The sequence below is a fragment of the Psychrobacter sp. TWP2-1-2 genome, assembly GCF_049896785.1.
GTDB lineage: Bacteria > Pseudomonadota > Gammaproteobacteria > Pseudomonadales > Moraxellaceae > Psychrobacter.
On sequence record NZ_JAFCVA010000001.1, the window covers coordinates 57,672 to 115,342 of the forward strand.

50 protein-coding genes and 1 pseudogene (2 of these 51 cut by a window edge) are annotated in these 57,671 nt (G+C 43.1%); 16 read left to right on the forward strand and 35 right to left on the reverse strand.

The window, feature by feature from the left end; all coding sequences use genetic code 11:
• The 3 genes from ACP7AE_RS00260 to ACP7AE_RS00270 all read right to left on the reverse strand — a co-directional run.
• Positions 1 to 252 carry the beginning of a M16 family metallopeptidase gene (locus ACP7AE_RS00260; RefSeq protein WP_426240951.1) on the reverse strand. The gene continues 1,296 nt to the left of window position 1, outside the view, so 252 of the gene's 1,548 nt are visible here — the first part of the coding sequence; it begins with the start codon at positions 250 to 252; the stop codon falls past the left edge of the window.
• A 69-nt stretch (positions 253 to 321) separates the two neighbouring features.
• Positions 322 to 1,833, reverse strand: a complete 1,512-nt coding sequence (locus ACP7AE_RS00265) for a M16 family metallopeptidase (RefSeq protein WP_426240952.1) — start codon at positions 1,831 to 1,833, stop codon at positions 322 to 324.
• 84 nt (positions 1,834 to 1,917) lie between these two features.
• Positions 1,918 to 2,082 (reverse strand): hypothetical protein, encoded by a 165-nt coding sequence (locus tag ACP7AE_RS00270; protein ID WP_157908393.1) that lies wholly within the window; start codon positions 2,080 to 2,082, stop codon positions 1,918 to 1,920.
• A gap of 731 nt (positions 2,083 to 2,813) precedes the next feature.
• Here ACP7AE_RS00270 and ftsY point away from each other — a divergent pair.
• The 3 genes from ftsY to bilR all read left to right on the forward strand — a co-directional run bounded on the left by ftsY (position 2,814) and on the right by bilR (position 6,564).
• Positions 2,814 to 3,860, forward strand: a complete 1,047-nt coding sequence (ftsY, locus tag ACP7AE_RS00275) for a signal recognition particle-docking protein FtsY (protein ID WP_426241158.1) — start codon at positions 2,814 to 2,816, stop codon at positions 3,858 to 3,860.
• 78 nt (positions 3,861 to 3,938) lie between these two features.
• Positions 3,939 to 4,511: a methylated-DNA--[protein]-cysteine S-methyltransferase gene (locus ACP7AE_RS00280; RefSeq protein ID WP_426240953.1), complete on the forward strand. Its 573-nt coding sequence runs from the start codon at positions 3,939 to 3,941 to the stop codon at positions 4,509 to 4,511.
• A gap of 103 nt (positions 4,512 to 4,614) precedes the next feature.
• Positions 4,615 to 6,564: a bilirubin reductase, long form gene (gene bilR / locus ACP7AE_RS00285; RefSeq protein ID WP_426240954.1), complete on the forward strand. Its 1,950-nt coding sequence runs from the start codon at positions 4,615 to 4,617 to the stop codon at positions 6,562 to 6,564.
• Between the two features lie 124 nt (positions 6,565 to 6,688).
• On the opposite strand, the gene ACP7AE_RS00290 is transcribed toward bilR, so the two are convergent.
• Complete coding sequence (locus ACP7AE_RS00290; RefSeq protein WP_060491175.1) at positions 6,689 to 7,438, reverse strand: YebC/PmpR family DNA-binding transcriptional regulator; 750 nt, start codon at positions 7,436 to 7,438, stop codon at positions 6,689 to 6,691.
• Positions 7,439 to 7,838: 400 nt separating this feature from the next.
• Here ACP7AE_RS00290 and ACP7AE_RS00295 point away from each other — a divergent pair, with 400 nt between their 5' ends.
• The gene (locus ACP7AE_RS00295) at positions 7,839 to 8,669 is read left to right on the forward strand and encodes an ion transporter (protein WP_045446426.1); all 831 of its coding nucleotides are present in this window, start codon (positions 7,839 to 7,841) and stop codon (positions 8,667 to 8,669) included.
• A 48-nt stretch (positions 8,670 to 8,717) separates the two neighbouring features.
• On the opposite strand, the gene ACP7AE_RS00300 is transcribed toward ACP7AE_RS00295, so the two are convergent.
• A complete protein-coding gene (locus tag ACP7AE_RS00300) occupies positions 8,718 to 10,019 on the reverse strand; it encodes an ABC1 kinase family protein (protein ID WP_426240955.1) in 1,302 nt (433 codons plus the stop codon).
• 134 nt (positions 10,020 to 10,153) lie between these two features.
• Positions 10,154 to 10,690 carry a type II 3-dehydroquinate dehydratase gene (gene aroQ, locus ACP7AE_RS00305; RefSeq protein WP_426240956.1) on the reverse strand — a complete coding sequence of 179 codons (537 nt, stop codon included), beginning with the start codon at positions 10,688 to 10,690 and terminating at the stop codon, positions 10,154 to 10,156.
• 477 nt (positions 10,691 to 11,167) lie between these two features.
• Here aroQ and ACP7AE_RS00310 point away from each other — a divergent pair, with 477 nt between their 5' ends.
• A complete protein-coding gene (locus tag ACP7AE_RS00310; protein ID WP_011513806.1) occupies positions 11,168 to 11,383 on the forward strand; it encodes a cold-shock protein in 216 nt (71 codons plus the stop codon).
• A gap of 292 nt (positions 11,384 to 11,675) precedes the next feature.
• Entirely contained in the window at positions 11,676 to 12,830 is a 1,155-nt protein-coding gene (locus ACP7AE_RS00315; protein WP_045452864.1) for a DEAD/DEAH box helicase, read from the forward strand.
• Between the two features lie 149 nt (positions 12,831 to 12,979).
• Here ACP7AE_RS00315 and ACP7AE_RS00320 read toward each other — a convergent pair whose 3' ends face one another.
• From ACP7AE_RS00320 to ilvA, 10 genes and pseudogenes are all read right to left on the reverse strand, one after another.
• Positions 12,980 to 13,882 carry a sulfite exporter TauE/SafE family protein gene (locus ACP7AE_RS00320; RefSeq protein WP_426240957.1) on the reverse strand — a complete coding sequence of 301 codons (903 nt, stop codon included), beginning with the start codon at positions 13,880 to 13,882 and terminating at the stop codon, positions 12,980 to 12,982.
• A 208-nt stretch (positions 13,883 to 14,090) separates the two neighbouring features.
• Complete coding sequence (gene ccoS / locus ACP7AE_RS00325) at positions 14,091 to 14,387, reverse strand: cbb3-type cytochrome oxidase assembly protein CcoS (RefSeq protein ID WP_201553777.1); 297 nt, start codon at positions 14,385 to 14,387, stop codon at positions 14,091 to 14,093.
• 125 nt (positions 14,388 to 14,512) lie between these two features.
• The gene (locus ACP7AE_RS00330) at positions 14,513 to 15,316 is read right to left on the reverse strand and encodes a YdcF family protein (protein ID WP_426240958.1); all 804 of its coding nucleotides are present in this window, start codon (positions 15,314 to 15,316) and stop codon (positions 14,513 to 14,515) included.
• Positions 15,276 to 16,382 (reverse strand): UDP-N-acetylmuramate dehydrogenase, encoded by a 1,107-nt coding sequence (gene murB, locus ACP7AE_RS00335; protein WP_426241159.1) that lies wholly within the window; start codon positions 16,380 to 16,382, stop codon positions 15,276 to 15,278. Before murB ends, ACP7AE_RS00330 begins: the two co-directional genes overlap by 41 nt.
• A gap of 134 nt (positions 16,383 to 16,516) precedes the next feature.
• On the reverse strand, positions 16,517 to 17,014 hold the full coding sequence (locus ACP7AE_RS00340; RefSeq protein WP_193008127.1) for a low molecular weight protein-tyrosine-phosphatase: 498 nt from the start codon (positions 17,012 to 17,014) through the stop codon (positions 16,517 to 16,519).
• Positions 17,015 to 17,220: 206 nt separating this feature from the next.
• Entirely contained in the window at positions 17,221 to 17,661 is a 441-nt protein-coding gene (locus tag ACP7AE_RS00345; protein ID WP_426240959.1) for an RNA-binding S4 domain-containing protein, read from the reverse strand.
• 125 nt (positions 17,662 to 17,786) lie between these two features.
• Entirely contained in the window at positions 17,787 to 18,467 is a 681-nt protein-coding gene (locus tag ACP7AE_RS00350) for an FMN-binding negative transcriptional regulator (protein WP_426240960.1), read from the reverse strand.
• A gap of 29 nt (positions 18,468 to 18,496) precedes the next feature.
• Positions 18,497 to 18,646, reverse strand: a pseudogene (locus ACP7AE_RS00355) (excalibur calcium-binding domain-containing protein); the annotation flags it as partial.
• 63 nt (positions 18,647 to 18,709) lie between these two features.
• Entirely contained in the window at positions 18,710 to 19,150 is a 441-nt protein-coding gene (locus ACP7AE_RS00360; protein ID WP_426240961.1) for a hypothetical protein, read from the reverse strand.
• A 116-nt stretch (positions 19,151 to 19,266) separates the two neighbouring features.
• Complete coding sequence (gene ilvA, locus ACP7AE_RS00365; RefSeq protein WP_426240962.1) at positions 19,267 to 20,820, reverse strand: threonine ammonia-lyase, biosynthetic; 1,554 nt, start codon at positions 20,818 to 20,820, stop codon at positions 19,267 to 19,269.
• 193 nt (positions 20,821 to 21,013) lie between these two features.
• Between ilvA and ACP7AE_RS00370 the strand changes: the two genes are divergently transcribed.
• The 5 genes from ACP7AE_RS00370 to rpiA all read left to right on the forward strand — a co-directional run bounded on the left by ACP7AE_RS00370 (position 21,014) and on the right by rpiA (position 24,845).
• Positions 21,014 to 21,388: an ArsR/SmtB family transcription factor gene (locus tag ACP7AE_RS00370; protein ID WP_201553783.1), complete on the forward strand. Its 375-nt coding sequence runs from the start codon at positions 21,014 to 21,016 to the stop codon at positions 21,386 to 21,388.
• Between the two features lie 125 nt (positions 21,389 to 21,513).
• Positions 21,514 to 21,918: an arsenate reductase (glutaredoxin) gene (gene arsC / locus ACP7AE_RS00375; RefSeq protein WP_426240963.1), complete on the forward strand. Its 405-nt coding sequence runs from the start codon at positions 21,514 to 21,516 to the stop codon at positions 21,916 to 21,918.
• Entirely contained in the window at positions 21,908 to 22,654 is a 747-nt protein-coding gene (arsH, locus tag ACP7AE_RS00380) for an arsenical resistance protein ArsH (RefSeq protein ID WP_426240964.1), read from the forward strand. Before arsC ends, arsH begins: the two co-directional genes overlap by 11 nt.
• A gap of 81 nt (positions 22,655 to 22,735) precedes the next feature.
• Complete coding sequence (locus tag ACP7AE_RS00385; RefSeq protein WP_314885425.1) at positions 22,736 to 24,046, forward strand: arsenic transporter; 1,311 nt, start codon at positions 22,736 to 22,738, stop codon at positions 24,044 to 24,046.
• 139 nt (positions 24,047 to 24,185) lie between these two features.
• Positions 24,186 to 24,845: a ribose-5-phosphate isomerase RpiA gene (gene rpiA / locus ACP7AE_RS00390; RefSeq protein WP_314885426.1), complete on the forward strand. Its 660-nt coding sequence runs from the start codon at positions 24,186 to 24,188 to the stop codon at positions 24,843 to 24,845.
• Between the two features lie 132 nt (positions 24,846 to 24,977).
• Here the strand turns inward: rpiA and argF are convergent, their stop codons facing one another.
• The 3 genes from argF to dnaB form a co-directional block, all read right to left on the reverse strand.
• Entirely contained in the window at positions 24,978 to 25,895 is a 918-nt protein-coding gene (gene argF, locus ACP7AE_RS00395; RefSeq protein WP_193012283.1) for an ornithine carbamoyltransferase, read from the reverse strand.
• Positions 25,896 to 26,084: 189 nt separating this feature from the next.
• Complete coding sequence (gene alr / locus ACP7AE_RS00400) at positions 26,085 to 27,191, reverse strand: alanine racemase (RefSeq protein WP_426240965.1); 1,107 nt, start codon at positions 27,189 to 27,191, stop codon at positions 26,085 to 26,087.
• 164 nt (positions 27,192 to 27,355) lie between these two features.
• Positions 27,356 to 28,759 carry a replicative DNA helicase gene (gene dnaB, locus ACP7AE_RS00405; protein ID WP_087815967.1) on the reverse strand — a complete coding sequence of 468 codons (1,404 nt, stop codon included), beginning with the start codon at positions 28,757 to 28,759 and terminating at the stop codon, positions 27,356 to 27,358.
• Between the two features lie 347 nt (positions 28,760 to 29,106).
• On the opposite strand from dnaB, the gene pdxA reads away from it, so the two are divergent.
• The gene (pdxA, locus tag ACP7AE_RS00410; protein WP_426241160.1) at positions 29,107 to 30,198 is read left to right on the forward strand and encodes a 4-hydroxythreonine-4-phosphate dehydrogenase PdxA; all 1,092 of its coding nucleotides are present in this window, start codon (positions 29,107 to 29,109) and stop codon (positions 30,196 to 30,198) included.
• 198 nt (positions 30,199 to 30,396) lie between these two features.
• Here the strand turns inward: pdxA and catB are convergent, their stop codons facing one another.
• The 3 genes from catB to ACP7AE_RS00425 form a co-directional block, all read right to left on the reverse strand.
• Positions 30,397 to 31,041, reverse strand: coding sequence for a type B chloramphenicol O-acetyltransferase (catB, locus tag ACP7AE_RS00415; RefSeq protein ID WP_426240966.1), 645 nt, complete (start codon positions 31,039 to 31,041; stop codon positions 30,397 to 30,399).
• 66 nt (positions 31,042 to 31,107) lie between these two features.
• Positions 31,108 to 31,419, reverse strand: a complete 312-nt coding sequence (locus ACP7AE_RS00420) for a hypothetical protein (protein WP_426240967.1) — start codon at positions 31,417 to 31,419, stop codon at positions 31,108 to 31,110.
• Between the two features lie 83 nt (positions 31,420 to 31,502).
• A complete protein-coding gene (locus ACP7AE_RS00425; RefSeq protein WP_426240968.1) occupies positions 31,503 to 31,850 on the reverse strand; it encodes a hypothetical protein in 348 nt (115 codons plus the stop codon).
• 465 nt (positions 31,851 to 32,315) lie between these two features.
• Here ACP7AE_RS00425 and rsmA point away from each other — a divergent pair, with 465 nt between their 5' ends.
• Together rsmA and ACP7AE_RS00435 are read left to right on the forward strand one after the other, a co-directional pair.
• Positions 32,316 to 33,179 carry a 16S rRNA (adenine(1518)-N(6)/adenine(1519)-N(6))-dimethyltransferase RsmA gene (gene rsmA / locus ACP7AE_RS00430; RefSeq protein ID WP_426240969.1) on the forward strand — a complete coding sequence of 288 codons (864 nt, stop codon included), beginning with the start codon at positions 32,316 to 32,318 and terminating at the stop codon, positions 33,177 to 33,179.
• A 96-nt stretch (positions 33,180 to 33,275) separates the two neighbouring features.
• Positions 33,276 to 34,118, forward strand: a complete 843-nt coding sequence (locus tag ACP7AE_RS00435; protein WP_426240970.1) for a symmetrical bis(5'-nucleosyl)-tetraphosphatase — start codon at positions 33,276 to 33,278, stop codon at positions 34,116 to 34,118.
• 101 nt (positions 34,119 to 34,219) lie between these two features.
• Here the strand turns inward: ACP7AE_RS00435 and ACP7AE_RS00440 are convergent, their stop codons facing one another.
• The 8 genes from ACP7AE_RS00440 to ACP7AE_RS00475 all read right to left on the reverse strand — a co-directional run bounded on the left by ACP7AE_RS00440 (position 34,220) and on the right by ACP7AE_RS00475 (position 48,818).
• On the reverse strand, positions 34,220 to 36,700 hold the full coding sequence (locus tag ACP7AE_RS00440) for a site-specific recombinase (protein WP_426240971.1): 2,481 nt from the start codon (positions 36,698 to 36,700) through the stop codon (positions 34,220 to 34,222).
• Between the two features lie 405 nt (positions 36,701 to 37,105).
• Positions 37,106 to 38,890 carry an acyl-CoA dehydrogenase C-terminal domain-containing protein gene (locus tag ACP7AE_RS00445; RefSeq protein ID WP_426240972.1) on the reverse strand — a complete coding sequence of 595 codons (1,785 nt, stop codon included), beginning with the start codon at positions 38,888 to 38,890 and terminating at the stop codon, positions 37,106 to 37,108.
• Positions 38,891 to 39,208: 318 nt separating this feature from the next.
• A complete protein-coding gene (locus ACP7AE_RS00450) occupies positions 39,209 to 41,002 on the reverse strand; it encodes an acyl-CoA dehydrogenase C-terminal domain-containing protein (protein WP_426240973.1) in 1,794 nt (597 codons plus the stop codon).
• Positions 41,003 to 41,395: 393 nt separating this feature from the next.
• Positions 41,396 to 43,108, reverse strand: a complete 1,713-nt coding sequence (locus ACP7AE_RS00455; RefSeq protein ID WP_426240974.1) for a putative bifunctional diguanylate cyclase/phosphodiesterase — start codon at positions 43,106 to 43,108, stop codon at positions 41,396 to 41,398.
• A 54-nt stretch (positions 43,109 to 43,162) separates the two neighbouring features.
• Positions 43,163 to 44,056: a 16S rRNA (uracil(1498)-N(3))-methyltransferase gene (locus tag ACP7AE_RS00460; protein WP_426240975.1), complete on the reverse strand. Its 894-nt coding sequence runs from the start codon at positions 44,054 to 44,056 to the stop codon at positions 43,163 to 43,165.
• 179 nt (positions 44,057 to 44,235) lie between these two features.
• Positions 44,236 to 45,081 carry a methylenetetrahydrofolate reductase gene (locus tag ACP7AE_RS00465; RefSeq protein WP_045447362.1) on the reverse strand — a complete coding sequence of 282 codons (846 nt, stop codon included), beginning with the start codon at positions 45,079 to 45,081 and terminating at the stop codon, positions 44,236 to 44,238.
• Positions 45,082 to 45,094: 13 nt separating this feature from the next.
• Positions 45,095 to 46,519 (reverse strand): adenosylhomocysteinase, encoded by a 1,425-nt coding sequence (ahcY, locus tag ACP7AE_RS00470; protein ID WP_426240976.1) that lies wholly within the window; start codon positions 46,517 to 46,519, stop codon positions 45,095 to 45,097.
• A gap of 352 nt (positions 46,520 to 46,871) precedes the next feature.
• A complete protein-coding gene (locus tag ACP7AE_RS00475; protein ID WP_426240977.1) occupies positions 46,872 to 48,818 on the reverse strand; it encodes a TonB-dependent receptor domain-containing protein in 1,947 nt (648 codons plus the stop codon).
• 448 nt (positions 48,819 to 49,266) lie between these two features.
• Here ACP7AE_RS00475 and ACP7AE_RS00480 point away from each other — a divergent pair, with 448 nt between their 5' ends.
• Complete coding sequence (locus ACP7AE_RS00480; RefSeq protein WP_426241161.1) at positions 49,267 to 51,234, forward strand: mechanosensitive ion channel family protein; 1,968 nt, start codon at positions 49,267 to 49,269, stop codon at positions 51,232 to 51,234.
• 162 nt (positions 51,235 to 51,396) lie between these two features.
• Here ACP7AE_RS00480 and ACP7AE_RS00485 read toward each other — a convergent pair whose 3' ends face one another.
• From ACP7AE_RS00485 to ACP7AE_RS00505, 5 genes are all read right to left on the reverse strand, one after another.
• Positions 51,397 to 52,029, reverse strand: coding sequence for a DNA-3-methyladenine glycosylase family protein (locus tag ACP7AE_RS00485; RefSeq protein ID WP_426240978.1), 633 nt, complete (start codon positions 52,027 to 52,029; stop codon positions 51,397 to 51,399).
• Positions 52,030 to 52,358: 329 nt separating this feature from the next.
• On the reverse strand, positions 52,359 to 53,090 hold the full coding sequence (locus ACP7AE_RS00490) for a Smr/MutS family protein (RefSeq protein WP_426240979.1): 732 nt from the start codon (positions 53,088 to 53,090) through the stop codon (positions 52,359 to 52,361).
• A 68-nt stretch (positions 53,091 to 53,158) separates the two neighbouring features.
• Positions 53,159 to 54,037, reverse strand: coding sequence for an indole-3-glycerol phosphate synthase TrpC (gene trpC / locus ACP7AE_RS00495; protein ID WP_426240980.1), 879 nt, complete (start codon positions 54,035 to 54,037; stop codon positions 53,159 to 53,161).
• Between the two features lie 70 nt (positions 54,038 to 54,107).
• Positions 54,108 to 55,229 carry an anthranilate phosphoribosyltransferase gene (gene trpD / locus ACP7AE_RS00500; protein WP_426240981.1) on the reverse strand — a complete coding sequence of 374 codons (1,122 nt, stop codon included), beginning with the start codon at positions 55,227 to 55,229 and terminating at the stop codon, positions 54,108 to 54,110.
• A 108-nt stretch (positions 55,230 to 55,337) separates the two neighbouring features.
• Positions 55,338 to 55,961 (reverse strand): anthranilate synthase component II, encoded by a 624-nt coding sequence (locus tag ACP7AE_RS00505; protein WP_426240982.1) that lies wholly within the window; start codon positions 55,959 to 55,961, stop codon positions 55,338 to 55,340.
• Between the two features lie 704 nt (positions 55,962 to 56,665).
• Here ACP7AE_RS00505 and glnA point away from each other — a divergent pair.
• On the forward strand, positions 56,666 to 57,671 hold the 5' portion of the coding sequence (gene glnA / locus ACP7AE_RS00510; RefSeq protein WP_055124883.1) for a type I glutamate--ammonia ligase. 404 nt of this gene lie beyond the right edge of the window; 1,006 of the gene's 1,410 nt are visible here — the first part of the coding sequence; it begins with the start codon at positions 56,666 to 56,668; the stop codon falls past the right edge of the window.

Here is a 57,671-nt window from a genome sequence, read left to right on the forward strand (position 1 = left end):
AGTAACGGTTAACGGTTTATCATCGTCAAGGCTGGTTAGCTTTGATAATGCGGCAATCGGTGCGCTGGTATCCACTGCCGCAGAGCCACGATATTCTTCAGCATCTGTTGTGTTTGCTTGTGCTGTCAACGTTGTTAGACCTAGCAAGATGCCAACACTAAGATGCGACAGTTTTTGCATGGTGGCGGTTGCTGATGGTATTGAGCTGCACGCTTTTTTTCTATTTTGCAACAAATCACTATTTTGAGTCATGGTTTTCTTCTTATAAATAAGGTCTTTATGATTGGCGCTTGTATCGAATAAAGAGCTAACACGGCACAATTATTTCTCTGTCGCTGCTTGGTCTTTAGGTGGGATGACATGCATCACTGTTAAATTATCCTTTACCAAATACTTTTTGCTAGCAGCCCGTATGTCAGCAATCGTCACGCTATCGAGTTTGGTGGGCAATTTGGCAAGCAGCGTATCGTCAAGACCGATAGACTGTAATGAGCCAATCATCTGCGCCTGACCTTCCATGCTGTCTTGCGCATAGACGAGCCCTGTGACCGTATTGGTTTTGGCACGCTCGATTTCATCAGCAGCGATGGGATCGGTTTTGAGCTTTTCTATTTCAGCCATAATGGCTTGTTGTGCTTGCTCTAAGCTGACACCTTCACGTGGAGTCGCTTGTATCAAAAACAGTCCATCGCCACGATCTAGCAAGTCATATGAAGTGCCCACCGTGGTCAGCAGACCTTGCTCGCGTATCAATCGCCTCTCAAGGCGGGCAGAGAGACCACCGTCTAATACATCTTGAGCCAGTGAGAGCGCATAAGCTTGTTTTTCATTAGCTGCACCAGCAGTGACGAGACTGGGTACGTTATAACCCATTAATAATACTGGCACTTGTACGGCTTGCTCGGAGTCAACTTTCTGATAGCCACGGAAGCCTTTTTGACTGACGGCAGGACGTTTAGGTAGATCGCTTGGTGTTAGCTCACCAAAGTAACGTTTGACTTGAGCCAACACCTCTTGCGGTTTAACGTCGCCAACGATGACTAACGTTGCATTGTTTGGTGCGTACCATGTTTTATACCAGTCTTTTAAATCTGTAAGGGTAATGGATTCAAGCTCATCCATCGGACCAATAACGGATTCGCCTTTTGGACTATTCGGAAGCGCCAATAAGCGAAATGACTCATAAGCCTTGGCAAGTGGATTATCATCAGTGCGTTGGCGGCGCTCCTCCATGACAACTTGGTGCTCTTTGGTAAATTCCTGCTCATTAAACAGTAGGTTTTTCATACGATCCGCTTCTAGCTCTAGTGCTAAAGGAAAGCGGTTGGCAGGGAATAGCTCGTAATAGCCCGTATAGTCGTAGCTGGTAAACGCATTATTGACGCCGCCAAATTTAGCAATCAAGCGCTCATAGTCGTCGCTCGAAACGTTAGTAGTGCCTTTAAACATCATATGCTCAAGCAAATGCGAGATGCCCCCTTTATCCAGTGGCTCATCTGCTGACCCAACTCGATACCAGATTTGAGTCATTACCACAGGTGCGCGATGGTCTTCTTTTACCACTACCTTTAGACCGTTTTCTAATTGATATTCGTGTCGACCTGACATATCCATGGTCAATGCTGATGAGGGCTGAATGTCTTGACCTGATTTAGCGGTATTTAGCTCATCTTTACCCAAGGTATTTTGAATGACCGGCTTCTGAGCAGTCGACAATGTGTTAGCACTGATAGTACTGGTTTGGCAAGCAGCAAGAGTCGTTGCTATTGCTAAGGCGCAGGCAAGACGTAGAGAGGCGGTAGGTAAGGGCGACGGTGATAAAGGCAGTGGCATGGTATATTCTACTTATATAAAATGGCAACTTGTAAATTGATCAGTGGTTAGATCACTCTCAATACTAGCGATAGATAGCAGGTTTTATAAAGATTTATGTGCCCCAACCATCACACTGGCTGTTGGCTTAAATTCTTGGGTGGTATTACAGCCTGTCGCAGATAGTACCAGTGTCGCTACTAATAAAGCTGCGCTGATGCTGATTGCTTTTTTACCGTACGTTTTGTCAGTATTAGATAGTGATGGCATAGATAATTCCTAAAAATGAGGGTTGAGTGAGCGATAGTGAAGTAATTGGTAAGTTTTGAAATAAGGCTTGTTCTACAATAAACTCTGGTAGAGTAGGCGAAGTTTAGCATGTGCAAGGTCAGATTTTTGTTGCCAAATCTTAAGCGAAACTTTCTAAAGGGATGATGTGACTTGCCAGATTTGCAAAAATTGACGATAGGCTATGATGGTAAGGTCTGAGCACAACTCGAATTATGATAAACTAGGCTAAAAATTGACTGTCGTGGGTCATGATCCATGACAAAAACATGACGACATACCAACCCATTTAAAATAATCAAATAACTGACCGTGATAACTTTTAGGGCAAGCTTATGAATAACTCCAATAATAGCAGTCGTGTAATCATTAATCTCGATGGCAATCTTGATGACTTAGATGACGATGATATTACCTTACCCAGTCTGCCTTCGCAATCTGTGCCCATTATCGATGAGAAAGAAGATGCAGGCTCTATCCAAGCGCCCAATGATCAAAGCATCGAAGATCAGCAAAAAGACAGCACGATAAACAAAGATGTCTCAAGTGCTGATGCGGCACAAAACATTGCTTTGGGTGCGCCAATTGTGAGGACAGAAGAGCAAAGCACGTCTCAAAACGCCTCTGAAAGCTTTATAAGCGCTTCATCAGCTGATAACGATAATAATAAAAATATTGATACTAAGCTTAGCACTATTTCTACTGCCCCAACCATGCCACTACAAGAGCAACTTGGCGATAGCCCAAATGTCAGTCCTGCGAGTAGTGCGGTACAAGTGACCACTCAACCAGAAATCGAATCTACAGAGCTGCAAGAAAACAAGAAAAAAGGCAGCTGGTTTAACCGCATGAAAACGGGGCTAAGTAAGTCGCGTAAAAATCTTGCCGAAGGTATGGTCAGTATTTTGATCGGTGGCAAAGAGATTGATGATGAGCTATTGGAAGAAGTCGAAGATCAACTGCTGGTTGCCGATATCGGTGTCAATGCGACCAATCGTATTATCAAAAGTCTGACCGAGCAGACAGATCGTGGTGATTTGATTTATGCGCATTCATTATATAAAGCGTTGCAAACTGAATTGGTTGATATTTTAACGCCAAAAGTCGCACCACTCATTATTGATACCAGTAAAAAACCTTTTGTGATTTTAGTTGTGGGTGTCAACGGTGTCGGTAAAACCACGACGATTGGTAAACTTGCCAAGCGCTTACAAGGTGAAGGCAAATCCGTCATGTTGGCAGCTGGTGATACCTTCCGTGCCGCTGCTACTGAACAGCTACAAATTTGGGGTGAGCGTAATAACATTCCAGTCGTCGCTCAAGGTCACGGCTCTGATAGTGCCTCTGTTATCTTTGATGCCATGCAGTCTGCCAAAGCAAAAAATATTGATGTATTAATCGCTGATACTGCTGGACGCTTGCAGAATAAAACCCACCTGATGGCAGAGCTTGAAAAAGTGGTACGCGTCATGCGTAAAGCTGATCCAAGCGCACCGCACGAAGGCATGATTGTCCTCGATGCTGGCACGGGTCAAAATGCGATTAATCAAGTAGAACTCTTTAACAAAATCGTACCATTAACCGGTATTACCATTACCAAACTAGATGGCACTGCAAAAGGTGGCGTGGTCTTTAATATTGCTGAAACGACGGATGTGCCGATTCGCTATATTGGTGTTGGTGAGTCGATTGATGATTTACGTGCCTTTAGTCCAAAACAATTTGTCGCTGCATTATTTGAGACCGATGATAAAGAGTAGCGCTCGATAGGTCATTTTAATAGATCATTTTAGTCGATGAACGATTTTTGAAAATATCATCATTTGAAAGGAAGCATCATGATAGTCACCACAGCCGCTTTTGGGGCACACCAGCTAACGTTAATTGCGAGTGTCAATGAGCATAGTCGTCCTAAGCTGGTAGAAGTCAATTGGCTGATAGCAGGTGACTCTTGGCATAGCTCAAAATCTATTCCTAAACTTAAGAAGCATTATGGGCTTGTCGATCAGAGCTTTACGTTTATCAATGAGGACAGCCTAAGCGAAAATGAGCCTGCCCAAGCGCTACTCATAGAGACTATAGCGCAATTAAAATCGTATTTTAAAGGTGATCGTCAGGCATTCGATTTGCCATTAGATATCAGCTTAGGAACCAAGTTTCAGCAACGAGTTTGGCAAGCGTTACAAGATATTGGCTATGGCGAAACTATAAGCTATGCGACACTGGCACAAAATGTCGCTAGTCCCAAAGGGTTTCGCGCGGTTGCTAATGCTAACAGTAAAAACCCTTTTAGCATTATCGTTCCGTGTCATCGTGTCATTGCTAGCGATGGTAAGCTTGGTGGCTATACAGGTGGACTGGATAAAAAAACATACTTGCTAGCGCTCGAAGGTGTCGAGGTTAAGCGTTAGTTCTTTTGATTGTACAAGTCTGATATCGTTTTTCCGATATAAATTTCCGATGCAAATAGTATCAATAGCATGCGTGCAAAGGATAGGCTAAAAGTAGAATATTATGAATAATACGACCACTAAAATATCGGCTATGAAAATATTACAACCTATCACCATTGGTGGTGTCATCTTTAAAAACCGTACGATGTTTCCACCATTGACGACTGGCTATGAAGACAAAGACGGCAGTATCAGCTCACAGAGCCGTGCCTTTTATACTCGTCTTGCCAAGGGTGGCACAGGCTATATCGTGTTAGGTGACGTCGCACCTGTCCGTAGTTTTGCGCCGACGCCTAAATTATTTGATGATAGCCAAATAGACAGTTTCCGGCTACTTGCTGATAATGTGCATGCTTACGGTGCCAAGCTTGGCGTGCAGATTTTTTATCCTGAGTATGACGTTAATGTCCTTAACGCCTTGTTTGCTGCTGGCGAGATGAACAAGGTACGCACCCAGCTCAATCATGACATGCAACATTTCGTTAATGAGGTGTCAGAAGACGCTTTGATGGATATTATCGACAAGATGTGTGCCTGTGCAGTGCGTGCACAAAAAGCGGGGGTAGATGTCATTCAGGTGCATGGCGACAGACTGGTCGGCGCGCTATGCAGCACACAAATGAACACGCGCACGGATAAGTTTGGCGGCTCTCTTGAGAATCGTACACGCTTTGCTTTGATGTTAGTAGAGGCACTAAAAAAAGTCGTACCAGATATGATTATCGATTATAAATTATCGGTTGTCACACCTGAACGCGGTAAAGGTGGTGTTGATGAAATCGACGCGCCAGAGTTTGCACAGTGGCTTGAAGCAGCTGGCGTGGATATGTTGCATGTTGGGCAAGCGAACCATACGGGCAATATGGCAGACACGATCCCGCCGATGGGCGTGCAGCCTTACTGCTTCTTTGCTGATATCACAGGTGTCGTTAAGCAAGCGGTTTCCATCCCGGTTAGCACCTCAGGGCGTATTATCGATCCTGACATGGGTGAGGGTATACTGCAAAATGGCAAGGCTGATATGATTGGGATTGGTCGTGCGCTATTAGCGGATCCTGATTGGGCGAACAAGGTGGGCTCAGATAAAGCCACTGATATCGTTCGCTGTATATGCTGCAACGAAGGCTGCGTTGATAATGTTTTAAATCGCTCGTTTATTTCTTGCGTGGTCAATCCTGAAAATGGCTTTGAAGAAACGCGTTTTATTATGTCTGCTCAAATGAAGAAGAATGTTGTGGTCGTCGGTGGCGGTCCTGCAGGGTTGGAAGCTGCCCGTGTGGCTGCAAAGAAAGGTCATAGTGTAACCCTGTTTGAAACCGCTACTGAGCTGGGTGGGCAGTTGCACATCGCTGCCGTCCCGCCGCGTAAAAATGAAATACGCCGAGCCATAGAAGACTTGGTACATGCCGTACACACTCAGGGTGTAACGTTAAAATTGGGTCAAACAGCGAATATTCAAAGCATACTAGCGCTAGAGCCTGATGCTGTTATCGTCGCAGTCGGTGCGTCAAGTTTTATACCGCCAATTCCAGGTATAGATGGCAAAAACGTCTATGATGCGTGGCAGGTGCTGGCAGGTAAGTATAAAGTATCTGGGCGCGTGGCGGTAATCGGTGGTGGTGTGGTCGGCTGTGAGACCGCTGAATATCTTGCTACACAAGGCTGCAAGGTATCGATAATAGAGATGCGTGATCAGATTGGTAGTGATATCAGCGTGACTGTTTTACCTAGCATGCTCGAAAATTATAAGGCATACGGTGTAGAACAATATACTGGATATATGGTAACAAGCATTAACAGCGGTGAAGTAAGTTGCGAAGATAAAAATGGCAGTATTGCCCAAATTCCATACGACTATGTCGTTATCGCTAGTGGTGCGCGTCCCGTAGTCTTCGATACAGAGGCTTTGAGCGTTAAAGGTATTGAGGTCGTGCAGGTAGGTGATTGTTGTGAGGTTGCTGATATATCATATGCAACCAAGTCAGCATACGATGCAGCGAATGCGCTTTAGTAAATCCGATTTTTCACTATTAAATGGTTGTTATTGCATCATAGAAAATATTGAGTCATAAAACATCAAAAAGCCAAACGTTTGGCTTTTTGATGAGTGAGACATAAAAGGTTGCTAAATAAAATTATTGCTCAAGTTGGGTCATTACGTCAGCAGAAAAGTTCACATTGCTATAAACCTCTTGCACATCATCGATATCTTCTAACATATCAATCATTTTCATGACTTTTAGTGCATCATCGACATTGTCTATTTCAGCACTGGTAGACGGTGCCATGGTCACTTCGGCATTGTCAGAGACCAAACCTGCAGCATTAAGCGCATCTTTGACGTGACCGAAATTTTCCCATTCAGTGATGACGAGCAAGCTGTCACCATCATTCTCGATATCAAGCGCGCCTGCATCTAATGCCACTAGCATGACTTCATCTTCTAGGCTTGTATCATTAAAGATGATTTCACCGCGCTTATTAAATAGATAAGCGACCGAGCCAGTAGTACCCAGATTGCCTTCATTTTTGGTAAAGGCGTGGCGTACTTCACTGACTGTTCGGTTAAGATTGTCAGTCAAGGTTTCGACAAGTACTGCAACGCCGCCGATGCCATAGCCTTCATAGCTTACTTCGTCCATATTGTCATTGTCATCACCGCCTGTACCACGAGCTACTGCACGGTTGATGGTGTCTCGTGTCATGTTGACAGACAGGGCTTTTTCAATGACAGCACGTAGGCGCGGATTCTTGTTAGGGTCAGGATCACCTTGCTTGGCAGCAGAGACAATTTCACGAATAATTTTAGTGAATACTTTACCTTTTACCGCATCCTGACGGGCTTTACGGTGTTTAATATTTGCCCATTTTGAATGGCCTGCCATATCACATCCTTAAGTTTTGCGTATTATTTATTGTGCTTAAAACAAGTGTTTAATAACAATCTTTCACTATGAGTGTGTCATGAATGAGCGTATTTATACATTTTAAGATTTTTCAATCTGCATGATGACACACCTCAGATCACCTGTTTCTATACATAGCTTGGGCTATTTCTTTGAAGTAACAGAGCTACCGACACGTTAACGATTTGTATTTTGTTGAGAGTGCTTTTTTGCTACACTGTGGCAACTTAGTGATTGTATTCACATGTGACCTGTGAGCAATATTATAAACCAATTTTATCTATTTTGACTAACTTGGCCTTATCCAGCGTATTTTAAATCATTGGTTGCCATCAAGCCATTGATTTTATATCGCTACTGACTCGATACTACTGACTATATGAAGCAACCGACGGCTGAAGCCATTACCCACCTGCGCAACCGCATTCATATTATTATTGAAGGCACAGATACCCGCTTGGGTAAACTTTTTGATATTGTATTATTGATTGCGATTTTGACCAGTGTGGCTGTGGTCATGCTTGACAGTGTGCTATACATGCGCCTGCAATATGGCACTATATTCTTCTATGCTGAATGGTTTTTTACCATTTTATTCACGATAGAGTATGCGCTCAGGTTGTTTTCAGCACCCAACCGCGTGCGTTACGTCTTTAGTTTTTTTGGGGTAGTTGATTTATTATCTGTGCTACCAAGTTACCTGAGCCTTATGTTTGTGGGGGTACAGTATCTATTAGTGATACGGGTTTTGCGTATTTTACGTGTGTTTCGCGTACTCAAGCTCAAAGCTTATATGCAACAAGCGGGATTTTTGGCGTCGGCGCTTAAAACCAGTCAGCAAAAAATCACGGTATTCTTTTTGTCGCTGGTATTATTGGTCACGATTTTCGGCTCGATTATTTACGTGGTAGAAGGCCCTGAAAATGGCTTTACCAGTATTCCGCTGTCTATCTACTGGGCAGTCGTCACCATGACCACGGTCGGTTACGGTGATATGTCACCCAAAACACCGCTAGGTCAAGCGATTGCGAGCATGGTCATGATTACGGGTTATTCGATAATTGCAGTGCCAACGGGGATTTTTACTTCTGAGCTGGCACGTAATATGCGTCCGCAACTCAATCCCGTCACCTGTCCTAATTGTGGCAAGTTCGGTCATGCCATTGCAGCAGAATTCTGTGATCGTTGTGGACACGCTTTGCATATTTAGTAGTGTTTGTGCGTTGTCTGCTTTCGTAAATATTTATATTTTATATCGTTATACATCAATATATTCACTAACGAGTGGTGATAAGTCAATTTCAACACCGAGGTTGACCAAGTTCCAGTATTGTCCTGACACTGTGCGATCTAGCATCATGGTGGTTGCAGAAGGTTGGAATTGACCAAAGTACTTCAACGACGTCCGCATTTGAGCAATGACTTCGTGATGAACCTGACTTTGACCAAAATCAAAAGCGCCTTGTTGATAAGGTTGAATAGACAGAGGCTTTAGCCCAATGGATAGCCATTTCTCATAAAACTCTCCGGGGATATTTTTATCGTCATCACGGCGAATATCAAGAGCGATGAGGTCCTGCTCAAGGGCAGTCACATCTCCTTTAATGGCATGCTTAGCAAAACGGCGGAACAATTGAACTTCGCTGTCACTATAGCTACGAATGCCGCCAAAATCATAAGCCACCACACTGCCATCTTTGCGAAAGGCAAAGTTGCCGGGATGTGGGTCACAGTGCATACGGTATAAGCCAAATAGTTGTCCTGCGGTAAAGTGGAACAGGCGCTTGGCTATGTGTTGTTTGATGTCATTGTCCCAAGTCGCCGCGACGGTTAGGGTTTCTCCCATCTCTTCTGTTAAGGTTAAAACCCGTTTAGAAGAGTGGCTGCTAATGACTTTAGGAATGATAAGACCTTTGTCTTCTGCATGAAATGCGCCAAACACTCGTAAGTTATGCGCTTCTTTAATATAGTCCAATTCATCATGTAAGCTTTGGCGAATCTCGTTGAATAGTTGCTCTTGCAACTGTTTGCTCATATTGAGCACACCCGCAATTTTTAGTGCCATGCGTACTTGTTTGAGGTCACTATCACAGTTTTCATCGACATCAGGATATTGGACTTTAACCACCACTTTTTGACCAGATGGCAAAACGGCTTTATGCACTTGACCGATGGAAGCCGCCGCAAACGGTGTTTCATCAAATTCGCTAAACAATTCTGCGACAGGCGCTTTAAGCTCGCGCTCAATTTGTGCACGTATCTGCGCATAGGGCATGGGCGGCGCATCTTTTTGCAGCTTTTCTAACGCTGTCGCTACTTCTGGTGGGAACACGTCTTTATATTGCGAGGCAATTTGCCCGACCTTCATCACCGCGCCTTTCATTTCACCCAACGTTTCGGCTATCTGAATGCCCACATCTTGCATCAGCTCTGAGCGTGCTTGTAAACGTTTTTCTTCGTCACTTGAGAGGTGCTTAAATGAGTTTTTAGCTGCTTTGCCGGCAATGCTTGCTGTCATGCCAGCCAATTTCATAAAGCGCTTTCCAGACGATTTTGCCATTCATATCACCATGTAGTGGGTTGTTTGCTCAGTCATAATTTTAGTATTTTAGTCAAACAATTGCTGTTTAACTCGTGTGCTATTGATAAAGCATAGTTATACAATTCATGGTTTTCGGTTATCAGGATTAAGCATTAATCGCTGATTGTGACAGAGTAGAGGCTATCAAGCCAGTAGGACAATGCCATTTGATAACCCAGATGCCCCAAACCACAAATAACACCGACGGCGACATCGCTTAGATAAGAATGATGCCGAAATGGCTCGCGCGCATGCACATTGGATAAGTGTACCTCGATAAACGGTTTTTGTGTGGCCAAGAGCGCATCACGTAACGCAACCGAGGTATGAGTAAAGGCGGCGGGGTTAATGATAATGGCATCTACTTGCAGCGCGGTATCCGCTAAAAGTCCATGATATTGGATGTCATCTATCAGTTTACCTTCATGATTGGATTGTATACATATCAAGTCAATACCGTGCTGAGCTGCACGTGCGATCAGACGTTCCTCGATATCTGCTAGTGTCGTATGACCATAAATCTCAGGTTCGCGCTTACCCAATAAATTCAAATTGACCCCATTAACGAGCAATAACTTATGAGTGAGTGTTTTATCGGCATTTTGCTTCGAAGGTGTGACGGTTGGTATAGACTGAGAAGGAGAGGTCATAATGGTCTCTATAAAGATGAAACGAGGTTGAGGATTTATTATTTGTTATAAGGTTTATATACTGTATAAGCATGAAATGGCATAAGCGTAAAATTGCACAGTTTAATCAAACCTTTCTCTTTATGATAACAGCTTGATGGCGAGGTTATAAAAAAATTACATGAGAAATAAAGCTAAAGCCAAAAAATCATGTTAAAAGTCTTTATGTTGCTAAAAACCCGTGCTATGATATTTTTTATGCAATAATTATTGCAAGTTTGTTGCTACTGCCGAAGTAGAGCAATCAGTAAGACAGTCGTTATGTTTGTAAATACTCACTGTGTTGGTACATACCGTTATTTGCTATAGATGCGGTATGTAGATGATAGTAGTGAGGATAGTACTCTTAAGTTTTTGATTTCATCATCTTAGATCCCGTTTATATGCAATGTTGCAAAGGAATTTGGGGCTAAGCGGACTTTTTTAGGAAGCAATATTATGTCAGCTCGTGAGCAAGGTATCGTTAAGTGGTTTAATGACTCAAAAGGCTTTGGCTTCATTCAACGTGACAGCGGAGAAGATATTTTTGTCCATTTCCGCGCGATTCAAGGTGATGGCTATCGTTCTCTAAAAGATGGCGAAAAGGTCGAATTCAGTGTGGTAGAAGGTGATAAAGGTCTTCAAGCTGAAGAAGTCAGAAAAGTAGAAGAGTAATCTATCCAGTCATTAGAGCGGTTTAGCTATAATGTCTGTAGACACTACTGATATACTACTGAGTCAAGCCCGTTTTATCTTACCCATGTTGAGTCAAAATTAGCATGTTTGGTGGGATTAGGCGTTAGGCTTGGCTTTTTTTATGCCCGTATCTCAGTCAGCTATATATATATTTCATATTGTTGTTGCTGCTTAATTTAGATAGCAATATAACGGGTTATCATGAGCTTATTTATCATGAGCCTACTTATTATTAGTAATGAACAAGTGATTAATTTAAAAGGATATTTTTTTGAGTAATTTTACCACGTTTACTGATTTGCCACTTTCAGCACCGACCTTACGTGCCGTAAGCGATCTAGGTTTTACGGCATTAACGCCCATCCAAGCACAAATATTACCGCATACGCTGGCAAATCAAGATGCTATTGGACAGGCGCAGACGGGTACTGGCAAGACGGCAACCTTTCTATTGACTATTATGGAAGCCTTGCTTAAACGTCCTTTTACTAATGATGAAGAGCGTTATTTGGGTGAGCCACGCGCAGTGGTTATGGCACCCACTCGCGAGCTTGCTCAGCAAATATTTGATGATTGTATCGCTTTGACCAAATATACTTCGCTACACAGCGTTTGTATTATGGGTGGCACCAATTATGAGACTCAGCAGCATGAGCTTGAGCGTCAATATGTCGATATTTTAGTCGCGACACCTGGTCGTTTGATTGATCTTGCCAATAAGGGCATGGTTTATTTAGATCGAGTGGAAGTACTGGTGTTGGATGAAGCAGATCGCATGCTGGATATGGGTTTTATCCCTGACATCAAGCGTTTGGTCGGTCGGATGCCAGCCAATACAGACCGTCAAAGCTTACTGTTTTCTGCCACCTTTAACCAAGATGTGATGAATCTAGCCTATCGCTGGTTGCATGAGCCGCAGTTTGTTGAAATCGAGCCAGAACATAAAACCAGTGAGTTGGTCGATCAGCACTTTTACTTACTGACAGAAGATCAAAAATTAGAAGCGTTGCAGCGTATCATCAGTGATACGGCAGTGGATAAAGTGATTGTCTTTGCCAATCGTAAAGACCAAGTCAAGCGTCTCTATCATAAGCTGCGTCAAGCACATAAAATTGTGATGTTGTCAGGCGATGTCATTCAACAAAAACGCGAAAAGTATTTACAGCGTTTTAAAGATGGTCATGCTTCTATCTTGGTGGCAACTGATGTCGCAGGACGCGGTATCCATGTCGATGATGTTAGCCACGTGGTTAATTATACCTTGCCTGATCAGCCAGATGATTACGTGCATCGTATTGGTCGTACGGGTCGTGCTGGACAAACAGGCATCAGCATTAGTTTTGTGAGTGAAGATGATGCTTTTAATATACCCGCGCTAGAGAAGCATTTAGATACTAAGTTTACCCTTGAGCAGTGGCAAGAGTAGTGATTTATAAGCCGTTAGTTCTACGATAGTGTACAGCTGTCGGAATCATAAAAGCCCTCAACATCATGATTGATGTTGAAGGCTTTTTTATATGATGGATTTTGATGTTAAATGATTTTATATTTTAACAATATCTATTATCGATGATTCTATTGAGCTTGTTCCATCATTTCAGAATGTTCATCGTGGTTCATGTTGATCGTGCCATCACTCATATCATGCATACTATGATCCATACCTTGGGGAGTTGTGCTGTTATCAGTTGGCATCATATGATGGCTGCTGTGATCCATATTTGTATCCATCGGCATATCCATCATTTGTGAATCGCTCATTTGCATATGATCGCCTTGCATGTTGGACATATCATGGCCCCCATGCATGCTAGACATTGCTATAGGGACAAACACAACGGCTAAGCCAGATAATACTATGACAGCGCCATTGAGCTGTCTCAAGCGAAAACGTCCAATCTTGTCACGTAACCAGCCAACGGTTTCGTGCGTGGCGACTAGCATCGGAACGGTTCCTAAGCCAAACACAAACATGAGTGCGGCACCGCTTAGTAGATTGTGAGCGACCACTGCAATCAATAATGCACCATAAACCAATCCGCAAGGCAAAAATCCCCAAAGCAGTCCAGCCGTTAATGCTCGCGGAAAGGTGTTGAGTGGAAATACTTTTTGACGAAGTGGACTGAGATATTGCCAAAATCGCATACCAAAACGCTCAAGATTTTTTAAAAATGGTGCGCCAAGCATGGTCACGCCGACGAACACTAACACCAAGCCTAGCAAGATACGTGGCGTACTGTTACCTTTCATTAAAGGCTCTAGTACAGTGGTGCCAATCAGACCTGCCATCAAACCTAAAAATGCGTAACTGGTCAAACGACCTAAATGGTAAGTTGCCACAAGAGCACGGCGTTTGGTCGGGCTGACGTCTTTCATCGATAGCCCAAATGCTGTCACCAGACCGCCACACATGCCTAAGCAATGCGGTGAACCAAAAAATCCCATTAGTAGTGCCGCAACAAGTAAAGCGGTGGTCATGGAGCGATTCTCCTAAAAAATGAAAAGCAAACCTACGCATACAATCGGCATTTAAACAATACTTAACAGTAGGTTGCGCAGATAGTACAAGCCTTGATAAGTGGTTACGGCATCCACCTTGTTCAATGTACTAAGTCGTATTATTTGCGCTCGGTTGCCATATATTCACACTTTTAATAGCTTCCACTATAGATAAGGTGGCTCAATGCTAGATTTTTGGCTGTTTATCAAGGTCAGCATGATCGATTGACTCTATATCAGGATGGCTCACCTTATCATCAGCGACTATATCAGTCGCTGTGGTATCGTCATTCTGTGAAATAGGCGCTGAGTAATCATGAGCCTGTATGGTTTGCCGTCGCTCTTGGCGATCATCCAATATGATGCGCTGTGATGCATTGTCCAAATCTTCAAACTGATTTGATTTGACCGCATAGCGTACCGCCCAAATGGCAACCACAAACAGCATGAGACTTAATGGAATTAACAAAAATATACTGAGCATGGTAACTCTCTTAAATAGCATTTTCTTTTATTATTATACACTCATCACAAGTATAGTGGATGACCGGTAGAGATTAGGGTTAGTTCTTAAAAGATATTGAACGGGCTACCTGCTTGTATTTAACTTTATTCGTCAGGTTTTTTTGCTGCGTTACCTCTAGGGGTTAACAGCTGCTGTGAGGTCACGTCGTTAGCATGACGACAATTCATTTGAGGACGTATCACATCGCGTAAATAAGCAGCAACCTCATAAACAGCGCGTCGAGAATGACTTAAGTTTTGCGCAGGTCTCATCCAGTCACGGCTCACTGGTAAAGGGGCGCTAAGTGGTGTGCTATTGATACCGTTTAAGGCAAACTGTCTACGAGCACGTGCCATATGGTAGCTGTCAGTAATGAGATACACATGACGCAGTGGAATACGTTTGGCGGTAAAACGCGCATTTTCGCAGGTATTCATACTGGCATTTTCACTTATCAGCCCATCAATACCATGCTCAATGAGCCATTGACCGAGCCACGGCGCTTCAGCACCGCTTAGTACAATAGGTAAGGGTAAGTCGTGATAAGCGCTGGCAGCGGTACGGGCACGGTTGAGGCTGTAACTATTAAGAATAATTTGATTGTCATGATCGTTGGTTAGTCCGCCGCCTAACACCACATAAGCGGTAGGCGGTGAACTCAACGCAGCAGAGGGTAGGCTGGGCAATGGCAAAAGCGTAAATAGATAAACAATCGCTTGGGAGAACAATGGCGTGAATAGGCTGATGAGTACTAAAATAACAGTCGTTGAACCAAGTAAAAAGGTAATATTGATAATGCGAAATAGCTTTATCATACGCTCAGCTGAACGCAGGTAATAACGCCATAGTCGCTTAGATAATAGCCGCTTAGACCACATGCTCATCATACCCAATAGAGCCGTCAGCATTTACCCACACTGGCTCACGCGCTAACTGAATCGCAAATTTTTCATAAACTGTATCGACGATATGTCGTTGGGCGTCTGCTACATTGTCTTGAGTGGCGTGATAAGGGGTATGATTGGTCAGCACCAAGGCTTGCTGCTGATGGGTGACAATCGGTGCAATACCACCACCTTTTAAGCCTGTCTGTTCAATCAACCAGCCTGCCGCAACCTTTACCATGGCATCAGGCATAGCGTAGCCGACGATAGTAGGGTAGGTCGATTGTAAAGCAATAAAGTGCGATTGAGGAATAATGGGGTTTTGAAAAAAGCTACCACAATTTGGCAGTTGCTTGGGATTAGGGAGTTTTTGTTGGCGAATATTAATAATCGCTTGCATGATATCCGCAGGCACTGGCTGCGTACGATCGTCTTGCTCGGCATATCGTTGCGCAACGGTTTGCACATCACCATAGCTGGCTAGGATTTTGGTTGCATCGGTATGTAATCTGAACCCAACACAGCTGATTAGCCAGGTATTAGGCGCACGTTTAAAAATGCTGTCACGATAGCCAAACTCGCAGTCGGCAGCTGTGAGATGATGCCAAGTTTGAGTGGGTAAGTGATAGGCTCGTACATACTGTAAGCAGTCTTCTAGTTGGACACCATAAGCACCGATATTTTGTACGGGTGCTGCGCCAGTTAGCCCTGGGATTAGTGCCAGATTTTCTAGCCCATACCAACCTTGACTGACCGTATATACCACCAAGTCATGCCAGTTTTCACCTGCCATTACTGCGATATCGACGTGGCTATCTGTCTGAGCGGTGAGGCTGATACCGCGCATTTGGGGCTGCAATACGATAGCATTCAGATGCGCTGGTAATAACACATTACTACCGCCAGACAACACAAATAATGGCTTATTTTGCGCTATGTCTTTTGTATAATTTGCCATAAAATCGTCAAGCTGTGCTTCAGCCGTCAGTGTCACGACAGTATCCGCGACACAGGCTAAGGCCATGGTATTACCATGTGACAAATCGACTAGTTTACGGGTCAATAAGCTCGCTGGCAAATCAGTGGTCATGGCAAATTGAGTACTAGAATCCAAGCGTGAAACTGAGGTCATAACATAGCCCATGTGGCAGATAGATAATGGATTACACAGTGTTTATTATAAAGGATGAAAGACACAAAGGTGGCAGAAAGTTAGCTTTATCGTTAGCAAGCTTTCCAGCTTTCAATCCACGCTTGTGCGCTTGACTCAATACGCTCAATTACCTCTTCAAAGTCATCGCCATCGCCTTTATAAGGATCTGGCACATCGTCGCCGCCATAAGTAGGATCTTCTTCACTAAATAAAGCCAACTTGGCCAAATTATCTTCTGTCTCTATCAAGCTGTCTTTGATGGCTTGTAAATCAGCTAAATTCTGTGTATCCATTGCTAGGATTAAATCAAAATTACGAAAGTCATCGGCACTGACTTGGCGGGCGACCAGTTTATTGATTTTATAACCATGCGCTTTTGCATGGCGTTGCGAGCGAGTGTCGGGCGCATGACCAATATGCGAGTCACTCGTTCCTGCTGAATCTACTTTGATTGACAATCCAGCAATCGCTGCTTGCTGACGAAAGACTTCTTCAGCCGTTGGCGATCGGCAAATATTTCCCAAACAAACCAATAATACAGAAGACGGAGTACAGGTTTTCAGCAGCATAATATGACCTTGTATAACAAAAAAACATGCTATAAGAGACCGGCATGTTAGTGCGGCTTTTATTAGCATGCAATTAATTAAGTAAATCGGCTGTCAGCGTAACGGTTAATGCCTTGAATGGCAAGAGTAGAAGCTAAACAATACGGTCATCTGTTCACGAATTTTCGATGATATTATTTATAATCTAAGGTCGTACTTTGAACAGCTTATTCTTGTTTGTGCTTAAAGCGTTGAAGGTCACGGCGCTCTTTTTTGTTGGGTTTATTATCAGGCCGTGCAAGATTGGCAAGTTTGCGCTGCTCAGCATGATAAGCGCGGCGCTCTTCGCTTTCTTCAGTCTCTGAATACAAAATTTCAGCAGCGAGCGCATTACCACGTTGCGCCGTTAGTGCTTCAACGATGACGGTCTTTTCAGTCATGGCAGTGGCTGAGCCTTGACGAATCTGTAGTTCATCGCCAATCATAATCTCTTTACTGGTCTTTACGCGGCTACCCGCATAATGTACCCGTCCGCTTTCGATGGCTTCTTTAGCAAGGTTGCGAGTGCGATAAAATCGTGCTGCCCACAACCACTTGTCGAGGCGCATACGCACGACATCAGGTTGGCTATGGTTAGGCTGATTGTGGTTTTTGTTGTGTTTACTCATCAAAACCTCATCGATATCCATAAAGTAAGATAATAATAATGGTGCTTTTTTTGCAAATTGAAAGAGCACTGTGCTATCAAAATGTTTAAAAATAGATTTTTATGGTGAAGAGCGAAAGTCTCGTCTTAGCCATTATTCTGATTGGCAACTTTCATCGCCATTTCAGCCGCATCATTTGTCTTTAACTGCGCTAAACCATTAATCACACCTGTGATATTTTCTACGGTTTTATTTTGGCTTAATTTAAATTGTGCTTGTATAGAATCGATGGGTAGCTTAAAGCCAATAATACCTCGGCACATAGCATCGATATAAGTAGCAGGTGCCTCATCTAATGACCAAGGATGGTCGGATAGTACCTCTTGCCGTGCAGTCATGGTTGTTAATATCCATTTCAGCGTATCGGCGTCTTCAAGTAGCTCAATTTTGGATTGAATATGGACGCTTTGATAGTTCCAAGTGGGCACTTCTTTATGGGTTTTCGCTTTGCTAGGATACCAGTTGGGGCTGATATAATGTCCAGAATCTTGAAAAATAATTAACCACGCAGTATCTGGTGAGGCGTTCTGATAAATAGGGTTTTTACGACCGAAATGACCATAAAGATAGCCGTGCTGAGCATTAGAGTTAATATCAGAACCAACACTAGCATCAGGCATAAAGTTATCGTTATGCCAGAAGAGCGGTATATGGCAGGCTTCGATGCCATCTTTGGTTTGAGCAACCAAGGTCGCTAAGGGGTTGGCTGCGATAAACCCAATGATGTTTTCTAGGTTTTCTTCGGCAAAAATAGCAGGAGTATGCATGCTGTTCTCAGTTTATATTTGATATAAAATCAGCGACACCACTGCTGCTCACATGGGATACCATCATTATTACCATCCATTTTGGTATTCGGGCAGTGTTGTACAAAGTAAGTGGCTTCTGCGCATGACGTCATCTGAGAGCAATGTTTTCTGCCATCGCAGGTAAATCTCGATGCTGACGACGTGAGTACTGGTTTTACCGCTGCAACCTCAGTAGTAAAATTTTTAGTTGAGTTTTTATATTATTTCTTGGGTAGAGACTCAAATGTATTTTCAATCCATGAATCGAATTTATTGTTTTTCTCAAAGTTAAGTACGTCAAACATTTCTGGGTTAAGACATTTAAAACCAGTTTTAAACGCAGAAAGATCAAAATCCTCAATTTTATTTTCACGCTTTACTCTAAGAAATAGCTTGGTAATATCTTTCGGTTTGAAACCAATATCTTTTTTACCCAATCGAATCGGTTTGCCATTTTTAGTAATATTCAAAGCTTGAGTAGCACGAAAAGCTTCCTCTTTTATCTTGTATACTTTGTCATGTAAAGCTAATCGGGTTATGACATCACGTGATTGCTGACAATCATATTTTCTTAACTCGTTTAATGCAGATAGGCGTGTTTTCCAACAATATTTACAATTGGCATTATTGACCAATTCATCAATGTTGGGTGGTGTTTCCATAATTAGTGACATTACTTTTCCTCGAACTATGAGTGTTAAATAATTACTATTTATTAGAGCATTTTTTTAGCTAATTAAAAAAATGCCCTGAAAAATGATGGATTGATAGTCTATTTTTATTTCAAAAATAATTGATAACCAATATTGTCATTGAGCATGGTGCAGTCATAGCCGATATCGAGTAACGCGTCTTGTAATTGACGAGAGTTACCTTCAGACGCTTGCAAACCGACCAATACGCGACCTTCGGCGGCACCATGATTGCGATAATGAAACAAAGTGATATTAAAGTCATCACCCAGTTTTTCTAAAAACTTCAGCAATGCCCCTGGACGTTCAGGGAAAACCACACTTAATAATTGCTCGTTTGCAACATGCGCATGACCACCAATCAAGTGACGGATATGCGATTTGGCAATATCATCATCGGTCAGATCATGAGCTGTATAGCCATCAGCTGCCAATTGCGTACGAATGGTTTTGCGCTCTTTGTCGCCTTCTTTTAGTGCGATACCGACAAATATTGATGCAGGTTCCATAGAGTCAGGTGATTTTTTACTATCGGCGCGATAATTAAATTCAGTAATATTGCGTCCATGTAAACTACGGCAGAAATTTAAGAAAGCGCCTGTCTGCTCAGGAATTGTCACACCAAAGATGGCTTCTTTTTTCTCACCAATTTCAGTACGCTCAGCGATATAACGTAGGCGGTCAAAGTTCATATTGGCACCGCAAATGATACCGACGCAGTTTTTACCTTGTAGATTATGGGCTTCGATATATTTTTTCATACCAGCAACGGGTAACGCGCCCGCAGGCTCAACGATACTGCGATTTTCTTCAAAGATGTCTTTAACCGCCGCACATACTTCGTCATTGGTACAAGTCATCACTTCAGGCTCGACTAAAGGACCTGATTTATCACTCTTTTGCATGCGGACAATTTCAAATGGCAATTCGCCGATTTGAGCAACTGCCACGCCGTCGACGAACAGTCCAACTTGCTCAAGCTTAACGCGCTCATTGGCTTCAAGCGCCGCTTTAAGAGAAGCTGATTGCTCTGCTTCCACCGCAATCACTTTGACATGTGGCGCAACTTCGCCCAAAAATGCCGCGACACCTGAGATGAGACCACCACCGCCAACCGCGACGAACACATAATCCATATTGCGCCATTGCTGGGTGAGCTCAAGACCAATGGTACCTTGTCCGGCAATCACCAATTCATCATCGTAAGGTGGAATAAAGGTCAGACCTTCTGTTTCAGCGCGATTGATTGCATAACGGTTGGCTTCATCGAAGCTATCACCATACAAATCGACGTTGCCGCCCAGTGCTTTAACGGCATCTACTTTGATGTCAGGGGTGGTGGTCGGCATCACGATGATATTGTTTAGGGCAAGTTTGCGGGCGGAGTAAGCAACGCCTTGTGCGTGATTACCTGCTGAGGCGCAAATGACGCCGCGTACTTTTTGCTCATCACTTAACTGACTAATTCGATTATAGGCACCACGCAATTTAAAGGATTTGACCGGTTGCAAGTCTTCGCGTTTAAAACGAATGTCATTAGCAAAACGTTGGGTCAGCTTGGGCGCCGCTTCAAGTGGTGTTTGAATTGCCACGTCATAGACGGTGGCTTGCAAGATGGCTCGTACCCAATGTGACAACATAATGTTCCCTAATAAAAAGTGTGGATGAATAGAAAATTAAATAGATTAGCCTATGCTGATTTTAACGGTCTTGCAAGACCCTATTGCAGTTTTTGCAGCGATTTCAATTTTTGATGAAAGATAGGGTGGTTTTATCTCAATATTTTTTAAATAAAATATTGAATTATTTCCATATGTCTGTATTATTGGACATATGGAAATAATAAATGCTATCGCAAGCTTTGCTGCGCTCTCTCAAGATACTCGTCTCAAGGCCTTTAGGTTGCTTGTCAGCCAAGAGCCCGTTGGTCTGCCAGCAGGTGAAATTGCTCGTCAACTGTCTGTGCCGCACAATACGATGTCAGCACATTTATCAGTGCTGGCTCGTGCAGGGTGGGTGGTGTCTCAACGGCACAGTCGGCAGATAATTTATCGCGCCTCACTGTCACATATGGAGGAGGTTATTCAGTTTCTATTGCAAGATTGTTGTGCGGGACATCCAGAACTGTGTGCATCTCTTATGGACAGTCTGAGCGGATGTGAGCGTGCTAAACCTGCTGATGCAGACAGTCTTTCAAACCATCAGTAAGCCCATAACTGATTTAACAAACCTCTTTACTACTAGGGCGTATCCTCATTTTTAGCTCATTTAGTCAATTTTTTTAAGATTGAGGACATACCCTGAGCATATTCATAAATATAGGTAAAATTACTATGACATCACTAATTTTTCACAATCCAAAATGCGGTACGTCTCGCAATACATTGGCCATCATGAAAGCATCAGGCGAAAATCCAGAAGTGATTGAATATCTTAAAACCCCGCCAAGCCGTGATTATTTAGTTGAGCTGTTGGCAAAGATAAACCTTTCACCAAGAGAGCTGTTACGAAGCAAAGAGCCTGTCAATGATGAGCTAGGATTAGACAATTCTGAACTGTCTGACGATCAAATCATTGATGCGATGATTGCCCATCCTATTTTAATCAATCGTCCTATCGTGGTCACCACTAAAGGCGCGGCATTATGCCGCCCATCAGAACGCGTGTTTGCATTACTAGAGAATCCTGTCAGTAGCTTCACTAAAGAAGATGGGGAAGTGGTTTATCATGGCAAATAACACAGCAGATTTAGATGTAGTCGATTTGGGTGATTTGCCCAATATTGATGCAGACAGTATACAGCCTATCGATATTGAGTCTTTAATTGGTACACATGACCCGCGCCATGCGCCAAGAATATTGGTGCTATATGGCTCTCTGCGCCAGCGCTCATTCTCTAAACTGGCCAGTGAAGAAGCGAGCCGTCTATTGCGTTGGTATGGTTGTGAGGTTCGAACTTTTGATCCGACGGGGTTACCATTGCCTGATGCTGCTGATGCCGATCATCCAAAAGTACAAGAGCTGCGAGAGTTGGCGCAGTGGTCAGAAGGTATGCTGTGGGTGAGTCCAGAGCGTCATGGCAGTATGACCAGTATTATGAAAGCACAAATTGACTGGATTCCATTATCATTAGGTGGTGTACGTCCAACCCAAGGCAAAACTTTGGCAGTGATGCAAGTCAGTGGTGGTAGCCAAAGCTTCAATACGGTCAACCAATTGCGCATTCTGGGTCGTTGGATGCGGATGATTACCATACCCAATCAGTCCTCTATTCCTAAAGCTTTTTTAGAATTTAATGACGATGATCGTATGGATAAGTCTCCTTTATATTTGCGTCTCGTGGATGTTTGTGAGGAGTTGGTGAAATTCACTTGGCTGACTCGTGGACGCTCAGCCTATCTGACTGACCGTTACTCTGAACGAGTAGAAAGCGCAGAGGAGCTGTCGCATCGCGTCAACCAAAAATCACTCTAATGTATCCTCTCATCATTCATTTTCTAATACTTGCTCTTACATAATTGTTCTTATAATAATTAAGCCTAAAAAGGTTACTCAATGATCGCATTGATTATATTTATCGTGACTTTGGTTTTAGTGATATGGCAGCCCAAAGGACTGGGTATTGGCTGGAGTGCAATGGGCGGTGCGTTGATTGCCTTGGCTTTTGGCGTGGTAAGGCTCTCCGATATTGGCATTGTGTGGGACATCGTTTGGGATGCGACTTTTACCTTTGTGGCGCTTATCATCATCTCGCTTATCTTAGATAAAGCCGGATTTTTTGGCTGGGCAGCACTGCATGTGGCTAGGCTTGGCAATGGGCAAGGACGTTTGCTATTTCCCATGATTGTGATTTTAGGCGCGTTTATCTCGGCGTTTTTTGCCAATGATGGGGCAGCATTGCTACTGACACCGATTGTCATCGCTATCTTACTACGTCTCAAATTCTCACCACCATCCGCTTTGGCATTTATCATTGCGACTGGCTTCATTGCTGATACCGCAAGTCTGCCGTTAGTCACTTCTAATCTGGTCAATATTGTTAGTGCCAATTATTTTGACATTGGATTTGGTCGTTATGCAGCAGTGATGATACCGGTCAATATTGTTTCTGTATTGGCGACGCTCGCCGTATTATGGGTGGTCTATGCGCGGCACATTCCAAAACACTACTCCATTGCTGATTTGAGTGCACCCGAGTCTGCGATTGAAGATCCGCTGGTCTTTAAGGCGGCCTTTCCACTGCTCGCGTTGCTACTTATTGCCTACTTTACGACTGAGTCATTGGGCGTTGCTATCTCCTTGGTGACAGGAGTGGCGGCGTTACTGTTAATGGCTATCGCAGGTCGCTGGTGGCAAGGGGGTCGTGATGCCGTTGTTTCTGTATCTGATATCCTGCGTCAAGCGCCTTGGCAAATTGTACTGTTTTCAATTGGTATGTACTTGGTGGTTTATGGTTTGGGCAATGCAGGATTGACTGCCTATGGTGCTCAAGTATTGAATTGGTTGGGGCAGCAGGGTACGGTCATCGCAACAGTAGGAACTGGATTCCTCTCTGCTATTGTAGCCTCTGTCATGAATAATATGCCGTCTACTTTGGTAGGTGCACTGGCTATCGATAGTGCGCAAGTACCTGCTGCTACTCGTGAGCTTATGATTTATGCCAACGTGATTGGTAATGATTTGGGGCCAAAATTCACACCTATCGGTAGTTTGGCGACTTTATTGTGGCTCCATGTATTGGCAGAAAAAGACTATAAAATCAGTTGGGGGCAGTATATGAAGATTGGACTGCTCATTACCCCGCCCGTACTATTGGTCACGCTACTGGCTTTGGTTGTTTGGTTGCCTTATCTGTCTTCATTTTAAAATTTGAATCAATGTCAGCGTAATAGCCACGCTAATCGCAAGACATTCATTAAACTCATCGGGTATAATGGCGGCGCATTTTACCTTTTTATCATTTACTTTTTTTAAAGCGATACGTTTATTTTGCCAAGGATTTATGATGAGTGATCAGCAAGCACAAAAGCAAGCCGCAGCCAAAGCGGCTCTAAGTTATATCGAAGATGACATGATACTTGGAGTAGGCACAGGCAGTACGGTCAACTGTTTGATTGAATTATTGCCAACTGTAAAGCTTGCTGGCGCGGTGGCTAGCTCACAGGTCACTGAAGACAAACTTCGTGCCCTTGGTATTGAAATAGTTGATTTGAACTTTGCTGGTACGCTTGATATTTATATCGATGGGGCAGATGAGGTCAATGAGCATTTGCAATTGATAAAAGGCGGCGGCGGCGCGCTCACTCGTGAAAAAATCGTAGCAGCGGCTTCTAACAAATTTATATGTATGGTTGATGAGAGCAAAAGCGTCGAGATACTTGGACGTGAGTTCCCTGTTCCTATTGAGGTGCTGCCGCAAGCACGTTCTTATGTCGCACGGCAATTAGCCCGTATGGGCGGTGAGCCAGTTTACCGCGAAGATTTTGTGACTGATTATGGTAATGTTATCTTAGATACTTATGATTTGGATGTGAGTAATCCAATAGAGCTTGAAAAAGAGCTGAATAATATTGTGGGTGTCGTGTGTAATGGTATATTTGCAGCTAATCAAGCTGATGTGTTGTTAAAAGCCGGTAGTAATGGTGTGACGACACTTATTCGTTAAAAAATGCTTACTCGTTAAAAATCGGTTAAGCAATGGCTTGTTATTAATCAGAAACTAAAAAGGCAGACCATACTAAATGTGGTCTGCCTTTTTCGTACTTACTCTTCCATAAATAGGTTATGGCTATATTGTTTAAAGTTTGATTTTGTCTTGTAATAAGAATTCCATCAAGGCTTTTTGCGCATGTAAGCGATTTTCAGCTTCATCCCATACCACTGAGCGTGGATCGTCAAGCATATCATGAGAGATCTCCTCACCACGATGCGCGGGCAGACAGTGCATAAATACCACTTCAGGATCGGCTTTGTCCAATAGCGATGGCGTTACTTGATAAGCGGCAAAACGGCGCGCACGAGTGTTTTGTTCAGACTCTTGTCCCATACTTGCCCATACATCGGTGACAATTAAGTTTGAATCTTTCGCGGCTTCTTGTACGTTTTCGACAATACTGACGCAATGCGAGAAGCGTTTCATCAGCTCAGGGTCAGGCTCAAACCCATAAGGCGCAGCGACGCGTAGCTCAAAGCCAAACTGATGGGCTGCTTGCATATAGGATGCACACATATTATTGCCATCACCAACCCAAGTGACGATTTTATTTTCGATACTACCGCGGTGCTCATAATAGGTTTGCATATCAGCCAGTAGCTGGCAAGGATGAAATTCGTCAGTTAAAGCATTGATAATAGGCACACTTGAGTATTCAGCAAAGGTCTCAACTTTTTCGTGACCAAAGGTACGAATCATGATGATATCGACCATGCTCGATATGACACGAGCGGAGTCTTCTAGCGGCTCACCACGCCCAAGCTGGGTATCATTTGGCGACAAAAAGATAGCACTACCACCAAACTGACCCATACCCGTCTCAAATGAGATGCGCGTACGGGTTGAGGATTTTTCAAATATCATGCCAAGCGTACGACCAACAAACGGCTGATATATCTCGCCTGCGTGTTGCATCTTGCGCAATTCGCTGGCGCGTTTTATAAGGTTTTCTAATTCTTGTTTGGTTAAATCAGATAAGGTCAAAAAATGGCGCAAACTCATAGTAATCCTAGCAGTCGATCGCAGTCAGTGAAACGTCATCAGTCTTTAATAGCATCGCGTCAGTGCGTATGCTGGGGTGACAACAAACTTTTAGTATAGCGCAATTAGGCTTAATGTAAATGTCCAATTTGCCGTGATTTATAAGTCTGGCAAACAGCCATTACATGAATAGTGATAAGGTCAGCATAATTATACTTGTATGCGATTTGGGCGAATGCTTAGGCGGCATAGTAGCTCATAGCTAATCGTACCAGCATGCGCGGCGACTTCATCGACGTGCGGGGCATCGCCCCACAGTATTACTTTGCTGTCTAACGCAACGTCTTCTGGTGCGGTACTGACATCAATGACAATCATATCCATTGCCACGCGTCCAATGACTGCGCACCGGTAGCTTTGATCGTTGGTAGTATCTATAACAGTGACATAGGCTTCATCGCTGATGACACGAGGGTAACCATCGCCGTAGCCGACACTCACCAGCGCTGTTCTAGTGTCTTTCTGCGCTGTCCAACGACTGCCATAACCAATAGCATTGTCTGCCTGAACTGTTTGCAGAGCGATAATTTGTGCGCTGAAATCCATCGCTGGCTGTAAGTCTAACTCATGCGCGCTTTTATCAATGACAGGGGCGCTACCATATAAAATAATGCCGGGACGTACCCAATCATAATGATGCTCTGGAAAATTAACGATACCAGCTGAATTGCATAATGAGCCTTTGATATCGTTGCTAACAGTCTCTTGCAAAGTGCTTAATACATCTGAAAAACGCTGTATCTGCATCGCATTTAATGGATGAGTGCTGTCATCGGCATTAGCAAAATGCGTGGCTAGTATCAGCTGATATCCCGCTTCATGCAGGCGCTTAGCCGCTGCCATAATATCTTCAGCGTTGAAGCCTAGACGGTTCATACCAGTATTATATTTAAGCCAAACCACTCTGGTCGCACTATTGGCTGGTGGGATATTGTCGAGTGCCCACTGCAATTGCGGCACATGGTGAATCACGCAGCTAATATCATGCTCAATGGCTTGCTGCCACTCATCAGCGGTAAATGCCCCTTCAATCAAACCAATCGTTTTGTCCCAGCCTAACTGCCGAGCTTCTAGCGCCTCAGTCAAGGTTGCAACACCAACACCGTCTGCTTGTTGCAATGCAGGCAATACCGCTGCCACACCATGTCCGTAAGCGTTGGACTTGACCATGGCTAGGACTTTAGAGTTTGCTGCCATTTTCTTAACTTGGTTTAAGTTGTGAGTAATGGCTTGTGGTTTGATTGTGATAGTACGCATAATTGGCTTCTTTATAAGTAGAATTATGAAATTATAAAGCCAGTACTGCATCAATTGGGCTGATGCAGCACTGGCTATTTTATTAAAAACTATTTGTTCGCTTATGATTAAGCTTCAGTCTTTATCAGGATGATTTTTATTAGGCTTAAGTTTTATAAGATTAATCATTCGTCGTTTTCGAAACTGACGTTTTGATAGTATTCTGGCGTTAGGTTAATAAAGCGGGTAAATTGCCCTTCAAAGCCCAAACGTATGGTGCCGATAGGGCCGTTACGCTGCTTACCAATAATGATTTCAGCCACGCCTTTGTGGTCTGTATTCTCATTATAAACCTCATCACGATAGATGAACATAATCAAATCGGCATCCTGCTCAATCGCACCCGATTCACGCAAATCTGACATGATAGGGCGCTTGTTAGGGCGGTTTTCTAGACTACGGTTAAGCTGCGACAAAGCGATAACAGGGCATTCAAGCTCACGTGCTAGCGCCTTGAGACTCCGTGAAATCTCAGAGATTTCCCCAACACGGTTGCCATCTAGGTTTGGCACTTTCATCAACTGGAGATAATCGACGACGATAGCGCCAAGCTTGCCATCATGATTTTTGGCGATACGGCGGCAGCGTGAACGCATCTCAGACGGTGGCAAAGCAGTACTATCATCAATATAGAGATGTTTAGATTGCAAGTGTTGAATGGCGTTCATCATTTTTGCCCATTCATCTTCATTCATTTGCCCAGAACGCAGATGCGTCTGATTAATCGCGCCCCATGAGGACAGCAAACGCATGACGATAGACTCAGCAGGCATCTCCATCGAAAACACCACAACAGGCAGATCTTCGTTAAATAAAATCCCTTCTGCCAAGTTCATGGCAAAGGTGGTTTTACCCATAGAAGGACGGGCAGCCACGATGATTAAGTCACCTGCCTGCAAGCCTTGGGTTTTATTATTCAACTCAGCAAACGGCGTCTGTAAACCAATCATGCCATCGGGATTGGATTTTAGCTCTTGAATCTTATCAATAACGTTGGTCAAAACAGCAGTAATGCCCACAGGTCCACGCTGTTCAGCGCGTTTGTTATGCTGCTCATTGATGCTAAATATCTTACCCTCAACACTGTCTAAAATATCACTGACGCTCTGGTCTTTAGGATTATAGGCGAGCGTGAGCATCTCATTGCCAGTCGTAATCAGTTGGCGTAGAGTAGATAGTTCACGGACGCGCTGAGCATAGGCGGTCAGGTTAAACAAGGTCGCAGGGCTTTGGCTCAAAATATCTGCCAAGTAGCTATCGCCGCCTGCACTTTTAAGGAGTTTTTGTGCTTCTAGCCAGTCGTGTACCATGACCGTATCATAGGGTTCGTTGACTGCCGCTAAATGAGCAATAGCATCAAAAATGTACTGATGTCGCCCTGCATAAAAATCATCTTTGGTAACGATATCAGCAATCTTGTCGTACGCCTCTTCGATACTCATTAAGGACGCGAGCAATGCCTTTTCAATGTCGATATTGTGCGGCGGTGTCTGATTGAGTAAGTCGTCGGTTTTTTCGTTGTCTGCCATGATTGCCTAATGTGTCAAAAGTCGATATAAAAGAGGGTATAAATGGGTATGTGATATCAGGGTTTCATTGGGTGCTGATACAGCAAATAAAACGCCACGTGCCACTATAATTGAAGTACCAAAACCTGAGCTCGGTGTTGACTGGTAAATGCTATAATGAAAAGCGAAAGTTTAACACATAATAGGCTTTTTTCGGCACCGATAGACAACTATCTATTCTAGATGACGGTTGTAATAAGTAAAAAATCATCTATACAATATAAGTGTCAGTACTTATTTTTCCCATAAAAAATACAATAAAATTCACGACTCAATATAAATATAAAGGCGTAGTTACGATGCAAGATATACAAAAAAAATTGCCATTATTAATCACAACTGGTGAGCCTGCTGGTATTGGAATGGATATCGTGCTGCTATTAGCGGCTGAGGGTAAATTGCAAGATTTTGAACGCCCAATTTGGGTCACTGCCGATAACACTGCTATGACAAAGCGCGCAGATGAGTTGGTTGCAGCTGATGTATTGAAAAACCCTCCCATCTGGCAAACTATTGATATCGATGCCGATGACTTTAATTTTAACGTTGTAGAGCAGATGTTGCAGCCAGATACTGACGTGGATAGTTCTTTTATTCTGCTTAATATATCTTGTGCTGAGCTAGTTGTCTGCGGAAAAATTAACACGCGCAATTCGGCAATGGTCGTTAAGCAGTTAGACATTGCCCATCAGTTGGCAACCAACAAAATAGTGGCCGCTATCGTCACTGGACCATTGCAAAAGTCCGCATTGATAGAAGCTGATATTAAGCTATTAGATGGCACGATGTTTAGTGGTCATACAGAGTTTTTTATGCAGCAAAGTGGCTGTGATAAAGTGGTTATGATGCTCGCCAATCAAGCCATGAAAGTGGCGCTTGTCACCACTCATTTACCACTAAAAGATATCCCTGCTGCAATCACGTCTGACAATGTACGCCAAACGGTACAAATTGTCGTCGATGAGATGAAAGCAAAATTTGGCTTAACCCAGCCGCGTATATTGGTCTGCGGTCTCAATCCGCATGCAGGTGAAGGCGGACATCTGGGTATGGAGGAGATTGAGATTATCAATCCAGTGTTGCAAGAGTTCATCGATGTAGGCGTCGATATATCAGAGGCGATGCCAGCGGATACGTTATTTACATCCAGACATCTAGTCAACTGTGATGCGGTGATTGCGATGTATCATGACCAAGGGTTGCCGGTGCTGAAATCACATGGTTTTGGTGATACGGTCAATCTTACCTTAGGACTGCCGTATATCCGTACCTCGGTTGATCATGGGACTGCGCTTGATTTAGCTGGACGCGGCGGCGCAAGTGCGACTAGCTTATACCAAGCACTACTGATGGCTAATGAGATGGCGGATAAATCGCTTATTAATAGACCGCTTGCATAAGTCGGTGTCTTAGCGACATTTATCACGCAGTATTGGCTAACTTTGGTGTGAATGATGGCTATTTATGAGTCATTAAACACGGTCTAATATAAGTGGTTCCACCATAGCAGTCTGTTATAAGTGGTCTATTAATAGGTTTAGAGGGCTGAAATAGCTGGTTCCCTTGGGGTATACTTTTTAAATAACTACCGCAGTGAACTATTTTAAATAGTCATCTTTTGGTAGGCCTTTCCAGTAATCATAAAGAGCACTGATTTGTGAAGAGCATAATAGCTCCATAGCTGACTTTAATTGGTCTTTACTCCATAGCCACCACTGCATCTCTAACAACTGCGCTATTTCAATTTCTGTAAAACGATAGCGGATATGTTTAGCTGGGTTCGAACCTACAATTGAATACGGCTCGACATCTTTAGTAACGACAGCACGACTAGCAATAACAGCCCCATCACCAACAGTAACTCCACTCATAATCATGGCTTCTGTACCAATCCAAACATCATTACCAATAACGGTATCTCCTGAACGCTCAAACCCATCCTTCGCTCCGAAAAACTGATCTTCGCTTTGATAAAAGAATGGAAAAGTGCTTATCCAAGAATTTTTGTGACCTTGATTTCCTGCCATCATAAATACTGCACCTGAACCTATGGAGCAATAACGCCCAATAATTAATTTGTCTACGTCCGTTCGATCTGGTGCTAAGTATCGGGCACAATCATCAAAACTATGTCCATGATAGTATCCTGAATAGTAGCTGTGCTCACCCACGATAATATTAGGATTAGTGACTTGTTCTTTAAGGGCTTTGCCTTTAAAGGGACTTTCAAAGTAATTACTCATTCTATCAACACCTTTTTAATGCTTTCACTTCAGTCACCCGCCTAACTCTGACAAACTTGTATCCGCTCATAAATATTGCATAAGTTCGATAGGTGCGCCATTTACTTCGATAAAAGCCACTATTAGCCCCTCACTTGGTGAATTAGGCTTAATAATTACTTTTTTACCTTCTAATTCTTTATTTAGGTCATCTACTACAAACGCTACATGAGGTATGGTTTTCACCAAATCAGGATAAGGCGATCCCTGCCAGTAGCGTTGCCATTGAATGCCATAAGGATTGTTTTCGTGGTCTGAAACAGTCATTTTTAGGTGAGGCAAATCAATTTCACCTTCAAAATTATCTTGCGTTGGAATACCAATGTGATTAAATTTCATTACTAAACCGTCATTAAGTTTGTGAGTTGATTTAACTGATTTTTATAGCACGAGCAACTGCTACTCGTTTGATATTTTGCTTATTAGCTGGTAATTTTATGAACCAATAAAGTAAGTTTGTCGTTACCATTATCAACAGTCGCTTCCTTATCATAGACGACGGTCGTTTCATGTTCCGTAACATCATTGCCAACTTTAACAGCGGTAACGACTTTAGCCGTATCCTCATTAGATGGCCTTACTGTCAGGTTATACTCAAAATCAGTGTCAATAGCGATTGATGCCATCTCCTCAGCATTTACTAGCATCACAGGTGACGCAATTAACTCACCACCTTTAAATACAGAAGTAGAAACCTTATAAGCATCAGCAGCAAAGCCTGAGCCTGACGCCAACACAGCAGCTAATAACAAACCTATTTTTACTTGCATCTTAATTTCCTTGTTTATAATCATTTTAACTATTCGACTCTATTTGTAGCCAAATAAAAGCTGGCTATATTTCATGCATTCTATGACAGAAGCGCTATACATTGAAAGTGACCTATTAACTCTTTAGGGCATTTAAAAATCTCAATATCTGTACACCAGAAAGTACACTATCGCTATTTCAGTAGGTCAATACATTGAATTACATAGTGTACAGCTAAGCATTCAAGTCCTCACTAGGGGACCATATATATAACCAATATTATAGTAAGCATTTTAAAAAAATCACTATGTCGATTGCGCTAAGGTATGAGCAGTTTACCGATAAAATGTCTCAAAAATACAGCAAATTTATGAGCTGTGGTATAATTCGTATTACAAAACGAGCCAATAAAAGCGCCTATAAAACCAGTATATTGCTGCCATAGCGCTATAGCCCATTTATCTTTTACTCATTAAGACTTTTTTATGTCCAAAATTTCGTTTGATGCTCAGTCTATTACCAACAGCCTACGCGCTGCCAAACACCAACCGCGTAAGCGCTTTGGTCAAAACTTCTTACATGATCGCAGTGTCATCCGTGAGATTGTTGAGAGCATTCGCTTAGAGCGCGATGACAATTTGATTGAGATTGGGCCAGGGATGGGCGCACTGACTGAGCCATTATTGGTAGAAGTGGATGCGATGACTGTGGTCGAGCTGGATCGTGATTTGGCAGATAGCCTGCGTATTCGTATCGGTGCCAACAGCCATCCAAACTTTACGATCATCAAAGACAATGCCATGCATGTCGACTATCGCGAGCTGTATAGCGATGAGCGTGGCAAGCTCCGTGTGGTTGGTAATCTGCCGTATAATATTTCTACGCCTATCTTATTTCATTTGCTCAGTTATGCCGATGTGATTCAAGACATGCACTTTATGCTGCAAAAAGAAGTGGTCGAGCGTATTACGGCGGATGTCGGTAGCAAAACTTATGGTCGCCTGTCGGTCATTATGCAGTATCACTGCCATACCGATTATCTACTGACCGTACCACGTGGTGCTTTTAATCCTCCACCAAAAGTAACCAGTGCGGTTTTTCGTTTGACGCCACATATTACTAAGCCAGTCGTCGCAGAGGATGAAGAGTATTTCGCGCTTGTGGTACGTGAAACCTTTAACCATCGTCGTAAGACGCTACGTGCCATCTTTAAAAAATCAACGTTGCTACCGACATTGAGCGAAGAAGATTTTGCAGCGTGTAGCATCGACCCACAAGCACGTCCTGAAGTCTTAAGTGTGAAGGATTTTGTGAATTTGAGCAATCAAGCGCGTAAAGTAGAGGTTTGAATCGAGTTACTGCTGATTCGTCGTCAAAGACATTTATATGGAAATGACGATATAAGATTTTCACATAAAACTATCACGTAAAAATACTGAGGATTTATGAGCTTTCGCCATCAGTATGTCATCGGTGACCTGCAAGGTTGCTATGCGGCGTACCTTCATTTACTTGAAATATTGGATTTTGATCCTGCACAAGACAAGCTATGGTTTGCAGGGGACTTGGTGGCACGTGGTGAAGACTCGTTAAATACCTTGCGTCATGTCAAAGCACTTTGCGAGCAAGGGGCAGCCGCGACAGTACTCGGCAATCATGATATCAATTTGATCGCTGTCTGGCGCGGTGCGGCAAAGATTAAAAAAAAGGATCAGACAGCGCCTATTTTTGCTACCGATGATTGCGATGAACTGCTTGAATGGTTACGTCATCAGCCAGTATTGGCTTTTCCTGATGAGCAGACGGTCTTGGTTCATGCTGGCATTCCACCGCATTGGACGGTTGAGGCGGCCGCAAATTACGCGCAGCAGTTAGAGTCACAACTGCAAAGTAGTTTAAAACAGCTGGATCGTGTATTGCCGAATTTATATAGTAAGACTGCTGATGACTGGCATCCAGATATTAGCGGCTTTACCAAAATGCGTGCAATTGCCAATTATTTCACTCGTATGCGGCTGTGCAAACAAGACGGCACGTTAGAATTTAGCTTTTCAGCAGGGTTAGAAGCATGTATGCCAGAGGGGTTTTTGCCTTGGTTTGAATGGCAAGTGCCGCGGACTCGCAAGATACTATTTGGGCATTGGGCAGCGCTGAAAGGTGAGGTAGACTTACCGTATGCGCGCGCACTTGACGGCGGCTGTGTTTGGGGTAATGATCTATTGGCTTATCGCTTGAGTGATGGAAAAATTATCAGGTCAAGTGCGCACTGCTTACAGCCAGAAACATAATATTAAGGCATGGACTCATTTCTATCTCCGTTTTAAAATGAGGTCATGCCGCAACTATTTGGCTTATCCAAACGATTTATTAAACCACCAAAACCTTCCCATTAGCTGGGTAGGTTTGGTGGTTTTTTGGGTTTAGGTAGTGAGGTTTTAGCATCGCCCGCAGCCTTGTTTTCAGGGTTGCTGTTATCGCTTTCAGGATGGGCAATCGCCTCATTACCCTCAGTAAAGGCGTTATGCGCTTTATCATACTGAATATCACTACTATAAGGGACGCTATTGAGCTCCTCATCTATCAGCCCATCATCGAGTTCAATGGTTTTTTTGGTACTGATATGATTGGTGGTGCTGTGTGTTTCCCGACTTTTTAGCACAGCGTCAGTGTCAGCATTTGAGATGTTATTATCGTAATCTATGTCTGTGATAGCCTGTTCATTTTGCATGCTTTTTTGCTTGGATTTAGGTAGGATTTTTACATCAGACAAACGGCGCACGACATAATTATTGGGAATAGTTTCTCCCCCTTTATGAGTGCTGGTATCGTCAAAGATCATGTGTCCTTGACTGTCGATACGAGCATACTTCATTGGCTTATCACGTGGCCAGAAAAAGTCTGAAGGATGGGTAAGCATATGGCTGAAAAGCTGCTTGGTTAAACGACTCCACTCCATGAATTTGACTTCTTTAGAGCGCAGTGCCACAAATAAGGCGAGCGAAAAGCTGACCATGAGGTTCACCATGCCGATAAGGGCAACGCCTAAAATAGAAATAAACACAATCTGCCAATCCCACTGGTTGGCAGATATATTAAACAGTCCATGCGCCAAATTCGCCGAGGCAAACGCAATGTGGCGAATATCAATCGGTAAGCCAAATAAATAGCCAATTGTTGCAGTACTACCTAAGAACACCCCGAACAAGAAATTGCCCATAATGGCGCCAAGGTTGGCTTCTATAAAGCCGCCCAAACGCTGTAACCAAGCTTTTGGTAGTAGGTATTGAAGTAGTTTGTGGCGCTGAATACGGGCACCGATTTGGTTATAGACCGCCAAGTTATCGTAGTAACCAGCAATAAGACCCGATAAAAATAAATAGACGCCAGCAATGGCCGCGTGGGGCAATGCCAGTGAGTGAAAGGGGTCAAGATCATGCAGTAAGTGTGCAGCCTTATCGGTATTGATCATCGGCGCACCAGTATATTGTAGCCATGCAAAAGAGATAATCAGAGCGACTGGTATCGCTAGCATAATATTACCCATAATCGCCACAAACTGGGTACGTAAAATATCGACCACCAATTCTGATAGTTTATTTAACTGATGTGACTTTTTGCCAGAACCGTCCGATATAGTAGAGGCAATTGCCGCCGCCGTCATAGCAGGCTGTTTGGTAGCAACCGTACCATGAACGATATGGATAAAAACAAAACCCAATCCATAAATCATACTATTTACAAAGGCGCGTCCCATCGGTGCGAGGGCTAGGTTATAGGCTAATATCTTAAGCGTTGCCATAAAAGCAATAATAAAACCACCGATAGAGGCTTTCTTGAACATTTTTTGGTAGCCCGATTTATCGGTACTAATATAATGTTCACCCACACGGCTGGCATTTTCAGTGACTTTGCGCGACAGCAGCTTAGTATTATTATCAATTAAGTATCCAATACTATAACGGCGGCTCGCAGTGGTAATCAGCGCTTGAATCAACTCAATGAGCGCCTGATCACGCTTATCATAATTATCTGCTACCAGTTCAGTTAAGATGCGCATACGCTGCAAGCTTTGGTCTAAACGCAGCATCATGTTGGTCAGGCGAATAGAGATTCCCGTTTTATAAATGCGCTTGCGTATGGTGGCAACGATATCTTCGCATTGTTCAATCATGACCAGTAACGGCGCAGGATCTACCGCTTTTTCGGGCGTAATATCCGTTAAAGTATCAAGCTCATGCGCTTCTCTGTACTGATTGACGTATAAGACCGCCTCTTGATTTTGTGCCACAAATGACGCTGAATAATTCAGCATTTGCGGATAAAATTCCATCAAATCTGGATGCAAGCCAATACCGCTGATACGGTATGACAAAATGATAATCGCGTTCAAAATACTGTTTTTTGCTGTCGCAACTAAGTTTAAATGCTGCTCATCGACTTTGAGTAGCTCAACCAGTTCATCCCATTTGTCTTTTTTAATATTGGCAAGCCAGCGCTCGTCAGAGCGTTTGTCAAATAAATAACCGACCAATTCTACGACAGAATCTTCTTGTGGCAGTAGCGGTAAAAAACGGTGTCCGATAAGGCGACGTAGACTATTAAAAAAGCCCTGATCCGACATGATGCCGGTATCGGTATATAAAGCAATTTGGCGATATTCAATAATCAGTTTTAAAACGAAACTTGACAGTCCATCTGCATATTCTGGATGTTGACGTAAAATATCAATCAGCTCTTGAATATTTTGATTGGCTAACGTGGGCTCTTTATCACTCACTCGTAGCTCATCGATTAAGCGCTTAAGTACCGCAGGATCGGGCACATCACTTAAGGCTGTAATCTGTTGTAAAATGTGTTTTATTTCTGACACATTGCATCCCTTGTGGTGGTTATTTCAGTCATTGTTATTATTTAATATGAGCAAAGATATAGGTGTTTTGAATGATTATATTGGTTATCAATGTCGCGATATCTACCACTATTGATTGTTAGGTTTCTAATTTACAGCTCACTAATTTGGAAATTATTGGTTCAGAGCTTATTGGTTTCGGCATTAAAGATATTTGTACCAATCTTAATGTTGTGACTTTGCGTTATTTTAATCGTAACAATGCCTGAGCGGTTAATTATTTTGTTAGCAGTTATTTTGTGGCGCTCATTATATCGATTGTGGAAACCATCGCTGTGATGATATTTTTGGCAAAAAAAGGGACAGTAGCGTGACTGTCCCTTTATCGTAGTGCGGTATGGTCTACTTTATTATAAAAGTAAGCAATTAGCTAGCAGGTACATCAAAGTAGCTAAGATCAAAGTTCATCATTGGATCACTACCAGCCTGAACCATTTGCGCATGAGCATCGATGCGTGGCAAAATACGCCCGACGAAATAATCGGCAAGCTTGGCTTTATTGGTATAAAAATCACCTTCTTTACCGTTAGCGGCTTCGACCATTAGTGCAAACATGTACGAGTAGGCAAGGTAACCAAAGGCATGCATGTAGTCAACGGCACAGCCATTGACTTCGTTTTTACGCTCGCCAATATTATTTAGCACAGTGTTGGTCAATGCTTCAATCGTGTCAGCAGCATCTAGCGTTGCTTGCTTGATACCATGATCTGCTTGCATGTTATTGACGAAATCACGAATTTCACCTAAGAAATGGGTAACGTATTTGCCGTTATTTTTCGCCACTTTACGACCCAGTAAGTCAAGTGCTTGAATACCGTTGGTGCCTTCATAAATCTGGGCAATACGGGTATCACGAACGATTTGCTCCATACCCCATTCGCGGATATAGCCGTGACCGCCAAATACTTGCTGGCAATCAATGGTCGCTTCTAATGCTTTGTCGGTCAAGAAAGCTTTGGCAACTGGCGTTAGTAGCGCAACGCGTGCTGCTGCTGCTTGAGCGGCTTCAGGGTCGGTGCTAAATTTCTCTTCATCAAGATTTTTAGCCACGTACATCGCAAAGCAACGTGAGGCTTCGGTATTGGCTTTGGCATTTAATAGCATACGGCGCACATCGGCATGATGAATGATGGCATCCGCTGGTTTTTCTGGACTTTGCAGTTGGGTATCGCTACGACCTTGACCACGGTCATTGGCATATAGCGCTGCGTTTTGGTAAGCAAGCTCAGAACCACCAAGGCCTTGCAGACCCATGGTGACACGCTCATAGTTCATCATAATAAACATTGATGATAAACCCGTGTTTTCGGCACCAACCATCCAGCCTTTAGCGCTGTCAAAGTTCATGACACAAGTGGCTGAGGCTTTGATACCCATTTTATGCTCGATAGAGCCGACTGCTAGTGTGTTACGCTCGCCTAAGCTGCCATCTGCATTGACCAAAAATTTTGGCACAACAAATAACGAAATACCTTTTGAGCCTTCTGGCGCGTTAGGGGTTTTTGCCAATACCAAATGAATGATATTTTCGGTTAAGTCATGCTCGCCGCCAGTGATAAAGATTTTGGTACCTGAGATATCATAGCTACCGTCATCATTAGGGATAGCTTTGGTTTTGATGATACCTAAGTCAGTACCAGCATGTGGCTCTGTCAAGCACATGGTGCCCGCCCACTCGCCGTTGTACATTTTTTCTAGGTAGGTTTGCTTTTGTTCTTCAGAAGCCGCTGCGTTTAGGCACAGTGTTGCGCCAACGGTTAGGTTAGGGTAGAGGGCAAACGATTGGTTGGCAGTGAATACCATCTCTTCAGTCAGCATGGTCACCATTTTTGGGAAACCTTGACCACCGTATTCAGCGTTACCGCTTAAGCCAACCCAGCCTGATTCAGCATACTGTTTATACGCTTCTTTAAATCCAGTAGGAGTCGTGACGACGCCATTACCTTCAAAGGTTGCGCCTTCTTCATCGCCGCTGCGGTTGATTGGCAAAAGAATGTTCTTTGACAGTTTTGCCATTTCTTCCAAAATCATATCGACTGTTTCCATATCGACATGAGCTAAGTTTTCGTTGTTTTGCCAAAATTTAGGCGCGTTAAATACATCATTTAAGATAAAGCGCATGTCATTCAGAGGGGCATTATAAACAGCCATAAACATTCCTTTGGTTCAAATAAATAAAATTAAAGTTGTTAAAGATATCAATTGTTCTTTTGGTCTAACCTTAGCGGTTAATAATCAAAGTTTAGCAAATAAGCTTGCGCACGGGTGTGTTTCTTCGTGAATTGTGCGTACACCAAAAGTATTGATAAAGGATAGCCTTTATAAAAATAAGGATAGCCTTTATAAAAGGTTAGATTTTTGAAAGTGTTGACTCTACTCGTTATTAATTTTAATAGCGCTAAGAAAATCGGCAACACACCTGAGTATGTTGCCGATAAAAATACAGTATTAGCAGTATTTAACGTCTAATTAAAAAGCGAACTGATCAACGTCCATGCTCATGTATGGTTCAACACCAGTGCTGATACGCTGTACGTGAGTGGTGGTACGTGGCAATAGCTTAGCAAAGTAGAACTGCGCGGTTTTTACTTTCGCGTCGTAGAAGGCTTGTTCGCTAGTACCGTTAGCAAGTTCAGTTTGTGCCACTAATGCCATGCGTGCCCATAAGTAGGCTAGCGTCACATAACCGCTGAAATACATGTAATCAACCGCAGCGCCGCCAACCGCATCTGGGTTTTCAGTGGCTTGCATGCCGATGCGTGCAGTCAAATCACCCCATTCTTTAAGATGCTTGGCAAGTGGGCGAATAAACTGACCCATCTCATCGTTTTCTTTATTTTCTTCACAGAATGTTTGGATGATTTTAACGAAGTTTGCAAGCAGTTTGCCTTGTGAGCCCAATACTTTACGACCTAATAAATCAAGCGCTTGGATTTCAGTGGTACCTTCGTAAAGACACGCAATGCGCGTATCACGCACGTTTTGCTCCATGCCCCATTCGCTGATAAAGCCATGACCACCATAAACCTGTACGCCATGGTTAGCCGCTTCTAGACCAGTTTCAGTCAAGAACGCTTTAGCGATCGGTGTCAATAGTGACAGCATTTGATCAGCAAATTTAAGCGCATCGCCTTCGCCTTTTGCAACAGTATCGGCAAAATGTGAGAGGTAATAGACTAAAGCACGACCACCTTCAGCAAAGGCTTTTTCAGTCAACAGCATGTTACGAACCGCTGGATGAACGATGATAGGATCAGCTGCTTTTTCAGGGGCTTTAACACCAGATAATGAACGCATTGCTAGACGATCTTTGGCATAAGTCAATGAGCCTTGGAACGCATATTCTGCTGCTGTTAAACCTTGAACGGCAGTACCAATACGCGCCACGTTCATAAAGGTAAACATGCACTGTAGACCACGGTTTTCTGGGCCAATCAGATAACCCGTTGCGCCATCAAAGTTCATCACGCAAGTGGCTGAGGCTTTGATACCCATTTTGTGTTCGATAGAGCCACAAACGACGTTATTGTTTTCACCTAGGCTACCATCTTCGTTGACCGTTACCTTAGGAACGATAAACAGTGAGATGCCTTTTGTGCCAGCAGGCGCGCCTGGTAGACGAGCCAATACAATGTGAATGATATTGTCCGTTAAGTCATGCTCACCCGCTGAAATGAAGATTTTTTGACCAGTGATGCTATAGCTGCCATCTTCTTTAGGCTCGGCTTTGGTGCGGATAATACCCAGATCAGAACCTGCATGTGCTTCAGTCAAGCACATGGTACCTGACCATTCACCGCTGATCATTTTTTCTAAATATATGTCTTTTTGCTCATCCGTACCGTGATGCTCGATGGTTTGAATGGCACCATGCGATAAACCAGGGTACATAGAGAATGACCAGTTAGCCGTACCAACCATTTCATTAATGACTGTCGATAATGAGAACGGCATGTTTTGACCGCCGAAGTCTTCTTCAGCAGACAACGCTGGGAAGCCAAGCTCACAATACGCTTTGTATGCTTCTTTAAAGCCTTTTGGCGTGGTCACTTGACCATTATCAAATTTACAGCCTTCAGCGTCACCACTTTGATTCAATGGTGATAGCTCATTTTCAGCAAAGCTTGCCGCCATTTCAAACAGGCTGTCCATTAGCTCGCGATCCGCTTCTTGGAATGCTGGCAGGGTTTTATAATGGCTTTCGCTGTCGAGTAACTCATGCATCACGAATTGAATGTCACGTAAGGGCGCTTTGTATTGCATAACTTCCTGTCCTTTTGAGAATATAACCAATCATCATCAAGGGTAGGCACATGACTGCACTGTTATTTAGTGCACAAGTCCAGCCCATATTAATCTAACGAGCCCAAATAAATGCTAGGCAATAATGCAGATTGACGATGTTGTCGGCTATATAAAATAGTATTGAAAAGAATGGCGATGGTCAGAGTAAGCTTGAAACTTAATAAGCTCTAACAAATTCACTATAAAAGATAGGCTTTCAGAGGGGATTATACAAGTTTGGTGACAGCACTGATAAGTCATGAACCTATCTTGCATCGGTTATACAATCGACGTTAGGCGTTAAGAGGAAACGCGAATAACCATATGAAAATACTAATGATACTGGATAAATAAACATTCGTTAAAGGGGGTTTATTTGGCGGCGTACTGCTGAATCAACATCTCAGTCGCAGCCTCTGCTGGCACTGGTTTGCCAAACCAATAGCCTTGACCCTGTTGACAGCCCATTTTTAGCAACGCATCGCGCTGTTGTTCGGTTTCGATACCTTCGGCGACTACCTGCATATCAAGTGCCATCGCCAAGTCTAAAATAGCTTTTACAATGGCATGTTGGGTACGATCGGTGTCGATGTTAGATATAAAACTTTTATCAATTTTAATAAAATCAAACGGATATTCTTGTAAGTAACTCAAAGAGGCATAACCGGTGCCAAAGTCATCCAACGCCAGACAAATTCCCAGCTCTTTGAGCAGAGTAAGCTGTTTTTTGACATTTGCATGTCGCTGAATTAAGGATGACTCGGTGACTTCAATATGTAGCTGATGCGCAGAAATAAGGTGTTGCACCAGTAAACTGCTCACCATCTCAGAAAACTCAGGGTGGCTAAATTCGGCGGCATCTGCATTGATACAGATATGTTGACAAAATCCTTGCTGTTGCCAAGTCGATAACTGCTTAGCAATTTGAACCGCCATATGCGAGAACAGCTCAAACGACAGTTTATGAGTGATAATGGCATTGATAAAATGTATCGGCTTTAGCAGTCCACGAGTCGGGTGTTGCCAACGTACTAGCGCTTCAAAACCAATAATGATGCCCGTAGCCAGCTCAAACTTTGGTTGATAATAAGGAACAAACTGATTTTCAGTGGTAGCGGCTCTAAGTTCCGCCTCTAACTGCAAGCTACCCGCAGTGGCTTCGTCAATGGCCGTATCATACCAGCAAATGTCATCACCGCCTTGCTGCTTGACATAATGCAGCGCTTTTTCAGCTTTGGTCAATAATCCTGTCACTTCATCGTCGTTAGTGGGAAAGTAACTGACCCCGACGGAAATATGACAATAAATCTTAGCGTCTGTCGCAGTGTTTTCATCTAAGGAGAAGGGGCGTTCACACATTTGCATTAAGCTGTCTAGCTGATGACGTACCATATTAGCGTCATTAAATTCGAATAATAACGCAAAATCATCGCCGCCAAAATGGGAAAAACACTGTAAATTATCGAGCTTGAGGTTCTTCAGGCGTGTGACAAAGTTTTTTACCAAAGTGTTGATGCCGTCAGGGCCAAGCAAGCTTGCTAGATTGCGATAACGGTCAATATTAAAGCGTACAATTACGACTTCCTGATAGCTGTCCAACAATAGGTCGCTGGTCTGACTCAAGAAAACCTTACGGTTTGGTAACCCAGTCAATTGATCATAATTGAGCAAATGCGCCACTTGCTTTTGATCTTTGACGACCGCGGACATATCACGCACCATACCGATATAGTAAGTTCTATGATTGACACAGATTTTGCGATAAGTCATGTGACAGTCAAGTATTTGTCCATAACGGTTCAGCATCGAAAAGTCGTTTTCATAAAAACCATTACAGTCTAGATGGTCAGTGATATCTGCTAAAACGGCCCTTTCTTCATCTGATAAAAATTCTACTGCATAAACACCAAGTGGTCTGCCAAGCAAAAATGACTCACTGTAGCCAATGATAATCTCATAACTGGCATTGATCGATAGATAACGTAAATGGGCATCCAAGATGAATATGGCATCATCAAGTTGCTCGCATAACTCGACCAGCAGTTGCTGCTTGTCTGCGATTGGAATAGGGGCGAAAGCAGTCATAGTTGGACTCATCATATCGAAATAGAGCAGCAGTTAGGATTACGCATAGGGTATTTACCCATAATAGCTCAAAGCATGCAGAGTCGCCAACGCCACCACGGGTGCAGTCTCGGTGCGTAAGATTCTTGAGCCAATTTGCCAAGGTTCAAAACCAGCTTTGGCTGCTTGCTGGCATTCATCAACGCTCAGACCACCTTCAGGGCCTATTAGCAGCTCAATATAAGGAGATTGTTGCGTTAAGACTGTTGGTAGCGACCTAGGCATTGCTGGTTGTCCTGCAGCTGGTACGCTCAGTTGCAGACGCAAATCTGCTGGTTGTTGTAATATTTGATAATAAGGGTCTTGGCTAAGGGTGGTAACAATAGTGCTGGTAGTAGGAGGGCGAACGTCCATTTGCGCATCGGAAGAGTGAGTCACTGACTTTTGTAACCAGTCATTTATGGACACAGGCGCAATAATAAGCGGTGGACGGTTAAGACCGCATTGTTCACACGCGGCAATGGCAACTTGCTGCCAATGTGCCAGTTTTTTTTCTACTTGGGCAGGCTTTAGATTGACCTCGCCATGATGGCTACTTAGCAATTGAATGGCAGTGACACCAAGCTCGGTGGATTTTTGAATCGCATAGTCCATGCGTTCACCGCGGCTCATCACTAGACCGATCTTAGTGAAGACAGCGGCACTTCGGTCAATATCTAAATGTGCTAATAATGTCACAGTGGCGTGTTTTTTGCTGATGGCTTGTAGCTGCACCTGATACTCGCCGCCAAAGCCATCGAATAATATGCCTTGATCGCCAATATTGGCACGTAATACACGGCACCAATGATGGACGATACTCTCTGTTAATTCGGCACTATCTCCAATAGCCAAGGTGCTAAGTTGAGGATGGAGTGAGCCTCTTTCATCACTGATGTCATTGCTGGTGTCATAAAAAAAACGTCGCACAGTTGCTTAGTCCTATTGTTTGAATAATATATTTCAAATATCTTAGCAGAATATCGTTTGAGAGGGTAAAGGGATTATCTTTAGTAGAATTTGCATTAGTGTAATTCTTATACTAAAAAGACTGGCGCTCCTAGGAACGCCAGTCTTTAAAAAATACATTTAATAAATACGATGAGCAATTAAGCTAAGCCGAGTGCTTCAACCAAGCGCTTGTTTGGCTCGACCTTATTCATGCTATAAAAATGCATGGCAGGTACGCCCTCAGCAATTAAGCGCTCGCATAAACGATAGACCACATCAAAACCAAATTCACGAATGGCTTTGCGGTCATCGCCAAAGTCAGACAACTGCTTACGTACATAACGCGGAATATCAGCGCCACAGCTATCAGCAAAGCGTACCAAATTACTTGAGTTAGTAATTGGCATGATACCAGCGATTAAAGGCTGAGCAACCGTATCGATACCACGCTTTTCTAAGGTATCACGCAAATATAAGTAACTATCAGCGTTATAGAAAAACTGGGTAATCGATGCATTAGCACCCGCTTGGTATTTATTGACCAAGTTGTCAACATCAAACGCAAAGCTACGCGCTTGTGGATGCATCTCAGGATACGCTGCGACCTCGATATGGAAATGATCGCCTGAATATTCACGGATAAACTTCACCAAGTCTAACGCAAACGGCAGCTCGCCCATACCGACTTGACCTGATGGTAAATCACCACGCAGGGCGACTAAGCGCTTGATGCCCAAACCTTTATACAGATCGAGCAATTCAGCGATTTCCGCCTTATCATCACCGATACAAGATATATGCGGCGCAATGTCAGTATCACCGCGTGCGCATAGTGCTTGGACGATATCTAAAGTGCGATTTCGGGTTGAACCCCCAGCACCGTAAGTCACCGAAAAATACGCAGGTGATAGCTTATTCAACTCATCATAAGTACTGAGTAGTTTTTCATGACCTAGCTCGGTTTTGGCAGGGAAAAACTCAAAGGAGAAAGCAGGCTTAGTCACAGTCTGGCTCCTTTTAGTATTTGTAAGCGTCAGGCTTAAATGGACCTTCGACAGGCACACCCAAATACTCTGCTTGTTTTTCAGTTAGCTTCGTTAGAGTACCGTTAAAACCAGCAACCATCGCCGCAGCGACTTCTTCATCGAGCTTCTTAGGCAGTACTTTGACGTATAGGTTGTCAGTACGTTTATCAGCTGGCAAGTCTGCGAATTTTTCTTCGAACAGGTACATTTGAGCCAATACTTGGTTAGCAAATGAGCCGTCCATCACGCGTGATGGGTGACCAGTCGCATTACCCAAGTTTACCAAACGACCTTCAGCAAGCAAAATTAAGTAATCATTTTCATCATCTGAGCGGAAGATTTGATGGACTTGTGGCTTAATCTCAACCCAGCGCCAGTTATCACGCATAAACTGAGTGTCGATTTCGGTATCAAAGTGACCGATGTTACATACAACAGCACCTGGTTTCAGGGCTGCTAGCATGTGACGATCACAAACATGGTAGTTACCAGTGGTGGTAACAATCATGTCAGTGTCTTCAAGCAGACGGGTGTTGATGTTTTCTGCGCCACCAGTATTATCGCCATTGATGTACGGTGACAATACTTCAAAGCCGTCCATACATGCCTGCATCGCACAGATAGGGTCAACTTCTGAGACACGGACAATCATACCTTCTTGACGTAAGCTTTGCGTAGAGCCTTTACCAACATCACCATAACCGATAACTAAGGCACGACGACCAGCAAGGAACATATCAGTTGCACGTTTGATGGCGTCATTTAAGCTATGACGGCAACCGTATTTATTGTCATTTTTAGACTTGGTAACCGCGTCATTGACGTTGATAGCTGGTACTTTTAGCGTACCTTTATTGAGCATCTCAACTAAACGATGCACGCCTGTGGTGGTTTCTTCAGAGATACCATGGATGCTGTCAAGCAGCTCTGCATAATCATTATGAATCAATGCAGTTAAATCACCACCATCATCTAAGATTAAGTTGGCATCCCAAAGCTGACCTGAGGCTTCGCCGCCAACGTGGATTTGCTGACGTAAGCACCATTCGTACTCTTCTTCAGTTTCGCCTTTCCAAGCATAAACAGAGATGCCAGCAGCAGCAATAGCCGCAGCAGCATGGTCTTGAGTTGAGAAGATGTTACATGAGGTCCAACGTACTTCAGCACCTAACGCGACGAGTGTCTCGATAAGAACGGCAGTCTGGATGGTCATGTGGATACAACCAGCGATTTTCGCGCCTTTAAGCGGTTGATCGGCTTCGTAGCGACGACGCAAACCCATAAGGGCAGGCATTTCGGCTTCGGCAAGGGTGATTTCACGGCGACCGTAGTCAGCAAGGCTGATGTCGGCGACTTTATAGTCAGTGAAAGAGGGGTCGATTGTATGGGCAGATGGGGTGTTAGACACTGCGTCCATAATATGCTCCTATCAGTGGTTAAGGTATGATAAAAAGAATAAAAACGCAGGTGCCGTTATTTGCGCTGTCAACAATCAATGAGATGATTGTTTAACAGTTACCGAGCCTAACATAATGACTGATTAGCAGGGCTTTAAAGCCTAAATGCACTATCAGATATTATGGCGCAACACCTCTCGGAGGTCGTTATTGTAATTGATGAGTCATGAATTGTCACCTGTTGGATAACATAAATAGCTGACGGTATAGGCACGTAAGAAGGCGAGCAGTAATATGTAGCAATAAAAAAGGCCATCGATGGATGACCTTTTTTATTCTCATTTCAGACAGTCCAAATAGTACCAAGAGAAATTAGTACCAGTTATAGGTTAGAGAGGTAAAGAAGTTGGTGCCGTCTTGATTGTAACGCGAAGCATATTGACCAAAACTCTCATTGGTTGAGTAATCTACATTAGTCAAATTGTTAATACGACTTGTCCATGTCAGATTTGGACTCAAGTAATAATTACCACTGATATTGAATAACGTATAGTCCTCTATAAAAGTGCTATTATCTGCAACATTATAGGTTTTACCCACATATTCTGCTTCAGTACGAATATCGAACTCTGCAGCTTGGTAACCTATATATACCAGGCCAGTGTTTTCAGGGCGATACACTAATTGTTTGCCTTTGTTAGCTCCGGAGTTCTCTTCAGCATTGGTGCGAGTGTATTGACCACCAAATAAAATATTACTGAGCTGCCAGTCTGAGGTAAAGCTATAACCTGACAAGCTTGCTTCATCAATGTTCAGTGCTTGATATTTATCAATACTACCATCGTATCTGTTATCAATAAGATTGTCGACATTACTATTAAAACCAGTCAAACGAGTAGTTTGTATCGTACTGGTAGATTCAATAAATACTTCTAGGTTTTTACTCTTTTCGACTTTTAAATCTTCATTTGGAACATAGTAAGCACTCTCGATGTATAAGTCATTCAGAGTAGGCGCTCTGTAGCCAGTAGCGAAGCTAGTACCTAGACGTAGGCTAGGCGCTAGCTTTACAGCATAACCAAGACCAAATGTAGTTTCGTGACCAAATTGTGAGTTATCGTCGAAACGAACATTGGCTTGAAAATCGTAAGCATCCTCATTTACTTGATAACCAGCAAAGCCACTCTTAATATCACGGTCATTTATTTTATAACTGTCTTTACCACCGGCACTAGGAGTGTTATCTGTAAGGTCCACTTCCTGCTGCAACCATTCGGCACCTGCTTGAAATTGTCCTATAGGTAATTCATAAGTGCTTATCAAATTCGCCTGTTTCTGCTTGGTTTCAAAGGCATCGCCCACTTTGTTATCAATCTTATCCAAGCTCTGACCCGCTGATAGTCGTACTGTCAGCTTATCGTTTTCGTATTGTGAAAATGCTGATACGGCACCATTCTTTTGTTCAATCTCTGCATTGGGACCTGGTCCAAAACTAAAGTTATCAAACTCTGTCGTTGACTTAGAGAAAAGTCCAGTTGCGCCAACGCTTATATTTTGAGTAATAGGCATACTAGCATTTAAGGCAAAGTTATTGCTCTCAAAGCCATCGTCATCTTTATCATTGCCTGTTCGGTTGTCAAGCGCGCTGATACCTTTGGTTTGATTCCGACTAGCGGAAAGACTCAGTTTTGCGCCTTGAGCATTTGTAAACTGCGCTGTTGCACCATAAACATAGTGGTCATGTGAGCCAACACCTGCGGTCACAGAAAAATTAGTTTGATCGACGTCACTGCCTTTAGTAAATATTTGAATGACGCCGCCCATAGCATCTGAACCATAAATGCTAGAGCCTGAAGCACCGTATAAAATTTCAATACGATCAATTTGATCGGTCGGTAATAAGGCTAAAGCGGGCTGACCTGTTGACATTGAGCCATAACGAACACCATCTATTAGCACTAATACACGCTTACTATCATAGCCGCGAAGATAGAAATTACTGCTTTGACCCATACCACCATCTTGTTTAATGCTAAATCCTGGCTGCCGTCTAAGTACTTCTAAAACCGTCTGACCTTGAAAGCGTTTTAAATCTTCTTTATCTACAACCCGAGTTTGTGCAATCACATTGCTGGTTTTAGTGGGGGTACGGGTTGCTGTTACGATGATTTCATCAAGCTCAACTTGTGGTAGCTCGCTATCGTTAATAGTAGCAACGTCAGGTGTCACTGCCATTGCTGTGTTAACCGCAAGTAAACCCAATGCGCTTAAGATACTCAAACGAAGGTAGGTACGTGAAGATGAACGTGATAAAGACATAGTCAATTCCAAAATAATCATATTAAAAAATGCAGGGAAAAAAGTAACCATATTGACGTTAATATGGCTAAAAATTACAAAAAGCAGTAGACAAGCAAAACTGCGTTCATTATCTACAAAACAGACCGCTTTATAAACCACTTTAACCTAATGTTTATTCACGGTAAGCTGAGTAGTTTTCATGATAGATTGCGGTTTATTCATTTAATGATTATCACTCTTATTCATAGTAGACATTGAGAAGGAGTGTCGTGAAAGGTAAGAAAAAATTAGAAGTCATAAGCAAATGCGAGAGTAGATAATTCACATAGATGACCATAAAAACGTGTAATCAAAAGCACTGCTGTTATAAATAATTGCTATTATAGGGAAGCACTCATCTGTTTTTCGTTGTACCATTCATAATGCTAAGAGGTTTGTTTTGTCTATTAAGTATCGCCTGATTCCTATGATTCCCAGTCCTGAGTTGTCTTCACCATGCTCAATCATCAAAATGCCACTAATGGCAATTTTGTTTTTGCTTGTGATGCTGTTGAGTGCGTTGTTACCCAATAATGCATTTGCTGCTGAAGCTAGCGCATTGGGGATGGGTGGCAGTACCAGTGAGGAGTCGGCGAGTACGCCGATACCAGATTCATTCGGACGTGATACTCCGCGCCATACCGTACAGGGCTTCATCAGTGCGTTAGGTGAAAATGACTATCTGCTGGCGAGTAATTATTTAAACTTATCAAAGTCGGACAATCCAACCACAATCGTTCGTCAGTTTAAGCAAGCGCTGGATGCAGGCGGGCGTTTTCAGCCTGATTTGCAGATTAATAATACGCCTGAGGGCAACCTAACTGATCAGCTACCGCCAAGCCAAGAAAACGTCGGTGCGATTAATGTGGGTGAAAAAAGCGTGCCACTGATACTTGAAAGAGTGGTGTCTAAGCAAGGAGAGCAGTACTGGCAGTTTTCTACGGATACGCTTAGCTCAGTACCAGAAGTCATAGAAAATACCGAACCGACGTTAGTGTCTCGCTATACTTTTGATTCATTAGAAGGCAAAAAGCTGTTTGGTTATCAAGTGGCTGATTTAGCCGCAGCGTTAATGATGACTGTCGGCAGCTTTGTGTTTACTTATATCATGGTATGGCTGCTGTACCATCTATTACGAATCGTCTATCCTCGTGTGCGCGGCGTACCATTGCCATTACCTGATAAGGTCGTATTGCCACTGGCAGTGGTCATTATGGCGCTGATACTGTCAGAAGTGATGGTGTATGCAGGCGTGTCGGTGACGCTACGTGAACCGATCAATCGTTTTACCGAGATTGCATCTTGGCTTGCATTAACTTGGTTGCTGTTACGAGTCATCGATGCCATATTCACTCGTGCGGTAAATTTAAGTTATAAGAAAAATTATACTGAACGTGTCTCTATCTTGGGGCTGCTACGCAAAGTGGTCAAAGCGTTGCTGCTGATCTTTGCCGTGATTGTTATCTTCGGTAATTTAGGTTTTGATTTGACCACAGGTATTGCCGCCTTGGGTGTGGGTGGTTTGGCATTAGCACTGGGTGCGCAAAAAACCATCGAAAACCTTGTTGGTAGTGTCGTGGTCGTGGCGGATTCGCCCGTACGTATTGGTGATTATTGTAAGTTTGGCACTTATGAAGGCACAGTCATTGATATTGGTATTCGCTCATCACGTGTGCGCACCTTGACGCGCACTGTTGTGACTGTACCAAACGGTGATTTTTCATCAATGCAAATTGAAAACTTTACATCCCGCGATATGTTTCGCTTCTTCCATCAGTTATATATTAAACGCACTGCTGATATTGATGTGGTCTTTAAGATGGTCAAAGACTTGGATGAGTTTATAGATGAGCATTATTTGACCAACCAAGAATGGAATCAGGTCAATATTTTAGAGCTACGTCAGGACTGCTATATCATTCAATTACAGGCGTATGTTAATGCTAATGGTGTGACTGAGTTCTATGACAAACAGAACGTTTTATTTGTTGATTTATTGAACCAAGTAGCGAAATATGATGTCGAGCATGCTTTGCCAACGCAGCAGCTTATTGTCAATCAAACTGAGCTTGAGCATCACATAGAAAACGAAATTGAAGATAAGAATAAGGAAGATAACATCGCCGAAACGACAAAAGACATGTCAAACGATGACCATGCTGATGATGATGCTAGCGACAATAAGGATAACAGCAACGATGATAAGCATGCCGTGGACTTGAGTAAAGATAACGTCAAGGCAGATGAAAAGGGCAGCAAGCAAACAACTAAATCCATAGAGAGCAAAAAAGACAATGCGTTAAAGGCATTGAGAAATAAAAGCCGTATGATAAAGAAAATCAAATTCAAGTACGCAAAAAGAAAATCGGGCTTTTCTATATGGAATCAGCCATAAAATTATGGATTAAAAACGGTATAAGATCAGCAATTGAGGTAATAATTATCAAGCGTTTATCTTATACCATTCATAAAAATTAGAGCAGCAAAGAAAACGAGTGCTAGACTAAGCGTAAGCTAAGCGAGTTTGACATAGTGAATTGTACTTTGGTGTTTGGCCTTATAAAGGGACAGCGGTTTGATTACGTAATAAGCCGTAGTATGACCATAGCAACAGACTGGCAGCGCTGCGATGTGGTGACCAATCTTGAGTTAGATTCTTTAACTGTTTCGGTGTTGGGCATTCCGTTAAGCCTAATAACGCCATCGCCGCTACTTTAATCGCTAGATCATCGACCGCAAGTACGTCTGCACGTTTCAGTGAGAATAATAAATACATTTCAGCCGTCCAGCGGCCAATACCAGTAACGGCTGTCAGCACTTTTAGCACCTCTTCATCAGGCAAAATTTCTAACGCAGCAAAGTCTATATTATGATCGACTAATGAGCGAATATAACGGGTTTTTTGTTTAGATAACCCTTGCGCTCTTAAGTCTTCATCTGTTGCTTTGATAATTGTCTGTGGATTCGTCAAGGCGGCATCAAGTAATCTTTGCCAAATACTGGCTGCTGCTGCCACAGACAGCTGTTGACCAACTATTGCTCGCATCAACTGCTCAAACCCACCGACATTATGCCGTAGACTGGGCATACCAACTTGTTCATAGATAGACAAAAATCTTGGCTCGATAACAATCAAAGCCATGATATGTTCATGTAGCTGTTGCGTGTTCTCAATGGTCTGTATGCTCATAAATGCTTATCCTGATTTATGCAAATATAGCTATCGCTAGATGTTAAATGTAGGGGCTATAGTTGATAAAGATTAAATAATGATTTTATGAGCATAACAAAAAGGACTGCCAATAAGCAGTCCTTTTGATTATTCATACTAGGGCGTGTCCTCATTTTAAAAATGGTGATAAAAATGAGATAAATTGCCGTCAAACAAGGAAAATAGAGCACATAATATCGAGATATTAAGAAGCTATTTGACGATGTTTGGCAAAATTTAGCTATTTTTAGCCCATTTAGAAAGTAATCGATTGAATTGAGGACACGCCCTAACTCTAACACTAAAAATTATTCGCCATCAGCTTTAGGTTTTTTGAGCAGTACCAATACTGCACCGTTACCACCATCTTTTGGCGGCGCAGAGCAAAATGCCAATACTTCTGGTAATTGACGTAGCCAACCGTTGACGCAGGTTTTTAAAATGGCCTCAGAGCCTTTACCATGAACGATTTTTACCATCGTCTCGTTTTTCTGTTTTGCTTGGCTTAGGAGTTGAGTCATTGCCACGCGCGCCTCTTCGATGGTACAACCATGAATATCTACGGCGTCATACCAACGTAGCTTGCCTTTTTTAAGCTGATCAAAGATTTTATTCTGCAAAGTCGGCTGTTTGTAAGATAAATAGGCCTCAGCAGCGACAGGGTTGAGTAGTGCTTGCATATCTGACAAGCCAGCTCCCAAATCGCTCGCTTCACTACCTTGCGCGGCAGCACGTTTAGACAAGGTGGTCGCATCAGGTTTGCCCGTTTTGCTAGCATTGGCAGGTGAGCGTACGTTTTTGTCTTCAAGCTGATTGACGCCATGCATTGCTTGCATAAACAGAACTTTGTCATCGTCAATATGCTCGCTAGCCATTTGCTTGACAGTCTTGTTTACTTGCTTTTGCGTGGGCAATGATACAGGCTCAGTAGGCTTTTGGTTTTCATCTTCAGGCGAATTGGTATCGCGACCTTTGCTAAGTTGGCCTTTTAGCTCTTTGAGCTGGTCTTGCATTTCTTTTGAAAATAGAGAGTTTGACATAGAATTTAACGTATCGTTGGTTGATGAATGATGGATTGATTTAAACTGTTTAGTAGACTTAAGCCACTTTACCCGTCTGCTGCGACGCCCGCAAGTAAGGATTGTAACGCTTGTCCAGGATGGTCAGTCTTCATGAACTGTTCACCGATTAAGAAGTGCTGAATATTGTGCTTCAACATCAAACGAATATCAGCGCTATTATGAATGCCACTTTCGGTGACGATAAGCGGTTTAAGCGTGCTATCCACATCAGCCGCCAGTGCGTCGATTAAAATATTTTTTAGATCCAGCGTGGTTTGCAAGTCGACATCGAAAGTATTCAAGTCACGATTATTAATGCCGTAAATATTATGCGCTGAGCGCGGTAGCTGGAGTGCACGTTCAAGTTCAGCTTTAGTATGGACTTCTATCAATACATCCATACCCAATTCTATACTTAGCGCATGCAGCTCTTGTACTTGGATATCGTCAAGGCAGGCCATAATGAGTAGAATACAGTCAGCGCCCATCAGATAAGATTGATAGATCTGGTACACATCTATCATAAAATCTTTACGCAGTATGGGTAAGCTTACCGCATTAGCTGCTTGAATAAGATAGCTATCATCACCTTGGAAATAATCGCGATCAGTCAATACAGACAGACAGCTGGCGCCCGCTTGCTCGTATTGCTTGGCAAATAGGGCTGGCGCGAAGTTGTGATTGATAACGCCCTTAGAAGGAGAGGCTTTTTTAATCTCAGCGATGATACCAATACCATGCTCTTTAGTGCTAGCCGCTCGTAGCGCCGCCGCGAAGCCACGACGTGGTTTGTTATCCGCCGCGACTTGCGCTTGTAAATCTTCAAGAGATAATACCTCGCGTGCGGCATTTACTTCTTCCACTTTAGTGGCGACAATGCGTTGCAATACGGAAGGAATATCTGTCTTGGTTTCTGTATGAGTCATGCTGGTATCCGAATATCGTTAAATGTAAATAGACAAAATCGCTAGAGTGCACAGTAATGGTGCTTAGCCGTTAAGCAGGAGTCACCAGTTGCTGCGTGTATGTGGCGAGAGACTCAAGCTTGAGTAGAGCATCACCATTCTGAATGACTTTTTGTGCCCGGCTCACACCATTAGCATAGTTGCTGGCAAGTCCTGCGGTATATATGGCCGCCCCTGCATTTAGTGCAATCATATCACGTGCTTTAAGTACAGCACGGTTTTGAGAGTTTTCTCCTGATAGAGCCGCGCGAATCAGCTCAAGACTTTGCGCTGGAGAATCTACATCGAGACCGATAAGGGTTTGTGACTCAATACCTGCATCTTCTGGCATCATCTCATAAACAGATATCTCACCGTCTTTTAATTCAGCGACAGTGGTTGAGGTAGCTAGACTGATTTCATCCAAACCGTCTTTTGCGCCCACAACCATGACATGACGTGCGCCTAAATTTTTCATGACTTTAGCGATAGGCTCGCACAGCTGAGCGGTAAAGACACCGATTACCAGATTGGGTGTGCCAGCAGGGTTGGTTAATGGTCCTAAAATATTAAAGATGGTACGCGCTTTGAGCTCGCGGCGTACTGGATTGGCATAACGCATCGCACTGTGATGATTGGGCGCAAACAAAAAACCGATACCTTGGTTTTCGATACATGCTTTAGATTGCTCAGGGGTAAGCGCCAGACTGATACCTGCTTGCTCAAGCAAATCTGAGCTACCAGAGTTGGTGGAGACGCCGCGGTTACCATGTTTGGCCACTTGCGCACCAGCGGCTGCAGCAACCAATGCTGATGCAGTAGAGACATTAAATAAATTGGCACCATCACCGCCAGTTCCGACGATATCGACTAAGTAATCACAGCCCCGTGGTTCGATATTGGCTGCTAACGCACGCATTGCACTGGCAGAGGCAGTAATCTCATCGATGGACTCACCTTTCATACGCAGACCAGTCAAAATAGCACCCATCATGGCGTCGCTACATCTGCCTTGCATGATAATCAGCATCACCTGATACATCTCATCAAAGGTTAAATCAATGTGCTGAAAAATTCGCCCCAAAGCTGTCGTCAGTAGCGTATGTGTCTCTTCATCAGACAGTTGAGCAATGTTAGTTGGGGTAGGGCTTTCATTTGTTTTTGTTGTACTCATTATGATCTCTCTTAATATTTTTATACGTTAATTTTAAATTATCAATAGAATAGGTTTTATTTTGATTTTGTTATTAACGCCTTTTTTAGAAAATGCTTTAATAAACTGTTAGCCGACTTGTGGTAGTTCATCTGAGGTTAGTGATGACAAATGATGCGTTTGCAAAAAATTGTTGAGCAGCTGATAACCTGCTTCGCTTAAGATAGACTCAGGATGGAATTGTACCCCTTCTACCGCAAACGTTTTATGACGGATACCCATAATTTCTTCAATACTGCCATCACTGTTTTGTGTCCATGCGGTCAGCTCAAGACAATCGGGCAGGCTGGTTTTATCAATGACAAGCGAATGATAGCGGGTGACTTGTACGGGATTAGGCAAGCCTTCAAAGACACCTTGGTCAGTATGATAGACGGCGGATAAGCGACCGTGCATGACTTCGCCAGCCTTGACCACTTGTCCACCAAATGCCTGTCCAATTGCCTGATGTCCTAGGCAAATACCTAGTATCGGTATCACGCCTTGAAAAGTCTTGATAGCTTCTAGAGAGATACCAGCCTGATCAGGATCGCAGGGACCGGGACCAATGACGATCGCATCTGGCGCAAGGGTTCTAATATTTTCAATAGTGGTTTGATCGTTACGCCAGACGGTGATGTCATGCTGTAATTCACCGAAGTACTGTACAATATTGTACGTAAAGCTGTCGTAATTATCGATCATTAGAATCATTAGCGTTCTACTTATTGAGTTCTACTTATGGAGATGGTTATATAACGCCGTTATCTTACCACTATTTTGCAGTCTATCAAATGTAGGGTGCAGGCGACCCAAACAAGTGGTGAATAACAATACATTTTGCTTGTTGTATGACATTCGTTAAAATCTCGAACGCACTAAAAAAGTACATAATTTTTATTTATACACTAAATACGCACTAATTTAGTGCGTAAATGCGTTAATAATGATTCTGAATAAATAATTCGCATGACGCCACTGACGATAAATTTACGGCTAGAATATTTTCAAAAGTATTATAAATTACTGTAATTATTATGAAAAATATATTTTTATCTTCTGTGTTTCTATTGTTATAAAAAACTGGCATAGCCTTTGCATTATTACTGTTATGATCATCTTTGGTGATAAAGTGGTTCAATAATTATTATTAACGAGTGCCTGAAGAGTTCAGCATAATGAGTAATATGTTGTTAGAATAATATCGAACCAAAACACTGGCGGGTCTTATTAAGCGCATAACTCAGATGACTATCTTGACTAATAATATTGACAGTGCTGAGAATAAGCATAATATTAAACAGGATATTTGGCTATAAACGCAGCGCTGACTGTTATCAAACCAGAGATTTTTAACCAACAGATTGTACTTATAATTTCAAATCGCAATAACCTAATCAACACAACGGAGACTATTTATGTCGAACAAACTACTAGATCTTATCCAATCCTCTAATGCTAAATGGGTTGATTTTCGCTTCACTGATACACGCGGTAAAGAGCAACATATCAGCTTTCCAGCGCATAGCGTTGACGAAGAAGTGATGGAAGATGGCAAGATGTTTGATGGCTCATCTATTGCTGGTTGGAAAGGTATCGAAGCGTCAGATATGATCTTGCGTCCTGATCCAGAGACGGCTTTTCTTGACCCGTTCTTTGATTCACTTACCGTAGTTGTTACTTGCGATATCATTGAGCCATCAACGCTACAAGGTTATGATCGTGACCCACGTTCTATTGCGCGCCGCGCCGAAGAGTACTTAAAGTCAACGGGTATTGGTGATACTGCTTATTTTGGTCCTGAGCCTGAGTTCTTTATATTTGATGATGTGAAGTGGTCAATTGATATGTCTGGCGTTAGCCATAAGATCACAGCCGAAGAAGCGGCATGGTCGACTAATAATGACTATGAGTGGGGCAACATGGGACATCGTCCACGTGTTAAAGGCGCTTACTTCCCAGTACCACCAATCGATAGCTCGCAAGACATGCGCTCTGTTATGTGTGAGCGTTTAGAAGAAATCATCGGTGAAGGCTGTGTTGAAGTTCATCACCATGAAGTTGCGCCTTGCCAGTCAGAAATTGGTGTCGCTTTCAATACGTTAGTCAAAAAAGCCGATGAAGTACAGCAGCTAAAGTATGTTGTGCATAATGTTGCGCATCAGTTTGGCAAAACGGCTACCTTTATGCCAAAACCAATCGTTGGTGACAACGGTTCAGGCATGCATGTGCATATGTCAATCTCCAAAGATGGTGTCAATACTTTCTCAGGTGATGAGTATGCGGGTCTTTCTGAATCTGCACTGTATTTCATCGGTGGTATTATCAAGCATGCGCGTGCGTTGAATGCGATTACCAACCCATCGACTAATAGCTATAAGCGCCTAGTACCGCATTATGAAGCGCCTATCAAACTTGCGTACT

Excerpts from the sequence above, each read along its gene's own strand:
- ACP7AE_RS00265 (WP_426240952.1), bottom strand. The coding sequence starts at position 1,833 with ATGCCACTGCCTTTATCACCGTCGCCCTTACCTACCGCCTCTCTACGT.
- ACP7AE_RS00270 (WP_157908393.1), bottom strand. The coding sequence starts at position 2,082 with ATGCCATCACTATCTAATACTGACAAAACGTACGGTAAAAAAGCAATC.
- ftsY (WP_426241158.1), top strand. The coding sequence starts at position 2,814 with ATGCCACTACAAGAGCAACTTGGCGATAGCCCAAATGTCAGTCCTGCG.
- ACP7AE_RS00280 (WP_426240953.1), top strand. The coding sequence starts at position 3,939 with ATGATAGTCACCACAGCCGCTTTTGGGGCACACCAGCTAACGTTAATT.
- bilR (WP_426240954.1), top strand. The coding sequence starts at position 4,615 with ATGAATAATACGACCACTAAAATATCGGCTATGAAAATATTACAACCT.
- ACP7AE_RS00290 (WP_060491175.1), bottom strand. The coding sequence starts at position 7,438 with ATGGCAGGCCATTCAAAATGGGCAAATATTAAACACCGTAAAGCCCGT.
- ACP7AE_RS00295 (WP_045446426.1), top strand. The coding sequence starts at position 7,839 with ATGAAGCAACCGACGGCTGAAGCCATTACCCACCTGCGCAACCGCATT.
- ACP7AE_RS00300 (WP_426240955.1), bottom strand. The coding sequence starts at position 10,019 with ATGGCAAAATCGTCTGGAAAGCGCTTTATGAAATTGGCTGGCATGACA.
- aroQ (WP_426240956.1), bottom strand. The coding sequence starts at position 10,690 with ATGACCTCTCCTTCTCAGTCTATACCAACCGTCACACCTTCGAAGCAA.
- ACP7AE_RS00310 (WP_011513806.1), top strand. The coding sequence starts at position 11,168 with ATGTCAGCTCGTGAGCAAGGTATCGTTAAGTGGTTTAATGACTCAAAA.
- ACP7AE_RS00320 (WP_426240957.1), bottom strand. The coding sequence starts at position 13,882 with ATGACCACCGCTTTACTTGTTGCGGCACTACTAATGGGATTTTTTGGT.
- ccoS (WP_201553777.1), bottom strand. The coding sequence starts at position 14,387 with ATGCTCAGTATATTTTTGTTAATTCCATTAAGTCTCATGCTGTTTGTG.
- ACP7AE_RS00330 (WP_426240958.1), bottom strand. The coding sequence starts at position 15,316 with ATGCTGACGGCTCTATTGGGTATGATGAGCATGTGGTCTAAGCGGCTA.
- murB (WP_426241159.1), bottom strand. The coding sequence starts at position 16,382 with ATGACCACTGATTTGCCAGCGAGCTTATTGACCCGTAAACTAGTCGAT.
- ACP7AE_RS00340 (WP_193008127.1), bottom strand. The coding sequence starts at position 17,014 with ATGCTGCTGAAAACCTGTACTCCGTCTTCTGTATTATTGGTTTGTTTG.
- ACP7AE_RS00345 (WP_426240959.1), bottom strand. The coding sequence starts at position 17,661 with ATGAGTAAACACAACAAAAACCACAATCAGCCTAACCATAGCCAACCT.
- ACP7AE_RS00350 (WP_426240960.1), bottom strand. The coding sequence starts at position 18,467 with ATGCATACTCCTGCTATTTTTGCCGAAGAAAACCTAGAAAACATCATT.
- ACP7AE_RS00360 (WP_426240961.1), bottom strand. The coding sequence starts at position 19,150 with ATGGAAACACCACCCAACATTGATGAATTGGTCAATAATGCCAATTGT.
- ilvA (WP_426240962.1), bottom strand. The coding sequence starts at position 20,820 with ATGTTGTCACATTGGGTACGAGCCATCTTGCAAGCCACCGTCTATGAC.
- ACP7AE_RS00370 (WP_201553783.1), top strand. The coding sequence starts at position 21,014 with ATGGAAATAATAAATGCTATCGCAAGCTTTGCTGCGCTCTCTCAAGAT.
- arsC (WP_426240963.1), top strand. The coding sequence starts at position 21,514 with ATGACATCACTAATTTTTCACAATCCAAAATGCGGTACGTCTCGCAAT.
- arsH (WP_426240964.1), top strand. The coding sequence starts at position 21,908 with ATGGCAAATAACACAGCAGATTTAGATGTAGTCGATTTGGGTGATTTG.
- ACP7AE_RS00385 (WP_314885425.1), top strand. The coding sequence starts at position 22,736 with ATGATCGCATTGATTATATTTATCGTGACTTTGGTTTTAGTGATATGG.
- rpiA (WP_314885426.1), top strand. The coding sequence starts at position 24,186 with ATGAGTGATCAGCAAGCACAAAAGCAAGCCGCAGCCAAAGCGGCTCTA.
- argF (WP_193012283.1), bottom strand. The coding sequence starts at position 25,895 with ATGAGTTTGCGCCATTTTTTGACCTTATCTGATTTAACCAAACAAGAA.
- alr (WP_426240965.1), bottom strand. The coding sequence starts at position 27,191 with ATGCGTACTATCACAATCAAACCACAAGCCATTACTCACAACTTAAAC.
- dnaB (WP_087815967.1), bottom strand. The coding sequence starts at position 28,759 with ATGGCAGACAACGAAAAAACCGACGACTTACTCAATCAGACACCGCCG.
- catB (WP_426240966.1), bottom strand. The coding sequence starts at position 31,041 with ATGAGTAATTACTTTGAAAGTCCCTTTAAAGGCAAAGCCCTTAAAGAA.
- ACP7AE_RS00420 (WP_426240967.1), bottom strand. The coding sequence starts at position 31,419 with ATGAAATTTAATCACATTGGTATTCCAACGCAAGATAATTTTGAAGGT.
- ACP7AE_RS00425 (WP_426240968.1), bottom strand. The coding sequence starts at position 31,850 with ATGCAAGTAAAAATAGGTTTGTTATTAGCTGCTGTGTTGGCGTCAGGC.
- rsmA (WP_426240969.1), top strand. The coding sequence starts at position 32,316 with ATGTCCAAAATTTCGTTTGATGCTCAGTCTATTACCAACAGCCTACGC.
- ACP7AE_RS00435 (WP_426240970.1), top strand. The coding sequence starts at position 33,276 with ATGAGCTTTCGCCATCAGTATGTCATCGGTGACCTGCAAGGTTGCTAT.
- ACP7AE_RS00445 (WP_426240972.1), bottom strand. The coding sequence starts at position 38,890 with ATGGCTGTTTATAATGCCCCTCTGAATGACATGCGCTTTATCTTAAAT.
- ACP7AE_RS00450 (WP_426240973.1), bottom strand. The coding sequence starts at position 41,002 with ATGCAATACAAAGCGCCCTTACGTGACATTCAATTCGTGATGCATGAG.
- ACP7AE_RS00455 (WP_426240974.1), bottom strand. The coding sequence starts at position 43,108 with ATGACTGCTTTCGCCCCTATTCCAATCGCAGACAAGCAGCAACTGCTG.
- ahcY (WP_426240976.1), bottom strand. The coding sequence starts at position 46,519 with ATGGACGCAGTGTCTAACACCCCATCTGCCCATACAATCGACCCCTCT.
- ACP7AE_RS00475 (WP_426240977.1), bottom strand. The coding sequence starts at position 48,818 with ATGTCTTTATCACGTTCATCTTCACGTACCTACCTTCGTTTGAGTATC.
- ACP7AE_RS00480 (WP_426241161.1), top strand. The coding sequence starts at position 49,267 with ATGATTCCCAGTCCTGAGTTGTCTTCACCATGCTCAATCATCAAAATG.
- ACP7AE_RS00485 (WP_426240978.1), bottom strand. The coding sequence starts at position 52,029 with ATGAGCATACAGACCATTGAGAACACGCAACAGCTACATGAACATATC.
- ACP7AE_RS00490 (WP_426240979.1), bottom strand. The coding sequence starts at position 53,090 with ATGTCAAACTCTCTATTTTCAAAAGAAATGCAAGACCAGCTCAAAGAG.
- trpC (WP_426240980.1), bottom strand. The coding sequence starts at position 54,037 with ATGACTCATACAGAAACCAAGACAGATATTCCTTCCGTATTGCAACGC.
- trpD (WP_426240981.1), bottom strand. The coding sequence starts at position 55,229 with ATGAGTACAACAAAAACAAATGAAAGCCCTACCCCAACTAACATTGCT.
- ACP7AE_RS00505 (WP_426240982.1), bottom strand. The coding sequence starts at position 55,961 with ATGATTCTAATGATCGATAATTACGACAGCTTTACGTACAATATTGTA.